Source organism: Parafrankia soli (assembly GCF_001854695.1).
GTDB lineage: Bacteria > Actinomycetota > Actinomycetes > Frankiales > Frankiaceae > Parafrankia > Parafrankia soli.
The window spans coordinates 57,672-114,644 of the sequence record NZ_MAXA01000091.1; the positions used below are offsets into that span (position 1 = coordinate 57,672).

Below are 56,973 nucleotides of genomic sequence, written 5' to 3' on the forward strand. Positions count from 1 at the left end.
CGCGGACGTGCAGTCGCTGTCGTGCAGCAGCACCGTCGCGCCGCCGCGCAGATCGGGGGCGAGTGTCGCCAGCACGTTGGCCGGGGTCGCCGTCGCCGTCCAGTCGCGGCCCCACGCCGTCCACAGGACGGGGGTGAGGTCGAGGCGGCGCGCGGCGGCGAGCACCCCGGCCGAGAGCACCCCGTGCGGCGGGCGAACGTAGGCCGGCGCCCGGCCGGTGGTCTCGGCGATCAGGTCACGGGTGCGCGCGAGCTGGTCGTAGGTGGACGCCGGCCCGCGCAGCAGCATGGGCCGGTGATCCCACCCGTGGACGGCCAGCTCGTGCCCGGCCTCGGTCATCTCCCGGGCGAGGCCGGGGGCGCGCTCGAGCATCCCGCCGAGCACGAAGAACGTCGAACGGATCTCGAGCGCGTCGAGCACCTCGAGGAAGCGCGGCGTCGAGGCCGGGTCGGGACCGTCGTCGAACGTGAGCGCGACGTGGTCGGGCCGGCCCACCCCGGCGAGCCCTGGGGTCACCCGGGTGCGCAGCCGACGGAACGTGGCCAGTGACGGCAGGCCGTAGGCCAGTGCGCCGAGTGCCATGACCGCGCCACCCGCGGCCCACCGCCCCGTCTCCCACCGCCCCGTGCCGGACCGCACCATGACGGACACTGTGCCACACCCCGCGCCGCCCCCCGGTGGCACGCGCACCGCCCGTCGCCGTGGTCCGGCCGTCACCGTGTCCCGGCCGGTTGGTTCGGACGTTCCGTGGAGGGAAGGGAGCCACCGGGACGATCCATGACCTTCTGGCGGGCTTCCGGCGCTTCACGATTCGTCGTGCAAACGCCGGCCGGCTCGCGGGCCGCGGGCTCGTCCCGTCCGCAGCAGGGCCCCGGCACGCGTCGCGCCGGCGCGGTCCCTTGATCCCCCGCTCCCGGAAGTGGCATGCGGGCGCGCCGCGCGGGAGGAAGGGCCGCGCGGCCCGGCGGGCGTAACACCAGCAAGCCCGCGCGGGCGCCGACTCCGGCAACGGCCGCTCATGACCCCGCGGGTGCCGGTGGGACATCCGGCGCGGGCCGCACCCGGTGCCCAGCCGTCCCGCGACGGTGCAGCACGATGTCCCCGGGGCACATCCGGAACCGTGAGAACGAGGCCACAGCCGGATCGGACGGCTCCCGGGCCCTCGGCGCCCGTGCCGTCCCATGCCCGCACCCGTCGGGAGGAGCTGCGCTGACCACGCCACGTCTGGGCGTCATCGGCTGGATGTTCGCGGGCGCCGTCGTCCTGGCCACGATCGCGCTGACAGCCGGGCGGCACGAACGGCACGATCCAAGGATCGTGCTCTGGGGTGACTCGCTCGCCTGGGAGGCGCGCGACTCCTTCACCGCGGCCGCCGGGAAGGACGGGGTCACCAGGACGACCACGCGGACCTGGGGCGGCACGGCGCTGTGCGACTGGTTCACCGACATGCGCAACCAGGCCCGGCGCTGGGATCCCACGGTGGCGGTCCTGTCCTTCTCCGGCAACACCGCCTCGGAGTGCATGCACGGCCGGGATCTGATCACCGCCTACCGGGAGGACGCCACCAAGGCCGTCGACATCCTGACCCGCCGGGGCATCGACGTCGTCCTCGTGGACGCCCCGCCGCGCAACGACCAGCCCGTCGGGCCGGACGGCCTCACCGAGCTCGACCGGGTCTGGCGCGAGGTCGCCGCCGGGAACTCCCACGTCCGGGTGGTGCCGGCCGGGGAGGTCCTCACCGACCAGGGACGGTTCGTCCCGAGGCTCCCGTGCCTGCCCGGCGAGCCCTGCGACCCTGATGGCAAGGTGGCCGTCCGCAGCCCGGACGGCGTCCACTTCTGCCCGGTCATCCAACCCGCGATGACGGCGTGCCCGGTCCGGTCCCCCGGCGCGGAACGCTACGGGCGCGCCCTGGCCGAGGCCGCCCGCCCCTGACCTGTGTGAGGAAGCCCCACACCTGTTCGGGATTGTCCGGGGCTGTCCGGGGCGCGGCCTACGGTGCGGCGGACGGCGCTGGCGGCGGTATGACCGGCGTCCGGTCCGAGGAGGATCGGGCCGGTCGGAGCAGGCCGCTCTGGTAGGCGATGACCACCAGTTGGGCGCGGTCGCGGGCACCGAGCTTGGCCATGGCGTGATGGACGTGGGTCCGGACCGTCAACGGGCGGATGGCGAGGATCTGAGCGATCTCCTCGTTGCTCCGCCCCTCGGCAGCGAGCGTCATGATCTCCCGTTCGCGGGGGGTGAGGCGGGCCAGGCGCCCGGGCGGCACCAGGTGGGCAGCCGGCTCGGCGGTGGCCAGGAAGCGGGTGATGAGTGCCCGCGCGGCACCGGCGGACAGCAGGGCGTCTCCGCGGGCGAGCACGACCGCCGGCGCAGGCGTCGCCGACCCCGGCAGCTCGGATCCCGGACGACGATGGACGTCACGGGCATCTCGGATGCCCTGCCCGCCCCAGGTCCTGCCAGTGTCCCTGGCCTCCGACGACCTGAGCCAGGCAGCACCGGACAGATCGACATGAACCGGACCGCGACCCCCCGCGTCAGTACCTCCGTGGAGCTGGTAAGGTTATCCACGTCGCCGCGGGAACGCGGAGGCACGCGCCGCTAGCTCAATTGGCAGAGCAGCGGACTCTTAATCCGCGGGTTCGGGGTTCAAGTCCCTGGCGGCGCACCCGTATTAGCAGGGGTTTCTCATGATTCAGAGAGCCCTGCGGACTCCTCATTCGCCGGTTGTGGGCACGATGTGGGCACACGACTAGCACGGGGAATCGCAGACGCCACCGCTTCGGCCGCGCGTTGTCCGGCCGAGCGCAGCAGGTGCACGTACAAATCGCTCGTGATCGCTGTGGAACTGTGCCCATGCCGCTTGCTGATCAGCGCGAGGTCCACTCCCGCGTCCAGTTGAATCGACGCGCTGGAATGCCGGAGGTCGTGAAGCCGGCGGCGGGAGAGCACCCGCTCCCCCAGCTCGTCCTTGGGTCGCAGGTCGAACGGCAACGGCTCGGCCAGGGTCAGCGTCGCGCCTGATCCTCGACGCCGGACGCACCTGGTGACGGTCACCGTCCCGATGGGCTCGCGATCCCGGTACACCGTCCACGTGCGCTCGGGGGCGACGTGGCGTCGTCCGACTGTGACCACCGCCGTGCCGGCCGACGCCGCGGACACCACCGCGGTGCACAGCCCGACGCGGCGCGCGATGACCTGCATGTGCCGGGAGACGTAGGCCGGATCCAGGTGCCGGCCGTCAGGTCGGGTGAACATCAGACCGGACAGCACGACCGGACGGCCGTGTTGGTCGGGCAGGGTGCCGTTCTGCCAGGCCGCGCCCATCGCCTCCCGTTCGGCGTCCTGGCGCAGCCCATGCGCGAGCAGGGAACCAAGGGTGCCGGCGTCCAGGTCGACCTTCCGCTTGCCGCTCCTGGTCTTCGGAGGCCACACACCCAGCCGGCCGCCGTTGTCCGTGATCTGCAAGCTGATCGTGAGCACGGACGCGGTGGCGTCGAGACCGGGCCACTGACACCCGCATGCCTCGCCGCGCCGCAGACCGTGCAACGCGATCAGCTCGTACATCACGGAGAGACGGTCCGAGGCCGCCTCGTCGAGGAACCGGCCGACCTCTTCGGCCTCCCAGGGCTCGACGTCTCGCTCGCTGTGTTCCGGTAGTTCCACCGACAGCGCCGGGTTGTACTGCAGCAGGCGCTGCTTCACCGCCCCGTTCAGCGCGGTCCGAAGGGTCGCGTGTATCCGACCGATCGTGGCCGGTCCGGTCGGCTGTCGCTTGTCGACGTTGGCCCTTTCGATCCGGCGATATGCCTGGTCGATGTGGTTCGGGTGCAGGCCGGTGAGAGCCAGCTGGCCCAGATACGGCTTCAGGTGAAGGCGAATGTGGCTCTCATAGGACCGCAGGGTGGTGGGCCGGAGCTTGCGCTTTCCGTCCAGCCACTGATCTAGGTACGTGCCGACCGTGAGCGCCCCGGCGGACCGCTGGCCGGCACGTACGGCGGCGATGCGCTCGTTGCCCGCGTCCTCGGCCGCCTTGGCGGTCGGGAAGCCGGAGTCCCGGATGAATGCCTGGCCGACGAGTGGCACAAGCTCCTTGGGGACACGCAGCCGGTAGCTCCACTTGCCGTGGTTCTTCCGCGCCAGCTTGGGGCACCGTGCACCGAGCTGCTTGCCGTCGTCACCGCGGCATCCGCAGCGCTTCTCGGTCTTGATTTTCACGCGACCCTCCCTGGGCCGATGGTCGTCACGCCGCCTCCCGTGGCCCCTGATGTCGTGTCCTCGGGGCGGATGTCCTCATAGCCGAGCCAACGCGCGAGCGGGAGAACGGGGACCAGGTACCTATTGCCGATCTTGAATACGGGGAAGGGCAGCTCCCCCCGTGTCGCGAGGTCGAAGATCTTGCTTCGGCCGCACTGCATGATCTGCGCGACGTCCGGATACAGGGGGCGTGTCGGGGGGCCGTCCAGCAGTTCCCGCAACGTGGGGGTCTTGGGCTTGCTCGAACCTCGACGGTCACGAGGTGGGGCCATTGCCGATCATCCTTCCAGGGGCAGGGACAGGTTGGTGCGGAATCTGGACCCGCGGGCTGTGACTGTCAGGGGGTCGGCGGGGAGGCCAACCACCCCCACACGGACCACCACTGGTCACTTTCCGTGACTGGGAGCCGGCGGGTTTTCTTCTTTTTCTTGGCGTGCGTTTCGCGGGGAGGGGGTTCAACCCTCCGCACCCTCCGCAAACCTCCGCTGCTGGGTCTGTGAGCTGGGTAGATACCTGCTGAGGGTGGGTGCTGGGAACCCTCAGCAGACCCTCGGCAACCCTCAGCACCCTCAGCAGCCGGGTGGCCGTGCTGAGGGTGCACCCTCGGCATTGCGGAGGGTCGTACGGCCAACCCTCAGCAGCGAAAACCCCTGCAGCACAGGATGTTTCGACGGTTTGCGGAGGGTGCTGAGGGTTGTAGGGCTCCGTGGTGCATGCGGGGGTGAGGAAGAAGAGAAACCGGCCGGTCATGGGGTGTCGTCCCGGGTCTCGACGCTCCACAGCCGGGCACCGCTGTGACTGTCCGTGCCTGCGCGCAGGGTGTGGGTGCGGTACCAGCGGCCGACGTGGCCCCCGAGTCGTTTCCCGAGCTGGGTGGCGGTCGGCAGGTACCGGCCGTTGAGCAGGGCGTCGGGGATCGTGCCGTCCCAGGGGTCGGTGCCGTCGGGGTTGTACTCGAAGCTGGCCCGGACCGTGGCTGAGGTGACGGTCTGGGTGCCGAACCTGCGTTCCCAGCGTGCGAGGAAGACCTGCCACATGGCGGCCTGGTCGTCCATCTCGCGCACATCGGCGGCGTTGTCGAGGAAGCCTGGTAGACCGTGGTGGGTGACAAACCCGCCGGCGGCCTGAGCCCAGGGGCTGAACTGGCGCATGAGATGTGCGGTGCGGGGTGCGCCGGCGGCGACCCAGTCCGCGACGAGCACGAGGAGGTTCCACTGCAGTTCCTGGCGGTTGTCGGCCACGGTGAGCCAGCTCTGCAGGTTCGGGATCTGAAACGAGCTGTCGGGGCGGGCTTCGGGGTTGGGCATGTTCGGGTCGAGGCGGACGACGACGGTGCGGGTGGCCATGTCTCCGCCGAGGCGGAGGTTGTTGCCGGTGACGGCCCAGAGTCGGTCGTTGGCGTGCTTCTCCGACTTCGACGAGCCGAGGACCCGGTCGGACCATTCGCCGCTGGTGATGAGGCCGGCGAGGGTGGCGGAGGTGATCTGGGTGCCTTCGGCGATGTTGTCCCAGCAGATCAGCGGTTCGGGGCGGCGCAGGGCGGCGAGGATGGCCTTGCGGAGTTCTTCCTCGCCGCCGGGCCAGGGGTTTTGCTGCTTGCCGTAGATCGACCCGACCATGTCGACGAGCAGGGATTTGCCGGAGCTGGCGGTGGTGGCGGTGGCGACCCAGAACGGGGTGAGCGCGCGCAGGTAGGGCCGCAGGATCGGGGAGACGAGGATGCCCAGGTAGTTGGCCTTGTCCGCCGGTGCCACCCACGGGAAGTCGTGCAGCACCGTCTCCAGGAACCGCTTCGCGGCCACCACCTGCTCGGCGGACGGCCGGTCAGGCACTGGCGGTAGGGCGACCTTGGGTGCGAAGTAGAGGCCGGTGTCCCGGTCGTAGCCGGGGGTCTGCAGCAGGGAGCCGTCGGGGCGCAGGACGGGTGAGCCGACGATGCCGCGCAACGCGCGGATGCCTGGCSAGTGCCGGCGGGACAGGACGGCGGTGAGGATGCGGTCGGCGGGCACGTGTTCCTCCTCGATGATGTCGCCGTCCGGGTCGGCGACGAGCCGGTAGGCGTAGGCCTCGTGCGCGAGGAGCTGCGCGAACGCGGGAGCGGTGAGCGGTGCGGAAATCAGCGGGAGTGGGTCGTCCGTGGTGGTGCTGATGTCGCCGGAGATCGCGGCAATGTGGACGATCTGTCCGCCGGTGACGTACAGGTCGGTGAACGCTCCGGCGTCGAGGGTGGTGGTGAGGTTGCGGATGGCGGTCGGGGCGCCGGTGACGTCGATGTCGGGCCGGTCGCGCACGAGGCGGGGCCGGCGTGCGGCGGCGTCCTTGGCGGCCTGGCGGGCGGCGGTGAGACCGGCTTTGTGGGCGGTGTCGAACGCGCCTTTGGTCAGGAGCTTGGGTTTGGTCGCGGCCAGGGCGTCGCGATGCTCGGCGACCACCATCGGGTCCGCGCCGTGCCGGCCTAGGGCGTAGGCGTGCTCGCGGACGGCTTTGGCGCGGGCGAGGTCGTCGGTCTCGGCGGTGGCGGCGGCCAGGACGACGGTGATGTTGAGCTCGACGACGGGCCTGTCGGGCAGGGGTTCGGCTGTGGTCATGAGGCTGCTCCTTGCATGCGGCCCCAGCGGGTCGGGGGGTGATCCGTCGTGCGCGCCGGCGGAGGCGACGTGTCGTGGGCGGCCGCGTGCGACGGGTCGGGGGTGGTGTAGGCGTGCCAGGCACGGGTGATGGCGCCGGAGCCGGGGAACAGGTCGTCGAGGCTGTCGCCGGGGGCGGCGCCGAGAAGTTGGAAGATCCATCGGGCGAACGCGGCGGGCTTGGTGCCGATGACCCGTCCGGGCAGGGTGGTCATCGGGGCGATGCCGTGCACGAGGGAGTCGACCCGTCGCGTCTGGATCCGGGTGTTCGGGTGCGACGGATCGTCGGGACGTCCGCCGCGGTAGAGGACCGGTTCCCAGGCGGAGAGGGGCCAGCGGCTGGCGGTGGGGCGTTCCCCGCGGTGCCAGGCCGCGACCCGCACCCCCGGCGGGCACAGCGCGAGCACGGCGGGCAGGGCGGCGGCGGAGGTCGACAGCGCCCAGCCGTCATAACCGGCCAGGCGGGCGATCAGCGCGGCGTGGTCGACCTCACCGGCGTAGTCGGGGTGGTCCCGGTAAAGCCAGGCTTTGCCCGGGTAGGGCGGGTCGGCGTAGGCCAGCCGTATCCCGCGGCCGCAGCCGACGGCTCCCCCTGGGGCGGCGTGGCCGACGGTGCGCCCGAAGCGGTGCCGGGCTTGGCGGCAGCGGGTGGAGCAGCACACCGCGTCCCGGCGTGCCCGGGGCGGGATCGGCCCCTGACACCAGGCGCACACCCGCCCGGATACCGCAGATCCGTCGAGGGTGGCCACAGGCGACGTGTCGTGTAGCGCCGTGGTGGGACGCGACGTGTCGTGGGCGGCCGGCGGAACGCCACTGATGCCCGTGGTCATGGCGCACCGCCCCAGGTGCGGGGCTGGCGCATCCCCGCGTCCAGGCCGGAGGTGATGGTGCGCTCGGCTGCACGGGAGCGCATGCCGCAGCCGGCGGCGGCGTCGGTGAGGGCCTGGCGGACGTCGTCCTCGTCGAGCAGGCCACCGGCGACCAGGCGGCCGAGCTTGTAGGCGGCGCCGTTGAGGGCCTTGTTCCGGCCGGTCTCCGGCGCCATGGCGGCGATATCGGCGGCCTCCCCGGCCAGGACGGCGGCGGCCCACCGTGCGGTCCGGATCTGGGTGAGGTCGGGCTGGGCCTGGTAGGTGGCCAGCCGCCGGCGGGCGGCCTCTACGTCGGCGGAGGAGGACACGGGGGTGGTTGGCTTTGCCGTGGCGAGACGGTGCAGCCAGCCGGGCAGCTCTGCCAGGGGAAGCCGCTCAGCCCACCCGTAGCGCCGGCCGGAGGAGTGCAGCGACGGCGGGGCGACCGCCATGCCGCCGGCGCCGTTCCCGGCACCGCGGATGTCGATACCCGCACCGACCCCCTCGGTCTCGGTGCCCTTACTGTTCGCGGGCGGATCCACCGCCGGAGCCCGGTACCAGTAGTGCACCCCGCCGTCGGTCCGCCCGGTGCTCACCGACGCAGTCGGGATGTGCCCGTGCTCGCCGGTCAGCGCCGCCCACGACGCCCGTCCGACCGGCCCGTCGACATCGACGACGGTCAGGCCGGAGGGCTTGCAAGCCACGCCGATCGACGCCCAGGGCCAGCGGGTCCACCAGCCCGTGATGACGTCCTGGTCGGTGGTGGCTTCGCTGCCCCACCGGACCATGGGCATCTTGCTTCCCGCGCGGATGGGGAAGACGACCATTCCGCGGGCGGCCAGAGCCAACACCGCCGGCAGGAGGCTCCCCGGCGGCTGATCGGACAGTGTGCGCATCGGACTCCTTTCACCCTCAACGGCGCGGTGCACGCCCACACCCGACCGGGCCAGAGCGGCCCCCGCCGGGGCCACCCGGTGCCTCCCACAAAGGGAAGGCACACTCGACAGCCCGAAAGCGACACACATCGCAGCGGAAATCCCAGCCGACGCCGCCCGGATCCCGGGGCCCCGACAGCCGTGCCGCGCACCCGACGAACGCGGTGGGATCCCGGTGGTAGCGGCGGGAGGGCGATACAGAAGACATGTCGAGTGGGCCGGGGCTGGTTGCTCGCATGGGCTGACCTGCAACGACGTCCGCCGTGCCGCCGGGGACGCGGGAAGCACGGCGGGAAGGACGGTGGGAACCACGGCAGGAAGCGCTGTGGGAAGGACGGCGGGTAGTGCGGTGGGAAGTGTCGTGCTCGCGCTGCCCGAGCCCGGCCGGGCCACCCTGCCCACTGGCGTGGGCGGGAAGTACCGCGGTGGGATCCCGGTGGTGGTGGCGGGTGTCGACGGTGCGCCCTGGACGGGTGAGAGAAGACATGTCGGATGGGCGAAGGCTGGTTGCCTGTGCGGGCTGACCTGCACCAACGCCCACCAGGCCGCTCATGTCGGTGGAACGGTCGCTGCAACCGTGGCTGCAACCATCGCTGGAAGTTGCCCGGGGCTGATCGCCGGCCGGGTGGTGTGCGGGTCGTGGCTGTCTCGGCCTGGTTGCCCGCGTGCTGGTGGCTGGTTGCCTGATCTCGGCCCGGCTGGTTGCCCGGCTGGCGGTCGGGTTGCCCGGGGTGTCGGGGGTGGTCGTCACGGCGGGGCTCCCTTCGGCGGGGTGGGCGGGGGCTGGTGACCGCGTGGGGCGCCACCGGTCCCGCCCGGTGGCGCCCGGATGGCGGGTCAGACGGGTGGGGTGAAGACGGTGACGGGCAGGTCGTGGCCGTCGGGGGTGTCGGTGAGCAGCCAGTTCTGTTCGCCGAGGAAGGTGAAGACACGCAGGTGGGTGTGGTGCAGGCGGGAGGCGTCCTGGAACACCTCGCGCCGGCTGGTCTCGCCGAGGAGGTCATCGAAGATGTCGTCGAGGTAGTCCTCGGCGTAGGCACGCACGGCGGCCAGGGCGGTGGCGGTGTCGTGGTGGCCGGACAGGACGATCCCGGTCAGGCTCTCGCCGGCGTCGTAGACCTCGAACAGGTCGATGGTGGTGCCGTCGACGGTGACGGTGTCCATGGCGAGGAAGGTCTGCTCGGGGTCGGCGCAGGCGGCGGCGAGGCGGGCGTAGTGGGCGCTGGCCGCGGCGCGGTCGTGGCGGTCCAGGTCGTTGAGGATGGCGAACACGACCTCGGCCGTGGTCGGGAGGCCGTCGACCACGACCTCGGTCGTGGTCGGGAGGCTGCTGGTGGTGGTCATGGTGGTGGCCTTCCTGGTGGGGTGTTGGGACCTCAGTGCGTGGCGTTCGGGTGCCGGGCTACTTCCAGCGGCCGACCTCGATCGGGACGGCGTGTGGGTGCTTTCCGCGACGGTCGATCCAGATCTCGCCGTTCGCCTTGACGACCACCTCGTGGGGTCGCACGTTGTCGCTGGCGAACTGGGGGCAGATCTGGGCGGCGACGTGGCGGTGCAGCTCGGCCGGCACCTCCAGGGCCGGCGTGTGCTCGACCGGCTTCGGGGGCAGCGTGGCCCGCTGCTTCACAGCCGGCGCCGAAGCGGCCCTGCGGGTCCGCGTCACCGGGGCCGGCGGGGTCGCCTTCCTGCCTCTCCCCGCGGTCGAGGCCGGCGTGACGGCGGTGGCCTTCCTGCCCTTTCCTGCGGTCGAGGCTGGCGTGGTCGCCTTCTTGCCCTTCTTCGGGGTCGGCGTCGGGGTGACGGTGGCCTTCTTGCCCTTCTTCGGGGTCGGGGTGGCGGCGGTGGGCTTCTTCGAGCTGCTGAACAGGCCCATGTCAGTTCTCCTTGGTGGTGAGAGCGGCGGTGATGATCTGTGCGTGGTCGAACGCGAGCCCGGCAGTGAGGGCGGCGGGCATCAGATCCGGCCGGTGTCGTAGAGCTGGCGGGCGGCGCGTTCGATGTGGCGGCGGTGGGTGCGGACGAGGGTGGCGGCGAGGTGTTCGGCGTCGCTGATGTCGGCGTGGATGTTGCGGCAGACCGTGCGGGCGACCTGGAGGTCATCGGAGCCGTGCAGRCCCGCATCGCCGGTGATCAGCCTGGCGGCGGTGGCTCCGGCGAGGGTGTAGGCGACGAACTGCAGGTCGCTGCCACGCCACCGACGCAGGGTGGTGATCCCTCGGGCGCCACCGCGGGGGGTGGTGGTCAGGGTGGCCTGCACCCCGCGCGCTGCGTACTCGCGGGCGGCGAGCCAGTGGCCGGCTTCGTGGACCGCCACGATCCGCCGGTGGTCCTTCGACATGGGGATACCTCCTCTCGAGTACCTGGGGGCGATCGGGCCGCCGGTCCGACCGTGCGGGCCGGACCGGCGGGGTTGGTCAGTGCGGGTGGAGGCCGGCGGGGCGGCGCAGGGCGACCTGCTCGCCGTCGTCGAGAGGGATCTCGATGGCTGCGCCGGTGCCGATGTGGCTGCCGTGGATGACCCACCGCGGCGGGGAGCCCGCCTCGGTGTCGCCGAACCCGGACCCGGCGGCGGTGGCGTCGGGGCTGGTGGGGGGTTCGACGCGGCTGACGATGATCAGGGTTCGGCGGGTGTTCGGGGCGGTGATGATGTCGCCGGGGCGCAGGATGGCCGGGTCGACCAGGGGCGGGGTGCGGGTAAGAGCCAAGGGGTTCTCCTTCGGCAGGGGTGCGGTTGTCACGTGACGACCGGCGGGGGTTAGCGGCGGGGGTTGCAGCCGTGGCCGGGCAGGCAGGTCATGGCGCCGCGGGGGCTGATGTGCAGCCAGGTGGTGGCACCGCAGGAGCAGCGGGTGGCCCCGGAGCTGCCGCCGGGGACGCCGTCGCTGGCCCGGGTGGATTGCCGGCCGCGGTTGGTCTGGGTGAGCCCGACGCCGGTGACCTTGATCGCGCGGCCGTTGAGCCGGTTCGCGGCGCGGCGGGCGACACCGGCGGCGATGTCCCCGATCGCGCCCGAGGGGTTGCAGGCCCGGCAGAGCTGGGCGCCTTTCTTGCCTTTGCCTTTGCAGTCGGGGCAGATCTTGGGCTTACGAGCCATGGCAGGGGCTCCCTTCCGGAGCTGGAGCAGGGGTGGGGTGGTGGGTGGTCAGCGCTTGGTGGGCTGGGCGGGCTGGTAGCCGCGCGGGCCGATGACCGGGCAGAGCGGGGTGCCGTCGCCGTGCGCCCACTGCGGGGTCTTCAGCCCGTGGGCCGGGTAGTTGGTCCGGTCCTTCCAGGGCCGGCGGTGGACCACGGGCTCGTGGCACTCGGGGCAGATGTGGGGGCGGGGCATGGGGGTCCTCCCGAAGATCGGTCACGCTGAGTAGTCGGTTTTGGGTGTGCGGAACGGCGCTCACGGCCAGTGAGATCACCGGAAGCGAGTTAGATCTCTAACCCGGTGGTGCCTGGGAGACTGCGGGCCGGCTGAGCTGGGGGAAGTGAGCCGAGTGAGCCCAGGTGGGGCAGTGAGATTCGCCCTGCCAGGGGGCCTGTGGGGTGTGGTTTCGGGGGTGGCGGGTGGTCTACCTACTCGTCGAGGTCGGCGGTGGCCCGCCGGCCGATCTCCTCACGGACAGTGACCGGATCGAGAGGGAAGCGGTTCCCTGTGGACGGCACCTTGATCCCCTCGGCGGCCAGCAGCTTGACCAGCCCGGCGCCGGTAAGGCCCTTGTAGGGCGCCCAGGTGGGGGCGAGGTTGAGCAGCAGCGGCGGGACCTTCGCGATCGAGATGACCTCGGTGCCCAGGACGGTGTCGAGGTCGTCGAGCAGGTCCCGGGCCTCCAGCTCCTGCCCGCTACCGCGGGGGGTGTCGGTGCCGGGGACGGGCAGGCCCTTGCGGTCGAGGGCGTCGAGGGCGCGTTGGATGAGGGCGGGGACGTGGTCGACGTGGATGAAGTAGGTCTGGGCCATGACGGAGCGCTCCCCGGTGAAGCCCTTGACCAGGGCGGTGCCCTTGTCGACACCGGCGATCAGCTCGGTGGCCCGGTGACCGGCCCGGTAGGCGCCTTGTCCGAGCAGGGCGTCGTTGGCGACGTGGTCCCCGACGGCGTAGGCGATCCCGTTGGAGCAGTTACGGGTCACGTCGCGGGGCATCGAGTCCTTCGTCGGCGCCTGCGTGCTCACGATCATGTGGATGCCGCGCTTACGACCCAGCTTCACGATGTCGATCAGAAGCTGGGCGATCTCCTTGCCGTACGTCTCGTGCTGGATCGCCAGGTGGGCTTCTTCGAGCAGGCAGAACAGGGGGTGCAGGCCGATGCCTTCGCTGGCCTTCTTCCGGGTGACCGCGGGGATCTTGTGGTCGACCAGGAGCTGGCCGCGGGCCTGGACCTCGGCGTAGAGCTCGCGCAGGTCCTCGAGGATCTGGCGGATCTTGTCGTCGTCGGCGCCCATGACGTAGCGGGAGCAGCGGGGCTTGAAGTACTCGAAGTCGAAGTTCGTGTCCGGCACCCAGATCCGGATCTCCGCGGTGATGTCCAGGGCCGCTCCGGCGAGCATGGTCCGGGCCGAGGAGCTCTTGCCCTGCCCCGGCTGGCCGCCGGTGATGGTGTTGCGTTCCATCAGCGGCGCGACCAGCGGGTCCCCGCGCAGGCTGCGACCGAACGGCACCCCGCGGAACACATCGACGAACCCGTCGGTCAGCAGCGGGTACGGGCCGGCGCCTTCCTTGAGCGCACCGGGGTCGGCGATCCACACATCGAGCAGGCCGGCGTCCTCACCGGTGCGTAGCCAGACCTCGTTGGTGCGCCGGTGCAGGCTGGCCGCGATCGATTCCCGCTTGGTCTGCACGGTCACATAGCTGGCGGGCAGGCCGCCGGGCAGGCGGATCAGGGCGTAGGTGCCCCGGCCGTCCTTGCGGGCCGGGACCACGTACTGCAGCGGGGCCTTCTTGAGGTAGTCGGTGATCTGCTTGATCCGCAGCGCGGCCAACGCCTGGGTGAGGGTCCGCTCGTCCACGACGATGTCGACGTCCACCTCGGTCGAGGTCGCGACCCAGCTCGGGGCGTCCGCCGCCTGCCCGGCCCGGTGGGTGAGGACCAGCCACGCCGGCACAACCCCTGCGGCGGCAAGCGGAACCAGCACCGTGGCGACGGTGACGAGCAGGCGCAGCAACCAGCCGATGAACCCCCAGTAGTCGCCCCAGCCCACCCCGACCGGGTGCACCACCCCGACCAGGATCCCGGCGGTCAGCAACACCCCGGTGACGACCAGCACCGCGGCCAGCGAGGAAACCCCAGCGGCCTTGAGGACGGCGGGCAGGTTCGCCACCCGCTGGCGGCGGGCGTCCTTCGCCGCGTGCAGCCGGTCCAGCCACGCCGCCAGCTCGGCGGCGTCCCCACGGGCGCGGGCGGCGCGGATCTGCTCCCGGATCGCCGCATGCGTCGCCGCCTCCGCCGCCCGCCGGGCCAGCACCGCATGGCCTTGCGCGGACTGCACCGCCGCCCGCCCGGCGGTGCGGGCGATCTCCTTCCCACTCACCGGCAGCGCGGGCAGCGGCACAGCACGCCGCGCGGGCGGCCCGGCTGGCTCGGGGACGACCAGGTTGCCCTGCTGGTCGATCACCTCCCCGTGCAGAGCCTCGCCCGCTTCCCCGGGAGCGTCGACGGTCGGGGTCCACGGGCCAGGCAGCACAACCCCACCAGGCTGGGAGTCGTTCGGGGTGTTCGGCTGTTCGGTCATCACTCACCTCCCGGGAAACGGGACCAGTCGGACGTAGACGCGGCAGCGGCGTCCAGCAGCCAGGACGACGCCCCCAACGGGCTGATCCCGGCACGGACCGCGGCCGCCACGTCGAGACGCTCAGCCGTGGTCACCACGACCGCGACGACCAGGCCGACCGAGCGCAGCGCCAGCACGACCAGCGCGAGCACCGTCAGGGCGAGCGCGACCCACCAGGGCAACCGGCGCAGATCCTCATGCACACCGCCGGTCATGACGCGGTCTCCGTCTTCACCAGCGACAGCGACGCCTGACCGCGCGCCGCGTGCTCGGTCAGGAGCCGCTTCGCACGGGTCTCCCCGATCTCCAGGTGCCCCGCCGCACCCCGCACCGACAGGCCCGCCGCCGCGTCCCCGAGCGCGTCGAGCACGGCGAGCAGCTCGGCGTCCGTGCGCGGCGCGGGCCGCGTCGCACGTGCGACGCGGGGCACCGCCACGCCCCGGTTCGACCGCGTCGCGGGCTGCTTCGTGGGCCGCTTCGGCGGGTGCGGCGCGGTGGCCTGTTCAGCCAGGTCAGCACCTGTTCGTGCGGGTGCTTCATCCGTACTGCCCACCACGGCCCGCGTCGCGTCCTGAGCCGCGCTGTGAGCCGGGTCCGCCGGTGCGGTGCCGGCGCCGCGCGGTGCGGCGTCGAGGGCGGCCTGCGGCGCCTCGCGCGGCACCACGTCGGGCGCCGCGTGCACGGGCAGCAGTGCCTCGCCCGGGTTGCCGGGCAACGCGGTGGGTGCGACGTCGTTGGCCGCGACAGTGCCGACCGGCGGGCGGCGCGACGCCTCGATCGCGAGCAACTCCGCGGTGACCCGATCCTGCGCGCGGGCAACCTGCCGGCGCACCGAGGCAACAGCGAGTTGCGCGCTGGCGGTGGAGATCTGCGCGTCGACCCACTGCTTGTCGTCCGCGGTCAGTTCGGGGCGGGTGGCGTGCCCGAAGGTCCACCACAGCGTCTTCGCGGCGATGCTCACCGACGCGCCGATGCACGCCACCGCGATGCCGCCGGTCTGGTAGCCGTGCAGGCCGATCGCGGTCACCGTGACCGCGAGCAGCCCCCAGCCGACTCGGTCGACGACCTTCCGCCGGTCGGGGCGGAACCGGACGATGTAGGCCATGCCCAGGGTCGCGCACCAGGCCAGGTCGAACACCCCACCGGCCAGATAAGCCGTCCAGGTCCCGTCGAGCAGGTGCGCGATCGACACGGTCGACCACGTGATTGACACGAGCGTGAGCGCCAGCACCAGGCCCACCACCGCACGCACGGCGAGGGCGTCCCAGTCCCGGGGCAGCACCGGCACCGCGACCCGGCGGGTGCGGGCGACCGGGGCGGTCACCCCGTCGACGGTGTGGGTGTCGGCGTACTCCTCGGTTTCGATCCGGTACTTCACCGCGCACCCCCCGTCTGGCTGTCGGTCGGGTGCTGGTCGTGCGGGTAGGGGGCGCGCAGCAGCTCATAGCGCGGGGAGGGCTGACGGCCCCGTGTCGTCAGGGGAGCGGGCAGGGTGCGCAGGTAACCGGCATCGACCAAGGCGGACACGACGTCCTGAACGTCGGTGACCCGACGGCACCAGCGCCGCCCGTCGTCGTTGCGGTGCAGCGGGTACACGCCGCGGTGAATCTCGCTGACGGACACGGTGTCGCCGCCGGTTAGCTGCTGGCGGTGCAACCAGCCCAGCACCACGTCCACGCGCTCCTGCTCGGGTGGCGGCGCGGGGACGTAGCCGGCTTCGGCGGCCAGTTCCTGGGTGCGACGGCGGACCTGGACGTGTGAGAGGCCCCCGGTGGCGGCCAGGCCTTGCAGGACGCGCAGCTCCAGGTCGATACGGGCGAAGTCCCGGGCGGCGTCGTCATCCCCGCTCATCGGCGGCCACCTCCCGCGCGGGGGTGTCGGGGGTGAGCAGGGCACGTAGCCCGGCGGTGAGGATGAACACCCGCCCACCGAGCTTCTTCGACGGCAACTCACCGGTCTTGACGTAGCGGTAGGCCGATGCCCGGGAGAACCCGAGCGTCTCCGCCGCACGCTCCACCGAGATCAGCGGCGGCAACCCCGCCAGCGGATCGGCGGCGGCGTCGGGGGTGGTGGTCAGGGTGGTCATCGGCCCGCACCACCCTCGGTGCCCTCGACCGCGTCACGGACGGCGCCGGCGCGCAGGGCGGCGGACTTGCCCTGACCGGGCATGCCACCGACCAGCAGCCCGGCCTCCTCGACGAGGTAGATCCAGGGGGCGACGCTCTTGCCCTGCCCGGTCCCGCCGATCAGCGCGTCGCGGAAGGCGGGCATGTCGGCGAACAGGGCGCCCATGTCGTCGTAGACGGTCAGCCCACTGGCGGCGATCTCGGCGGACGCTTCGGCCTCACCGGCCTGCCACTGCGGGGTCCAGAACCAGGCCTGATCGGGGTCGTTGTGGGTCATCGGGTGCTCCAGGGGAAGGCGAAGAGAGCCGGCCGGCAGAGACGGGACCTGCCGGCCGGCAGGCAACAAGGGAAGGGGGTGGGGTTAGCGGCGGCGCAGTGTCGTGAGGTCGTGCGCGCGGGCGATCACGGCCGGGTCGGTGAACGCGGCCCACAGGCGGACCGGCACGCCGTCGATGACCAGGTCGTCGAGGGCGAATGCCTGCTGGCCCTTGGYGGTCCAGGTGTGCACGATCGAGGCGTCGAGCGCGACGGAAGCGGCGTTGAGCCGGTCCAGGCGGGCGATCTCGGCGGGGCCGGGGTCGGCGTCCTGGGTGCTGATCTGGGCGTCGAGGTGGACGGGAAGGTTCGGGGAGAAGTCGGTGCCGATCGTCAGGACCAGCACGGCGATGCTGCGCAGCCGCTCCAGCAGGCTCACCGCGGCGTGCAGGGCGGTGATCTGCCGGCCGGTGCGGGCTGGGGCGGTGGTCAGCAGAACAGTCGGGGCACTCACAGGACGCCGCCGGTCCGGGAGCAGAGCTGGTCGTGCCCGACACCGTCGAACAGCAMGGACAGGCACTCCGAGCAGACGGTGACCTTCGTCGCGGGTGCGGCCGGCGGGGCGGTGGTGGTCATCAGTCGGTGTCGAGGGTGTCGGTCGGGACGCTGTCCTTGGTGCCGTCGTCCCAGGTGACCGTGGTGAGCTGGCGGCCGATCGGCCGGCCGTCGCGGTCGCAGGGGCCGTGCTCGGCGCCGATCGAGATCCCGCCGCCGATGTTCTGGCTACGAGCGCGACCGGTGCGGCCGGTGCCGGTGTCGCGGACCCGGCGGTCAGTGCTGGTCTTGGAGCGGGTGCGGGCCACCGTGCTCACCGCCGGCCCGTGGTCGCGGGGGCGGGGAGCAGGGCGGTGAACAGGTCCAGGACGCAGGCCTGGGCGAACGCGACCTGCCCGGCGTCGAACCGCTGCCCCTCGGGCAGGCCCGACTGGTGGGCGTCGTCCTGGTGCGGGGTGATCAGGCCCTGGGCGACGTGCACCGCGTTGGCCAGCGCCAGGGTGGTGATCGGGTCGGGGTCGGCGAGCAGGTCGGCGAAGACCTCGACCACGTGCGCCTGGGCGGTGGCGGCCGTCGCGCACGCGGCCCGCTCGTCCTCGGTCAGGTCGGGGTCGGCGGCGTCGGCCAGGCTCTGGGCGACCATGCGCCGGGCCGTGGCCAGCGCGGTGGTGAGACGGGCACGCTGGTCCGCGCCGGGCAGGGTGTCCTCGGCGGCGTAGAGCGCGTCGAGGTCGGTGCGGTCGTCGATGAGGGCGGCGAACAGCTGGATCGTGGCCAGCACGTCCGTGGCGACGGCGGCGGCCTGCGCGCGGGTGACGGCGGGCAGCGCCGGGTTGGCGGCGTCCCGACGGTGCATCGTCACCAGGTGCCGGGCCTGGTCGAGCGCTCCCTGGAAGGCCAGGTAGCCGTCCAGGGACAGGTCCGCCAGGACGGRCAGGTAGGGGTCAGGGCCGTCATCCGGGCTCGGAGCGGCGGTCAGTACAGGAAGCGTCACTAGCGCTGTCCTCCCGATCGGCCTCCCCACCGGGGTGGGGAGACGCACCAACAGACAGGTGCGGAAGGCGCCACGACGTGCACAGACGCTGTACGCTCGAAGAGCGATCACAGTCGCGTCCGGCCCGGTGTGGGTTGCCTCCCACCCGGGCCTTCTTCATGTCCAGAAGCCCCGGGGGTGCCTCGACGGGTTGCCTCCCGTCTCAGCCGTATCTCTAGTCTGCATGTCTGCATGCAGACCTGTCAAGCATAGAAACAGGTCAACCGGCAGACCTGCGTACCGCTCGATACCGTGGGCCTATGAGCAGGGCAAACGAGCCGACCGATGCGCGTCCCCTTGCGGTCCGCATCTCCGACGACATCCGGGCACGCATCGAGACCGGGGAGTATCCGGCTGGGATGCAGCTCCCCACCCTCGATGACCTGGCCACCGAGTACGGGTGCAGCCTCGCCGCGGTCCGGCCTGCCCTCGATCTGCTGCGCCAGCAAGGTCTTGTGGTGACCCGCCAAGGGCGCGGGTCATTCGTTCGGGATGTCACCCAAGGCCGCCGCCGGATCACCCGCGGACGGGCCGTGACGAGAGACCCCAGTAGGGGCTACGTCTTCCCCGCCGCTGCCCGCCCGGACGAACCATGGACAGTGCATGGACAGCCGCGGGCCGCTGTCGTTCCCATCCCCGCGGCCGTGGCTGAGATCCTAGCCGTGCCTTCTGGCGCCAATGTTCTTCGTCGCCGACGTGTGACGTCACCCGCCGGGGAGCCTCCGTTCCAGCTCGTCGACACCTGGGTACATCCCGATGCTGTCGCCGACGCCCCACAAGTCGCCGAGCCACACACCGGACCCGGTGGCTACCTGGACCGACTGGAAGAGGCTGGCCACGGTCCCCTGAGCTGGACCGAAACGATCCGCATACGAATGCCCTCCCGAGAAGAGGCGCGGCTCCTGGAAATCCCACCGACCCTGCCCGTGCTGGACCTCACGCGAGTCGGCGCATCGGCACAAACCACCCAGCCCGTCGAAGCGACCGTGTGCGTGATCCCGTCCGATCGCGTCGAGCTCGTTTCGGAGCTCGAGCGAGACTCTTCCGCGCAGTGGCCAACGGATCCTGTCGTACAGGAGTAGATGAAGGACCGTAGTGGGGCGAGCCCGTACCCGCTGGCGCAGTGTGGATGATTGCTCGCTATGCGCGACAACGGGGGACGTAGGAGGAGACCACGCCCGATCTGGCTGATAGCCGGGGGGTGACCGTGGTCGCAGGTGCGGTGGTGCGRCCCGCTGGACCCCGCACCGCGTGCGGGGAGACATGCGGGGCGGGGTCCCGCGGCTGTGGCGGGTGGCGCTGGATAAGACATGTCGGGTGGCCTGACCGTGGTTGCCTGACCGGGCTGACCTGCGACGACGGCCACCAGGCGCCCGGTCGCGCGGACACCCCGGCAGACACGACGGCAGACACCACCGTGGACACCACGGCGGACACGACGGCAGACACTGCGGTGGACACCGGCCGAACGGACCACCGCTCGTCGTCTGTCACGTGACGCTCGACGAGCGCGTCCACGACGTGTCCGACATACGGGGTCAGCCGCACGCCTCGCGCTGGGCGCGCCGCTCGACCCCGCGCCGCGCGGGGAGACAGCAGGGTGGGATCCGGCGGTTGTGGCGGGGCGACGGTGAGAAGACATGTCGGATCCGCCGGGGCAGGTTGCCCACCCGGGCTGACCTGCGACAACGGGCGCCAGGACCTCGGCGACGCGCCAAGCACGGCACCAAGCCCCGCACCAAGCACGGCCTCAAGAACGGGACCAAGCACGGCGCCAAGTGCGCTGGACACGGGTCCGGCTAGTTGTTGACGACCTGCATCTCCTGCACCGGCACGACAGCCGTGGCGGTCGCGGTCACATCCGGCAGCACCCCGCCGGTACCGCCCGACCCAGCCCAGGTCGCCGACCACGTCACCGTCGCGGTCGCGGTGAACCCCGGCGCTGGTGAGGCACGGTCGTAGCGGTGCGCGCAGCTCGTCACCTGCCGCTCGTAGGTCAGGTCCGGGTTGTACGGGGTACCGCCACCGGGGCAGGACAGTGGCGCCGAGCCGTCACCGGGATCGAAGGCGACCTGGCGGATCGTGGCGGTGACCTCCGCCCAGTTCCCGCCGGCCGCCACCCGCCTGCTCAGCGGCACCAGGCCGCCCTGGTCAGCCCAGAAGAACGTCCACAGCCCCACCAGCGTCGCGTCCGGCCCRCCGGGATGCTGCCGAGGCCGAAAGTCGAACTGCGGCACGGGAGGGGCAAGCTCGTCGAACGCCTGCTGCGCCAACTCCGCCGGGGCGGGCACGGCAGGCGCACCGCCGGCGGGATCGCCGGGGTTGGCCACCCAGACCCACCCCGGGCCGCCCTGTGGGTTCTGGGCGTCGCCGTCGCAGGTCTGGTACACGTAGCCGCCGCCCTGCCCGGTGCCGGCCCAGCCGCGGGGCGGGACGGTGCCGGAGACGGGATCGAAAGACCAGGTCTGCCGGTTCGGGCAAGGATCGACCGCCGCACGGCCGCCAGTACGAGGCTCGGTGGCCACGTCGGCGGCGGGTTTGGGCTGCGGAGCTGGAGAGGGCAGGGAACCCGGGCTACGGGTGCACACCGCCCACCCGTTGGGAGCGCGGTACGCGGTCTGCCCTTCCGGGCACAGTGTCCCCGCGGCCGCCGTTGCGGCTACGGGAAGGGCCAGGATGCCGGCGGACAAGGCCATCACGAGGACGCAAGAAAGACCGACGATCCGCGCGGCGGGACGGGTCAGCATGCGTTCTGCACGAAGACCAGCCTGCTCACAGCCCAGACCTCGCCCTTACGGACCATGTCCGCGGTGATGCACTGGCGCGGTGTCGAGCCGTCAATGACCTGCCCGGTGGCGCGGTCGGTCAGYGGCCACTTGCTCCAGTCCTGGGTATCGGTGACGCGGGCGGTGGCCTCGCCACGGTCGACCACCACCGAGTTGACGCTGAACCCCTCTTTGATCACCCGGACCCAGCCGTTGGTCCGATACGCCCTGACTGACTCCTGCGCGAAGGCGAGCGCCTGGCCTTCCGCGCGCTGGACAAGCTCGGGTAGGTCAGGGTTGCCATCGACCTGGGCGTTGATGAACGCCTGCCAGAACAGCACGTAGCCGTCGTTGACCTCGTCACCGGTCCCCGTCCTGGTGGGATCTGGCGTCGCAGTGGTCGAGGGGGCGGAGAAGCTCTGCGACGGCGCCGGTGGCAGCGGCGACGGGTCGTCCCCGTCCGACGTACAGCCRCCCACGCCGGCGCCCAGGAGCAGCGCGCACAGCAGCAGTCCCACGTGCCGTCGGCCCGCGCTCACACAGCCCCCTCGCCCATCGCCAGACGTCACCGGACGGTGACGCCCCTGTCGGTGACGCAAACGCTAGGGCTAGCCGCGTTCCGTGACAAGYGGAACAGCTCACCGCAAAGCGTGACTCGTGCATCTCGGCAGGCTGACCAGCAGCGGGTGCGGACGATGGGCGGCGGCCACAAGAGGCTAACCACCCCCGTCCCCCGAGCCCTGGCAGCCAACCGCGCCGGCACCCGTCGTGGCCCAGACCCCCCACGCTGACCTGCAGGTCCCCGACGCTGCGGGGCGACACGGGGGTGGTTAGCCCTCATGACCACCAGCGGCCCGGACACGCTGACGTCCCGGACCCCAGCGTCCCCGCGTCCCGATCTTGCTGAGGGTGCACCCTCAGCATTGCTGAGGGTTGTAAGACCAACCCTCAGCAACCAAAAACCCGTGCTGACCTGCAGGTTTAGGTGTTCTGCTGAGGGTGCTGAGGGTTGTAGGGCTCCGTGGTCTGTGCGGGAGAAGAAAAAAGATAGAAACCCCAGGGACGATCATGGTTGTAGGTCGGTAGTGGCAGGCAACGGAACCGTGAGCGTGGCCCGGCGCGGCGCGGGCGGCCGGGTCCCGAGTAGGCGAGGTTCGAGCCMGCCGTCGATCCAGGCACCCTCAGCCAGCAGCCGGACAGGCCGACTGAGGCCCCGGTCGGAGCTGACGGTGGGCACGTTGTGGGCACGGACGCTCCACACACCCCAACCGAGGACCACTGCGAGCCAACACGGAACCGGCCCCCCTGAGCTGGGAGAACGGACTGGCCGATACCGGACCGCAACCACTTACTACGTACAGTAGTTTTCTCTTAATCCGCGGGTTCGGGGTTCAAGTCCCTGGCGGCGCACCCGTAAGCCCTGGTCAGGGCGCCTTTCACAAGATCAATTATCTCGATTCTTTCGAGATCATCCCGCACTTTACGAACAGCCGTGAGCGTATTTTTCGTACCCCATCACGGTTGTCCCTTACGCGGGGTCAGTGCTGGGCCGGCGGGCCAGATCCGAGGAAGGCGGCGAGGGAAGCGCCGCCGGAAGAGCTGCTCGAGTCAGTCGCCCAGCCAGGATTCTACGGTGACAGCAAGCCCGGGGATCTCGACGGTGACCGCGGTCCACAACAGGTCCGTATCCACCGAGAAGTAGCCGTGTACGAGGTGGTTGCGCATGCCGGCGATCGCAGCCCAGGGCACCTCGGGGTGGTGTGTGCGGAAGGAGTCCGACAGCCGCGCTGCGGCTTCCCCGATTATTCCTACCCATCTGATCAGAGCAGCGGACAGAACAACGTCCTTGTCGAGTTCCTCGCGTGAGGCGGGGAGGTGCGTGCTGATCAGTTCCGCATGTTCGACGATATCGCGGAGGCGCTCATCGTCGGACCTCACAGTGCGACGGCCTCGGCCAGGACCCGCGGACGGAGCCGGGGTCGTAGCCCAGCGACTGTCGTGACGTCGACGTGGACATTGAGCGTCGCCTCGGTGTCGCTGATGAAGCCACCCAGATCGAACAGACCTCGTCCTGGAGCGAGATCGACAAGGAGGTCGACGTCGCTCGCGTCGTCTGCTTCGGCGCGGGCGACGGAGCCGAAGACACGGATGTTACTCACACCGTAGCGTCGCGCGATCGCGTAGACGTCCGCGCGACGACGACGCAGTTCGCTCATCGTCACCCTCCGGTGACGATCTACGTCTGGCGTCACGGCAACCTCCTCGAGGCGGACGACAGCTGACTGGAACGGGCTGCGAGGTCGCCTTTGCCGCTGGACAGGGTGCCGACGAACTCCGGCAACGGCCACTCGTCGCTTCCGTCCACGGTTGGGGTGCGCTCTCGGAGGAGAGCCAGGACCGGTGCCACCTGGGACTCGGGCAGCCGGTCGATCAGCCGGTGCAACTCGTCTCGCAAGGCGCCCACAGAGCACAGGATACGGCCGTGGGCGGCAGTCGACCTACTAGATCCACTGGTGGAACTCTTTGTGGACTTGGCGGATGGACGCGGGCGCCGCAGGAGATCGCGAACGACCCCGCAGCCAAGCAGCCTGGCATCAGGTCTCGACTCACGTCGGCCGGGCACCGGTGTACCCACCGCTGTACCCGAGCCGGCAGACGTCAGTGGACACCGGCGGGCACGGACCGGCGCTGAAGCCCAGGTCGCGCCGACCCGGTGCACATCGGGGACGTCCGTAGACGTCCGTGGACGGAGCTCCTGCTTCTCTTAATCCGCGGGTTCGGGGTTCAAGTCGCCGGGTAGCCCGGGGGAATCTCACCCCGGGCTACCCGGCGGTTCAAGTCCCTGGCGGCGCACCCGTAGCTACCAGCGGTTTCATCCATTTGGATGGCGCCGCTGTTTTCATTGTGGCAGCCATGCTGGCAGCCACGGGCGCGCAACGCATCAATCCCCTTCTACTTCCTTCTTCCGGTCATCGTCGCTGTCGGTAGCCGGCGCCCCGGTGCCCCACAGGGCCGCGCCCATCCGGTCGGCCGCGTCGGCCGACAGCTCCGGCGCCACATGGCTGTAGGTGCCCAGGGTCAGGCTGATCCGCGAGTGCCCCACGATCTCCATGACCACCCGCGGATGAACCCCTGCGCCAGGAGCGGGCTCGCCATCGCGTGCCGCGCGTCGTGCAGCCGAGCCGCACGCACACCGGCCTGTGACAGCAGGTCCTGCCAGGCCCAGTGGTCCGCACGGGGATCGAGCGGACGCCCGTTCGGCTGGACGAACACCAGGTCGTGTCCGTTGGCCCACTCGCCCTCAGCAGCACGACACTCGGCGCGCTGCGCGGCACGGTGAGCCCGCAGGCTCGATGGAAGCGCGACCAGCGTCATCATCTGGGGCCTCGACTTCCTCCTGACCGCGATCCGGGACGGCCACCGCCTCGCCCGCGGACCAGACTGACGTCCCTGCCCCTCCCGCGAGCTCCGCCGCGTGTCGTCGCACCGGGCGCTGCCGCTCATTGTCGCCGTCTCGGCGGCGAAGCTCAGCCCTCGGCCGGCATCCAGCGGTGCCGCCCATTGATCAACGGAAGAAGCGGTGAACCGTCCGCCCCTCCGCTCGCTACCTACCTTGTCAGACGGAGGAGGTGCGAGGAGGTGAGTGGATGGCGCGGCCCGAGCCGGGCAGTGACGAGGCCCTGTTGGGCGCGGTCGCCGCCGGCGACGCGGGCGCGCTGACCCGGCTCTACGAGCGGCATGCTGGCGCGTTGTTCGGCTACCTGTACCGGCTGGCCGGCGACCGGATGACCGCGGAGGAGATCCTCCAGGACACGATGCTGGCGGTCTGGCGGTCGGCCGCCGCCTTCGAGGGCCGCTCGAAGGCGACCACATGGCTGTTCGGGGTCGCCCGCCGCCAGGCGCACAACCGGTTACGCGGCCGGTTCGGCCCGCAGACCAGCGACGTCCCCCTGCCCGATCGGCCCGACCGGGGCCCCGGCCCCGACGAGTTGGCGATCGCGGCGGCGGGCGGCACACCAGTGGCCGCGGCCATCGACCGGTTGCCCGACCACCACCGCGATGTGATCGCCCTGGTGTTCGTGGCCGGCCTGCCGCTCGCCGACGTCGCCGAGGTGCTCGCGATCCCCGTCGGCACGGTGAAGAGCCGGCTGCATCACGCCCGGGCCGCCGTCGCCGCCGCGCTCACCGTCCAGGAGGTGTCCGAATGAACGAGATGCTCCCCGCGTACGCCGCCGGCTCGCTGCGTGGCGCGGAACGTGACCGGGTCCGCGCACACCTGGCGGGCTGCGCGCGCTGCCGCGCGGACCTCGCCGCCTGGCAGGCGATCGCGGATGCGGCGGCCCCAGGCGGTGCGGCGATTCCCGGCCGTGCGGCGATGCCGGGCGGTGCGGCTGTGCCCGGCGGTGCGGCCGTGCCGGGTGACACGCCGCCGGACGCCGCGCGGATGGTGCGGGCCGTGCTGACCCGGAGCGCGATCGAGGGAGCCGTCGACCCGCCGGGCGACGCCGTCTGGACGAGACGACTGCGGTACGCCGCCGCGCTGGTCGTGGCCGAGGCCCGGCTGATCCGGCTGGCTGTGCCCGTCGCCTCGGTGCTGGTGCTGGCGCTCGGCGTGGCCATGGTCCTTGTTCAGGCGGCGGCCGTCGCGCGGCCCGCGACCGACGCCGACGTGGTGCTCGCGCTGGTCACCCCGATCGTGGCCGCGGCCGGTGTCGCCGGCACGTACCGGTCACGGCGCGACCCGGTCGCCGAACTGGTCGCCGCCACCCCGACGGCCGGCCCGCTGTTGCTGCTGGTACGTCTCGCGCTGGTGTTCGGGTACGACCTGGTGCTCGCGGTGGCGGCCTCCGTGGTGACCGCTGCCGCGGCGGGCGGGGCGGCGAGCCTGCAGACGCTGATCGCGGCCTGGCTCGGGCCGATGGCACTGCTGTCTTCGGTCAGCCTGCTGGTCGCGGTCTGGTTCGGCCCGGACGTCGCGCTCGGCGCGGCCATCGGGCTGTGGGCGATGCGGGTGCTGGCGGGCGGCGTGTTCGCCCGCGACGACTGGCCGGCGAGGCTCATCGTGGACGTCTGGTCCACGAACTGCGCCGTCCTCACCGTGAGCGCCGTGTTCGGGATCGCCGCGGTGGTGCTGGCCGGGCGTCTCGCTCCCTGCGGCGGTGAACCGCACGGCGAGTGGCGCGCTACCCATCCGACATGAGACCACTGACGCTCTGGCGGTACGAGGCGCGCCGGGCGGGATGGGCGGCCCTGCTCGGTCCGCCGGTCGCCGTGGCGCTGGGCGTGTCGGCCGCGCTCGTCAACACGATGCCCGGCGACGCGACGAAGGCCCGCATCCTGCTCGGTGCTCTGGAGATGGCGGTGCCGCTCGCCGCCGGTGTCGGCTGCGCCTCGCTGGTCGGGCGGGATCCGGCCGTGGAGCTGCAGCTCGCCGCGCCCACGCCGTACCGCGTCACGCTGCTGCGGCGCTTGGCGGTGACGCTGGTCTGGGCCGCGATGGTCGCCGGGCTGACGGCGGCCGTGCTGATCGCGACCGGCTGGTGGGCGCGCTGGCCGGCCAACCACGGGCCGTTCGCCGGGCAGCTGACCTGGGCGGCGCCGACGGTCGGACTGGGGGCTGTGGGCTTCGTGGCGGGCGCCGTGTTCCGCAGCCCGGCGGCGGCCGGCGCGCTGGTCAGCACGGTCTGGACGTTCCAGCAGCTCTTCGCCGACCTGGCGCAGGAGCATCTGCCGGGGCGGCTGCTCTACCTGTTCGCCACGACCCGCGGCCCGGTGCCCGGCGACTGGACCGGGAACCGGCTGGCTCTGCTCGGCGCGGCGGCCACGCTCGTCGCGCTGGCCCTGGTCGTGCTGGCCCGCTCGGAACGCCTCATCGGCGAGGAGGACGAATGACCAGCCAGACCGCGCGCGCACTCGGCGCGAGCCTGAGGTACGAGTTCCGTATGCAGGTCCGCAAACCGTCGGTATGGATCGTGCCCGCGCTGACCGTCGTGCTGTTCCTGCTGATCGGCGGCAGCCTGCTGCGTGACCTGTTCGACCCCGACGAGTCATCGGACGATGCCAGGACCACTGTCGTCGGCCTGGCCGTCCAGGTGCACACGCTGCTGTCGATCGGGTATGGCTGCCTGCTCGCCGATCGGCTCGTCCGCGACGATCGGCTGCGCGTGGCGCCGATCCTGGACGCCACGCCCGCCCGGCCGAGTGCCCGGCTCGTCGGCAAGTACCTCGGTGCGGGCGCCGCGACGGCCGTACCGATCCTGGCGGTGTACTTCGGCTTCGCCGCGGCGTACGCGGTGCACACCGGCGCCCCGGACGCGCTCGGCTGGGCACTGGCCACCTGCGCCGTGGTGATCGTGCCGGGCCTGCTGTTCGTGGCCGCCTTCGCACTGGCGGTACCCCTGATCATGCCAGCGCCGCTGTTCCGCGTGTTCTTCGTCGGCTACTGGCTCTGGGGCAACGTGGTCGCGCCGGACATGATGCCGACGCTCGCGCGGACTCTCATCCACCCGCTCGGCGGCTACCCGCTCGACGCGCTGCTCGACTTCCACGGCATCGACGGCGGCGACACCTGGGCCGGCCCGGTGCCCGGCGCGACGCTGAACTTCCTGCGGCCGGACCCGACGCCGACGACCGCCTGGCTGTCCATCGCGGTGCTGCTGGCGCTCGCGGCCGTCGCGCTCGCCGGGGGCCACGCGGTGCGCGCCCGCCGAGCCTGACGCCATCCGGACGACGACGAACGGCAACGAACGATTCAGACGAATAGAGGAAACCCGATGCGGATCGAGATCTCCGGCCTGACGAAGACGTACCGGGGCGGGGTGGCCGCCCTCGACGGCCTCGACCTGGTCGTGCCCACCGGCATGTTCGGGCTGCTCGGCGCGAACGGCGCCGGCAAGACCACGCTGATGCGCATCCTCGCCGGCCTGGTGCGGCCGACGTCCGGCCGGGTCACCGTGAGCGGGCACGACATGGGCACGGGCGCGGGGCGCACCGCCGTGCAGCACGCCCTCGGATACCTGCCGCAGGACCTCGGCGTCTATCCCGATCTGACGGCACGCCAGTTCCTGGACTACGTCGCGCTGCTCAAGGGCATGGACGACCGCGCGGCACGCCGCCGGCGCGTCGGGGAGCTGCTCGAGGTGGTCGCCCTGACCGGGGACGCCGACCGCCGGCTGCGCGGCTTCTCCGGCGGGATGCGGCAACGGGTCGGCATCGCCCAGGCACTGCTCGCCGACCCGCGGCTGCTGATCGTGGACGAGCCGACCGCGGGACTCGACCCGGAGGAGCGGATCCGCTTCCGCACTCTGCTGTCCCAGTTCGCCGGCCGGCGCACCGTGCTGCTGAGCACGCACATCGTCGACGACATCGCGCAGACCTGTCGCGAGGTGGCGGTGCTCGCCAGGGGCCGGCTCATCTTCCGCGGCACGGTTGACGAGCTGACCCACCGCGCGCGGGGCCGGGTGTGGTCGATCGTCACCGACGGGCCGCCGCCGGCCGAAGGCACGGTCGTGTCCGCGCTGCCGCATGACGGCGGCATGCGGTACCGGGTCGTGGCACCCGCGGCACCGGGCCCGCAGGCGCGGCCGGTGGACCCCGCCCTCGAGGACGGGTACCTCGCGCTGACCGCACGGTGAACCGCGCCCGGCCATCGCGTGCCGCGCGGACTCGAACCCGTCGGATGTCGCCCGGCGATCGGGCAGACTTGAGAAGTGACCGACGATGATCCGTACCGCTGGCTCGAGGACGTCGCCGGGGAAGGCGCCCTCGCCTGGGTGCGGAAGCGCAACGCTGAGACGTCCGCCGAGCTCACCCAGTCCGCCGGGTTCGCCGCGCTGCGCGCGGAGATCCGCGAGGTGCTCGACTCGGATGACCAGATTCCCTACCCGGTCACGAGGGGCGGGTACCTCTACAACTTCTGGCGCGACGCGGCTCATCCGCGTGGCCTGTGGCGGCGCACCTCGCTGGCGTCGTATCGCGAGCCCGCCCCGGGCTGGGAGGTCGTGCTCGACGTCGACGCGCTCGCCGCCCGCGAGGGCGAGAACTGGGTGTGGCACGGCTCGCGGGTGCTGCGACCCGAATACCGGCTGGCTCTGGTCGAGCTGTCCCGTGGCGGCGCGGACGCCTCCGTCATCCGTGAGTTCGACCTGGTCGCCAGGTCCTTCGTGGAGGATGGCTTCTTCCTGCCCGAAGCCAAAAGCTCGGTCGGTTGGATCGATGAGGACCGGATCTATGTCGGTACCGATTTCGACGAAGGATCGTTGACCACTTCCGGCTACCCCCGCGTGATCCGGGAATGGCGGCGCGGCACTCYGCTCGACGATGCCGTCACAGTCTTCGAGGGCGAGGTGGATGACGTCTCGGTCGACGCCTACCACGACCCGACCGAGGGTTTCGTGCGCGACTTCGTCGACCGAAGCATCGACTTCTACCACACCGAGATGTTCCTGCGTATCCCGACGGGGCTGGTCCGCATCGACGTCCCGGACGACGCGCACACCTCGGTTCACCGGGAGTGGCTGCTCATCACCACCCGGTCGGAGTGGGTTGTCGACGAGAAGGTCTATCCGGCGGGCGCCCTGCTCGCCGCCGACTTCGAAGCATTTCTCGCCGGACGACGAGAGCTCGAGCTCCTCTTCGAGCCGGACAAGAACACCTCGCTCGCGTACCACGCGTGGACTCGCAATCATCTCATCGTCGCCACTTTGCGGGACGTGAAAAGCCAGTTCACCGTGCTCACGCCGACGGCCTCGGGCTGGACGAGGGCGCCGCTGGCCGACCTCCCGGACACCGGCTCCGCCTACATCAGCGACACCAACCCCGACGTCGATGACGAGTACTACCTCGGTGCCAGCGGCTACACCCAGCCAGCGACCTTGTACCGCGGCGAGATCGGCGTGGAACCCGAGATCCTCAAGCAGGCCCCGGCGTTCTTCCCGACCGATGGTCGCACCGTCAGCCAGTATTTCGCCGTGTCCGACGACGGTACCCGCGTCCCCTATTTCGTCGTCGGTACCGGAGAACCCGGGCCGACGCTGCTCTACGGGTACGGCGGTTTCGAGGTCTCGCTCACCCCCAGCTACAGCGGTACTGTCGGCCGGGCCTGGCTGGCGCGCGGCGGCACCTATGTCGTCGCCAACATCCGCGGTGGCGGCGAATACGGCCCGGACTGGCATCAGTCAGCCATCCGCGAGAACCGGCTGCGTGCCTACGAGGATTTCGCCGCCGTGGCCGGCGACCTCGTCGGCCGGGGGATCACGACGCCGGCCCAGCTCGGCATCGAGGGCGGTTCCAACGGCGGGCTGCTCATGGGCGTCATGCTCACCCGCTACCCGGAGCTGTTCGGAGCCGTCGTCTGCTCGGTGCCGCTGCTTGACATGCGCCGCTACCACCAGCTGCTGGCCGGAGCCTCGTGGATGGCCGAGTACGGCGACCCCGACGATCCGGCCGACTGGGCGTTCATCAAGGAATACTCGCCGTACCAAAATGTCCGGCCCGGCCGTCGCTACCCGCCGACGTTCATCACCACGTCAACCCGCGACGACCGCGTCCACCCCGGGCACGCCCGCAAGATGGTCGCGCGGCTGCGCGAACTCGGCTACGACGTCCGCTACTACGAGAACATCGAAGGCGGTCACAGCGGCGCCGCCGACAACGAGCAGCTTGCCCACAAATCAGCCCTGATCTACGAGTTCCTCTGGCGTACCCTCGGCACCGGCCCCGCGGCCGGCGAATAGCGCCGGCGGCCCTGCGGAGAGGGGCGCCGGCGCTCACCCACGGACCGGTGTCGACGGGGGCCTTCCGCCGCTTCTCCGCACCCGGCAAGATCCTCACGGTGCTCGGGGACAGCGGTTGGTCGGCCTCGGGCCTGTTCAGCGGCGAGGTCGATGCCGTCCTCGCCGACCCGACCGGATGGGTCGAGCACAGCGGCGTCACCTGGACGTCCGTGGGGTCAAGGACCTGACAGCCAGCGCCAGACCCGAGTATCTGTTTGCCAAATCAGCAAACAAATTTGGTGGCTGGGCACGTCCTGGGCAAGAGTGGCCCAATGATCGACGACCTCGCGACAGGCTCACCCGCGTCCGACACCCGCTCTGCTCTCGACGGATACGTCGGAGACCCGGCAGTGCAGGCGGAGTGGGACAAGCGGTACTCCGAACGAGAGCAGCTGTGGAGCGGCCAGCCCAATGGCGCGCTCGTGGCCGAGGTCGCCGCGCTCACGCCCGGGCGGGTGCTCGACGTCGGCTGCGGCGAGGGCGCGGACGCAGTCTGGCTCGCGCGCGGCGGCTGGGACGTGACCGCGCTCGAGGTCTCCGGCCTGGCACTGGAGCGGGCGGCCGGGCACGCGCGGGACGCCGGCGTCGCCGTCCGATGGGTCCACGCCGAACTGACCGAGGCCGCTCTCCCGCCGGCGTCCTTCGACCTGGTCTCCGCGCAGTACCCGGCCCTGCTACGCACCCCTGACGCCGCGGCCGAACGAGCACTGCTCGCCGCCGTCGCCCCCGGCGGCCTGCTCCTGCTCGTGCACCACGCGGGAATGGACACCCATCCGGTGCACGACAGCGGATTCGACCCGGCCGACTACGTCTGGCCCGCGATGGTCGCCGCACTGCTCGACGACGACTGGGAGGTGGAGCTCAACGAGCAGCGGCCACGCGTCGCACCCGACAGCGGAGCCGGCGCACACCACGTCGACGACCTGGTACTACGCGCACGCCGGCTACGCTGAGCCCCCACGTTCATCGGCCGTTCCCGTTTATCAGCCGCGAGCTCCAGCACTATCTCCCCGTCTCCGGAAGCGATCAAATCCACCGGGAGAAATTCGACCGAACGTTTCAAATATTCAGCCGGAAACGCCCAGAGTTAATTTTTATGCCGTTGGTACCGCAGCGAAAGTGATCTTTGTGCGGCTACTGCCACTCTGGCCGCTGCTTGGGCGGGTGCTGGACCCAGCAGGAACGACCGGACGAGGCCAATTCCGCTCTGATCGGTTTTCTCCGCGACCTACGGCGATCCGGACCCTTTTCGTGTCTTCGCCGTGAGGCGTATGTTCCGCCGTTTCGGACCCCGGAGATGCGAGGACACTCGCGCGCCGCGATGCTGTGGTGCACGGCCCGGTCGGCGGCCAGCCGGACGGGCGGGAATACCGCGGTCGGAGGGGAGTTATGCCCGGGAGCCCACGCGCGCCCGGTGACCGGCGCACATCTTGACCATCCGGCGGATCCATCGGATCCGTCGCGGACCGGCTGCGGCGACGGTTCGGGCATCTGGCGGAAAAGGCCCGGCCGATCCGGGCACGGCTCCGGAACGCCGCGGTGGAGGATCTGACATCCAGATTGCGGCAGGGCGATCTGATCAACAGTTCGATGAGTCTCGCCGCGCTCATTCTGATGATGTTCTTCCCCTTTATTATCGCGTTGGCGGCGTTGTCGCCGCTGCGCCCCGGAGGCGCGGCAGAAATAATCATCAGGCGGATGGGCCTGAACCAGGATGCCGCGGAGGCCGTCGAACGGCTGTTCACGCCGCAGGACGGAACGGTCCACAGCGGCTGGACGGTGGTGGGCGCGCTCTGGCTGATTCTCGGCGGCCTCACCCTGGCCGCGACCGTGCAGTCCGTGTATGTCCAGGTTTTCAGGGTCCAGCCGCTCGGGCTTCGGGGCATCCCGGCCCAGGTCGTCTGGCTCTGCGAGCTCATCGTCTTTCTCGCCGGCGCCACCGGTGCCGGGGCACTGCTCACCAGCACCACTACCGGCCAGATCTGCTACGGCCTGCTCAGTACCACGGGTATGTTGTTCCTTCTCTGGATCGGCATCAGGGTCCTCACCCTCGGACGGCTCGGGTGGCGCGAGGCCTGGCCGGCCGCCGCGTTCACGACGGTCGGGCTGACCGGCCTTGGCGTGGTGAGCAGGTTTACTTTCTCCGCGTCCATCGTCACGAACGAGCGGAGCTACGGGAGCATCGGCGTCGTTTTCGCGATCCTTTCCTGGCTGATCGGTTTTGGCGTTGTTCTCACCGGAGGGGCGATCGTCGGAATGTGGTACAACGAGACGCGCAAAGCAGCCGCTCGTGCCAAGGTGGAAATGCGGGCCAAAAAGGGAACCGGCGATGCGGCCGGATGCGGAGATCCCGATGCCACCAGGCGTCGGCCCGGGCGCGAACGGCGCGGCACGACTCCCAGCGGCCCGGCGCAATGATTGGATGCGCGGCATGGTGGCGGCCCACCCGCGACGAGGCGGACGTAGGTGAGGATTGCCGGTAAATCCCACGAACACCCGGCCCCGTTCCCGGCACACGGGATTCTCGTCAAGGAGAGCGATGAGCCRCAGCGACAACCAGCTCAATGTCGACCATGACGACCTGGAGGACATTCGAATCGCGGTCGTTCTCAATGGCGGGATAAGCCTCGCGGTGTGGATGAGCGGGGTGGTCAACGAGATCAACAGCCTTACCCAGCGCCGTCCGAGTGATCCGGCCCCGGGTAAGGCGGATCTGCGCTTTTCGGAAGCGGCGACGGTCTACGGCGGACTTCTTGATCTCGTCCACGGGAGGGCGCGGGCAGATGTGATCGCGGGGACGTCGGCCGGTGGCATCAACGGGGCGTTGCTGGCGTATGCCCAGGCCTACGGGGCCGATCTGCGCCCGCTCGGCGAGTTGTGGGCCGAGCTGGGCTCGTTCGACGCGCTGCTGCGCGACCCGCGTGAGCCGCACCCGGCGTCCCTGCTGCGCGGCGATGACTGTTTCCTGCCCGAGCTGGTCAGTGCCTTCGAACGCATCGTGCCCGCGGGCGAACGATCCCAGCGGTACGTGCCGGCGAGCGAGCGGCCGATCGACCTGATCATCAACACAACGCTGATGCGCGGCCAGCCGAAACAGCGCGTCGACGACTTCGGGACGGAGATCATCGAATCGGCCCATACCGGAGCGCTGCGATTCACCCGCGCCGCGGACGCGTCACCCGTACTTGACCCTTTCTGGGACGCGAGGATTACCCACCGGCTGGCGCTGGCGAGCCGGAGCACCGCGTCGTTTCCGGTCGCCTTCGAACCGAGTTTCATCCCGGTGGGGGAAGCGGGGAGGGATTCCTACCATCCGGACATGGGCGCCGGCGCGGGCCTGCCGGCGGTGGCGCAGTTCGACCGGAGCCGGTACGTCATGGACGGCGGAGTGCTGCTGAACCAGCCGGTGAAACCGGCGCTCGCCGCGATCTACGCCCAGCCGGCGGAGCAACAGGTACGGCGGCTCCTGGTGCATGTGAACCCCGACCCGAGCAGTCCCGCCCCGGCCGAGGTCGCCGGTCTCGGCGACGTCCACAGCCTCGGCAGCGATACCGACGACCGGCCGCCGACGCCGGCCGCGGTGCTGCGGACGCTGGCCACGTTGCCCTACGCGCAGTCGGTCGACGCCGAGCTCACCGAGATCCAGGCGACGAACGACCGGGTCCGCCGCTACCGCCCTGACCGCGCGAGGATCGTCCACCACCTCAACGAGAAGCTCGCCGAGAAGCTGATGGACGGCTACCGGAGCACGCGCTCGTACCAGGAGGCCGATCGCATCGGTGCGCTGCTGGCGGCGGCCGCCCCGCGGCCCCGGATCTGGTGGAGCCGTCCCGAGCTCGCAGCGGTGCTACGGGACGTCGGCACGCGCGCCGGCGGCGTCTCCTACATACCGCCGGACGACCATCTGCCAGCCGCTGACGCCGACCCCGCGCGCTGGGCCTGGGGGGTCGAGCCGGTTGAGCGCATCGGCGCCCTCGCGGTCGACGTCTTCAAGCGCGCCATGTGGCTCGCCGATCCGACCGACCCCGCCGAGGTGACTACCCGCCGGCGGCTGCGCGGGCACCGCCGGCGCCTCCACGAAGCGCTGGCCGAGCTTCGTGAATGCCGCCGCGACGACAAGGTGTTCTGGCGGAGCTGGGCCACCCGGCCGCCGGCTCCCCCGGCGCGGGGCTCGGACGCGACGGAGCGTCAGGAGTGCCTTCGCTCCTGGGTTCAGGCCGCGCTGTCACGCTGGCCGCTGCCGCCGGGGGCCAAGGAGGCCCCGGCCGCCTCCCTGCCTGACCGGCTGGGCGCCGTCGCGGAGCGGATCGCGCGCGTCCTGGCCGAGGCGGGCGGCGACCTGCGGCATGTCGCCGCGCGCGCCCGGCCAGGCGGTCCGCCGGCCGGCCCGCCCGGCGTTCGGCACGCGGCCGGTCCTCCCGACGCGGCTGGCGACTCCGATGCGGCGGACGAGGCCGAGTTGCTGCACAACCTGGTCGAGGCGTTGTTTCCCGACGGCGCGCAGCCGTCCCCGGCGTCGTTGCTGCGCAGGCTGCTGGCGGTAGAGGTGTGCCAGATCGCGATCTCCGGCGCGCCGCCCGAGGTGGAGCAGGAGGTGCTGCTCCAGCAGATCAGCGGCTTCACCCCCAACTCGTTCGGCGGGCCCACCACCCCGGCCAAGATCGCCGGAACGGAACTGTTCTGGTTCGGCGGGTTCGCCAGCAGATCCTGGCGGGTCAACGACTGGATCTGGGGCCGGCTGGACGGCGCCACGCGCATGGTCCAGGCCGTCCTCGACCCGGGCCGGCTGCGCCAGCTCGGCCTGTCGGCCAAGGACACTCACGACCAGCTGCGCCGGCTCGCCGTCGGGGGCAGCTATCAGACCCGGTTGGGCGAGCACTTCGACACGCAGAGCGAGGCGATCCTCGCGGAGCTGTCCTTCCTCGACGATCCGGAGGCAGGAGCAGAGCCCCTCGTGGCCACTGCGCTCGCGGTCGCCCGGCGGCTGCACGCCGACATCCTCACCGAGGAGCTGCCCCGCCTCGCCGTCGCGATCGAGGAGGATCGGAAAGAAGGCGGCCTTCCCACCGCGGGGGCACGTTTCCTGCGGCTGTGGACGGCCACGCCCGACCCCGGTCTGGACGAGCTCTTCGCCATGTTCGCCGATGCCGAGATCGCCACGGAGTCCTTCGCCGAGGCGGTCTCGGCGGGGCTCCTCTGGAGATCGGCTGCCGTCGCCACACGGTTTGCCGCGGGCCTGTTCGCCCCGGTCCCGCCGGCCTACACCCCGATGCTGCGGACACTGGAACTGGCCTTCGATGTCGTCCGGAAGGAGGCCGGTAGCGTGCTGATGCTGCCCGCCGCGGTGCTGAGATGGGCCGGCCGGCAGACCACCGCGAGGATCCGGGAAAGTATCGGCGGATGACCCGGGAATGAGGGGACCGCCCATGTGGGCGTACCCGACATGGCCAGCGCATCAGGGACGAGACGGCGACGGGACGCCGCCGCCACCGCCAGCCGCGTTCGTGGCACGCTGAACCGGTGGGATCTCCGCTTCGCCAATGGGTGCGGCGTCCGCGGACACGCTGACGCCCCGGGGCCGTGAGATGCACGGCGTTCCCGGGGCGCCACCGGCGGGGGCTACTTCTCGATCCACAGCTCCTCGGGCAGCAGGGAGCCGGCGCCGTACTGCCTGAGGCCGTTGACGTTCTTGGCCGCGATCGCGCCGGGGGCCGATCGCATGAGGAAGATGACCGGCGTCATCGCTGTCAGTCGCGCCTGTACCTTGTCGTAGGCCGCCTTACGATCGGCCACCGAGTTCGCGGTCCGGCCGGCCAGCAGGGCCGCATCCAGTTCCGGGTCCGCGAGACCGGACATGTTGGCCGGTGAGTTCCCGGTGAAGTTCGCCAGTAGCCGCGGCTCGGGGTCCTGGAAGGCCGCCGACGAGATGACCATGTCGAAGTCGTGGGTCGAGCGCAGCGCGGTGCCCTTCGCGAAATCGATGATCGCGACCTCGGCCTTGACGTTCTTGAAGCTGCTGAGCTGGGCCTGGACGTTCTCCGCGATCGCCTTGTTCTCACTGGTCGGATAGCTGGAGAAGGTGAACGACACCGGCTTTCCCTCGGCCGCCAGCTCGTCGAAGAGCTGCTGTGCCTTCGCCCGGTCGGTGGACCTCAGCTGCGTCTTCGAGTAGAAGGGTGAGGCATCGGTGAACAGCGTTTCCGCGACACTGCCCTTCCCGTTGTAGGCGGCCAGGTTCAGCGCGTCGATGTCCAGCGCCGCGGAAACGGCCTGCCGCGCCCGAATGTCGTCGAACGGGGCTCGGCGCGTGTTGAGCGCCAGGAAGTTTCCACCACTGAGCGGCAGCAGGTCGGACGGGAGGCCAGCGGCCTCGGCTTTCCCGAGGTTGATCCAGTTTGTTTCGATGGAAACATCAGCGCCGCCGCTGGTCAGAGTGTTGTAACGCTGGTTGGAGTCGAGCACCGTGCGCAGCGTGATCCCGTCGAGATAGGGCTTGGGCGCGTCCCAGTAGCGTGGGTTCTTCGTGAGCTTGATCTCGGCCTGACGGGTCCAGCTCTGCAGGGTGAAGGGTCCCGCGCCGATCGGCTTCTCGTCGAAGGACTGCTTGCCCTTCTGCAGGGCTGCCGGCGAGGCCACCCAGTTCAGAACCGTGCCGACGACCGCCTGCGCGAACGCCGCGATGGGCGTGGTCATCGTGACCTTCATCGTGCGGTCGTCGATCACTTCGGTCGAGGCGACCATTGCCGCTTCCGGCAGGCTCGACGACGCGGTGGCCGGGTCCTTGATGCGGTCCCAGTTGAACTTCACAGCCGCGGCGTTGAGGGGCGTACCGTCGGAGAAGACCAGGTCAGGGCGCAGCTTCAGCTCGAAGGTGGCGCCGCCGTCGGTCGTGGTGAAGGACTCGGCCATCGAGTAGCCGACCTTGCTGGTCTCGTCCGTGGTCAGCAACGTGCCGTACAGGGCGTTGCCCAGCACCGCCGTGATCGCCGCCTGGTTGGCCAGCGACGCCGGGTCCAGGCTGGTCGGGTCACTCGTCATGATGATTCGCGCGATGCCACCCGAAACGGGTTTGCTGGAGGCATCGCTGGCCGGGCTGGCCATGTCGGAATCACCGCCCCCGCAGGCTCCCAGGACAAGGGTAGCGACGCAGACCACGGCCGCGCCGAGTAATCGCTTCTTACGCGCCATCAGTGACCTCTCGTTATGTACGTGGCGGAATCGGGGAATCGATCGGTCAACGCCCTTCAGGGCGCGCCGGGACGACGGATCAGCCGACCGGAGAGGATCCGGGCGGCCACGGAGAAGGCAGTGCTTCGCAGGCGGACGACCCGCCATCGCGACGCATTCCGTCAAGTTCCGTCGAGCCGGAAAGTCAGACTCTCCGTGCGCACGGAGAGCCATCGGCCGGTCTGTACGAGTTATTTAGCGGGGCTTACTTCCGCGAACCGGGTGGGCCGTGGCTCATGCCGGGCCTCGGCCATGGTGACTTTGGAACACCGCCGAGGGTGAGGTACTCGCCGGTAACCGCACCCGCATATCGGGAACCAACTCGCCCCGTCGCGGCGCCCCCGGCTATACCAGAATCCACCTCGTCCTCCCCAGGGCGCCGGCTAAGTGTCGGTAGGATGCCACCAATATCTGTGTTTCAGCAATACCCGGCGACGATAGAAACGGGCCGGCCTGACCACGGCGCCCTCCGGGCCACCTGGGCCGGAGCCCCTGCGGCGCCAGGCGGCAGGGGGCGCGAGTCGATCCTGTGCGGCCGACCCGGACACCGCCCGACGGCGGTTGCACAGTACACGGACCTCCGAACAATTGGACATACCAGAACCAACGTGACACAACATGCGACCTCGAGATCGCCACAGTGTTCTCGTAGCTACCCTGGGCGCTCGACGGCTGATCGCGACACCCGCTAGCGTGCGAGGTCCGGGGAGGGGTAGAGCGGCGCCGGCTGTCGTCGGCGCTCCGGCCACGGAGGTAGTTCCGATGTCCCCCGCCCCAGGTTTCGTCTCGCCGGTTCGGCGTGCCCTGCTCGGCATGGCGGCGGCGGCCGCCGTCGTCCTCGCCACCGGCTGCCAACCGGCGGTCGGCGGTGGTCCGCCGGAGCCCGACCCGGTCAGCACCGCGACCGCGGCGTCTACGCCCGGTCCGTCGTCCACGCCCACCTCGGTGCCCACGGCCAGCTCAGCGCCCTCGGTCACCCCAGCGCCCTCGGTCGGCCCCGCTCCTTCTGCCGGGCCGACGATCGGCGGCACCGCGGGGCCGGGTACCGGTGCCTCGACCGCGCCCACCGGTCCGTCGGCGCCGCCCGGCCGGCCTTCGGTGACAGGCGCGCCAGCGCCGGGCGCACCGGCAGGGCCGACAAGCGTGCCGGTCACACCCGGCCGGATCCAGCCGGGTGTGGTCCGCACCGGTCCGGCGACGCACTACGGCGCGGACGGCGGCGGCAACTGCATGTTCGACCGCCTGACCGACCCGGCCATGCCGGTAGTGGCGATGAACGAGCTCGACTACGAGACGGCCCGCGCCTGCGGCGCGTACATCGAGGTCACCGGACCCGGTGGCACCACGGTCGTGAAGGTCACCGACCGGTGCCCGGAGTGCGGTCCTGGTCATCTCGACCTGAGCCAGCAGGCCTTCGCCCGGATCGCCGGCGGCGTGCCCGGGCTGGTCGACGTCACCTGGCGGCTGGTGAGCCCGGCCGACATCGGATCCGTCCAGTTCCGGGTCAAGGAGGGGTCGTCGGCCTACTGGCTGGCAATTCAGGTCCGTAACCATCGCAATCCGGTCGTCTCACTCGAGGTTCGGGTGAACGGGGCCTGGACGGCGCTGCCGCGGGAGATGTGGAACTACTTCGTGGCACCGCAGGGTCTCGGTCCGGGGCCGTTCACCGTGCGGATCACCGACGTTTACGGCGAGCAGCTTGTCGAGACCGTGAACCTTGCACCCGCCTCAGTGCAGACGACGGGCAGCCAGTTCGCCCGGCACTGACCAACCGCCGACGGAACCGTGGCTCGGCGGACGGGGGGCCGCCGCGCCACGGCAGGCCGGCGGGCGGACAGGCGAACAGCTCGGCGGGGCAGGCGGGCGTCGGTCGGCTGGTGGCCGGCACATGGTCCGCCGCTGGCTCGCGGGGGCCGGAAGCGCCGGATGCGGCCCGCCGTTGTGACCATCTGTCAGCGCGATTGCTAGTGATTACAGCTCACCATCGTCCGGCATCAATAAGCAGATACGGCTAGTACACCGCCGGGGCCATTACCCGGCGTGCACCGAAAACTGCACTGAGGATTTGACGGGTACGAATCGTCGACACCTGGAAATTTCTGGATATATAGCGACAGTTACCGGCAGAAACGGGCCGGACAGGGGACGTCCACCGAATCACCTCCGTGACACCGCGTGATCGGTAGGACAATTTCGAAGGACCAGGGCGGACAATCACCAGGGACCAGATTCGATTGGTTCCGTGGAGTGCTTGCCATCGGGACGATCGATACGAAAGGCTTCCACTGCGCGCCGCACCGCGACGGAAACTGCATCGCGGGCTGACAACGGTCCCGGGCGCGCCGGGTTTCACACCTGGGGATGATCACCGAAGTATTCATCGTACGCGCAGCTTCACAACAAAGACCGATCGCGCCTCCGGGCGCGCCGCCACAGTCCTTCGCGTTCTTTCGATGTTCCGCCTGCACTTCGTTATGCAGTTCTGCCTGCAATTCTGTCCGTGGCGCCGGTCCGCGCCGGGATCCGGCCTCGACCGAGCGCCGGGATCTCAGTAAAGGACGCCGACCGCGCACGTCGCGGTTCCCGGGGGGTTCACCGTGCTGAGGAGCTCCCCCGCGCGCGCCGGTGCCGGAGTCCCGCCCTCGTCCCTGAATGACCAGAGATAGGTGGCTAGTATGACCACGCCCGCGCAGGCCAGCTCCGACGTCCAGGACGGTGCCGCCGGCCAGCCGCTGTCGAGCCTTGGTACGGCCGCGGCGCGCAACCTCGCGACGACGACGAAGTCCGTCCCCCAGATGCAGGGGATCTCGTCCCGTTGGCTGCTGCGTGTCCTCCCCTGGGTGCAGGCCGCCGGCGGCGTGTACCGGGTCAACCGGCGGCTGAGCTACGTCGTCGGGGACGGCCTCATCACCGTCGTCAACACCGGTTCGGACGTGCGGGTCGTCCCTGCGGAGCTCCGTGAGCTGCCGGTGCTGCGCGGCTTCGAGGGTGACGTGCTCGACGCGCTCGCCGAGCGGTTCACCCAGCGCGAGTTCGCCGCCGGCGACACGCTGGTGACCGCCGGTGATGCCGCGGACGAGCTGTTCGTCATCGCCCACGGCAAGGTGGACAAGGTCGCGCCGGGGCACTACGACGACCCGCGATCGCTCGGGATTCTCGCCGACGGCGCGTACTTCGGCGACGACGTGCTCGTCGAGGACTCCGTCACCTGGGAGTTCTCGGTGCGCGCAGTGACCAGCACGACGGCCCTGGTGCTGCCGCGCCAGCGGTTCGCCGAGATCCTCGACCGGTCGCCGGAGCTGCGCCAGCACGTGGACGACTACCTCGCCCGCCCGCGCCCGCCGCGCAACCGGGCCGGTGAGGCGGAGGTCGCGATCTCCTCGGGACACTCCGGCGAGCCGACCCTGCCCGGGACGTTCGTCGACTACGAGCTGGCGCCGCGGGAGTACGAGCTCAGCGTCGCCCAGACGGTGCTGCGGGTCCACACCCGGGTCGCCGACCTCTACAACGAGCCGATGAACCAGGTCGAGCAGCAGTTGCGGCTCACCGTCGAGGCGCTGCGCGAGCGGCAGGAGGACGAGCTGGTCAACAACCGCGACTTCGGCCTGCTGAACAACGCCGACTTCCGCCAGCGCATCCACACCCGTGACGGGGCCCCCACCCCGGACGACCTGGACGAGCTGCTGAGCCGCCGGCGCAGCACGCACGTCCTGCTCGCCCACCCGCGGGCGATCGCCGCGTTCGGGCGGGAGTGCACCCGCCGCGGGATCTACCCGGCCACCGCGCTGTTCCACGACCAGCACGTGCCGGCCTGGCGCGGGGTTCCGCTGCTGCCCGTGAACAAGATCCCGGTCAGTGCCGCCGGGACGACGTCGATCATCGCCATGCGGACCGGCGAGGAGAACCAGGGCGTGATCGGCCTGCACCACGTCGGGCTGCCCGACGAGCTGGAGCCCGGCCTGTCCGTGCGGTTCATGGGCATCAGCGAGCAGGCCATCATCTCCTACCTGGTGACCACCTACTTCTCCGCGGCCGTCCTCGTGCCGGATGCGCTCGGTGTTCTCGAGAACGTCGAGATCGGGCATTAGGAAGCGGCGTCATTCCCTCGGGACACCGGAAATCTCTGGCAGAGGAAGGTTCTGACCGGCGCATGCAGCCTTTCACGCTCCCGGAGTTCTACCTGCCCTATCCACCCCGGCTGAATCCGAACCTGGAGCACGCCCGCGTGCACAGCCGGGCGTGGGCCGGGGAGATGGAGATGATCGACGTACCGCAGGACGGTGTGGCGATCTGGAGCGGGCAGGACTTCGACTCCCACGACTACGCGCTGCTGTGCGCGTACACCCATCCGGACGCGGACGAGGCGCGGCTGGATCTCATCACGGACTGGTACGTCTGGGTTTTCTACTTCGACGACCACTTCCTCGAGGTCTACAAGCGCGGCCGGGATGTCGCCGGAGCCCGCCGGTATCTCGACCGGCTGCGCCTGTTCATGCCGGTCGAGGGCGCCGTCACCGCGGAGCCGGCCAACCCGGTCGAGCGTGGCCTCGCCGACCTGTGGTCCCGCACCGTCCCGGACCGCACGCCGGCCTGGCGGCGGCGGTTCGCGACGAGCACCCGTCATCTGTTGGACGAGTCCCTGTGGGAGCTGGCCAACATCGACGAGAACCGGCTCGCCAACCCGGTCGAGTACATCGAGATGCGGYGCAAGGTCGGCGGCGCGCCCTGGTCGGCGAACCTGGTCGAGCACGCGGCGGACGCCGAGGTGCCCGACGCGATCGCCGCGACCCGGCCGGCGCAGGTGCTGCGGGACACCTTCTCCGACGCCATCCACCTGCGTAACGACCTGTTCTCCTACCAGCGGGAGGTGCAGGAGGAGGGCGAGCTCAGCAACGGCGTCCTGGTGCTGGAGCGGTTCCTGGACTGCCCGACCCAGCAGGCGGCCGACGCCGTGAACGACCTGCTGACCTCGCGGCTGCACCAGTTCGAGCACACCGCGCTCACCGAGCTGCCGCCGGTGCTCGACGAGCACGGCGTCACCCCGACCGCCCGCCGGGACGTCCTGGCGTACGTCAAGGGGCTGCAGGACTGGCAGGCCGGCGGCCATGAGTGGCACATGCGGTCCAGCCGCTACATGAACGCGGAGTCCGGGGCGACCGGGCCCGTTCCCGGCAACCTTCCCGGGGATGCCACCGGGCTCGGCACGTCGGCGGTGCGTATCGCGGCGTCGCTGCTGGCCACCGCGCCTGCCCGGATGCGCGCTTTCACCCACGTCCCGCACCAGGTCGTGGGGCCGGTGAAGCTCCCTGCCTTCTACATGCCGTTCACGACCGGTGAGAGCCGGCATCTGGCGGCAGCCCGTCACAACATCGTCGAATGGTCGGCGGCGGTCGGGTTTCTCGACCCGGTACCCGGCATCTGGGACGAGCACAAGCTCCGGGCGGCCGACTTCGCGCTGTGCTCCGCGGCCATCCATCCGGACGCGACAGCCGCGGAGCTGGACCTGACGACGGGATGGCTCACCTGGGGGACCTACGCCGACGACCTCTACCCGGTCCTGTACGGACGGACCCGCGACCTGGCCGGCGCGCGGGCCTGCACCGAGCGGCTGAAGGAGCTCATGCCGGTGGAGCCCGGCCCGCTGCCCGTCCCGGTCGGCGGGCTGGAGCGCGGCCTCGCCGACCTGTGGCCGCGCACCACCCGGGACATGACGCCCGACTCCCGGCGCACGTTCCGCCGGACGGTCTGCATCATGCTCGACAGCTGGCAGTGGGAGCTGGCGAACCAGGCGCAGAACCGGATCCCCGACCCGGTCGACTACATCGAGATGCGGCGCCGGACCTTCGGTTCCGAACTGACGATGAGCCTCTCCCGGCTCGGGCACGGGCGGGTCGTCCCGGCCGAGGTCTACCGCGCACGGCCGGTCAGGGCGCTCGAGAACTCGGCCGCCGACTACTCCTGTCTGCTCAACGACATCTTCTCGTACCAGAAGGAGATCCAGTTCGAGGGCGAGATCCACAACGGTGTCCTCGTGGTCCAGAACTTCCTCGGCTGCGGCGCCGAACGCGCGATCGGCGTGGTCAACGATCTGATGACCGCGCGGCTGCGCGAGTTCGAGCACATCGTCGACGTCGAGCTGCCCGCCCTCTTCGACACCTACGAGCTGACGGAGGAGGCACGGGACGTCCTGCGGGGGTACGTGGGCGAGCTGAAGAACTGGCTGGCCGGGGTGCTCCGCTGGCACCAGGGGACGCGGCGTTACGACGAGGCGGAGCTGCGCCACCACCCGGCGGCCGGGGTGCGGCCCTTCGGGGGGCCGGTCGGTCTCGGCACGTCGGCGGCCGACATCCGACGGATGATATCGGGAAAATCGGGGCAACCGACCGCCTTGACCGGCTCCTGAAGGCGGACGTCACACCGCCGGCGGCGTGGGTCAGGCCGACGGGGCCGGGACGGCCCGCAGGCGGTCGGCCATGATCAGCGGGGTGACGCCCGGGACGCCGCCGTCGACGGGGAGGACCACCCCGGTGATCCAGCGGAAGGCCGTGCGGAGGCTGAGGGCCAGCGACCTGTCCCAGTCCGCCTCGGACGTGTCGGCGACCGTCCCGGCGATCGCCACACCGATGTTGTTGACGAGGATGTCCACCGAGCCGAAGCGGTCGGCCGCCGCGCGCACCGCCCCTTCGGCGTCGGTGGAGCTGGTCATGTCACCGGCGAAGACAGCCGCGGTGCCGCCGTCCTTCTCGATGACCTCGAGGGTCTCGGCGGCCCGCTCGGGGTGGATGTCGACAAGCAGGACGCTCGCGCCGGCCTGGGCCAGGACGATCGCCGTCGCCTTCCCGGTCCCGACACCGGGCCCGGGAGTGGACCCGGCGCCCGTGACGATCGCGGCCTTGCCGTCGAGGCGGCCCGGGAATGTCATGGCGCGTTTCTCCTATGTCCACGACGGGTGTGACGCCGTCGATCGTCCTGGCTGGTCGGACTACGAGGCGGTGGTGAGCTCCTTGCCCGTCCCGAACTCGTAGAACTTGCCCGTCCAGTCCACCTTGCCGTCCTTCACGTGCACCGTGGTGTACGCCGGGTTGTAGATGGCGGCGTAGGGCAGCGAGCTGGGCTTCGAGAAATCGATGGCCGGGGTCAGGCCGCCGGTTTCCACATCGGACATCTTCTGGATCCCGGCGAGGACCGACGCTCTGTCCACCGTCGGCAGCGTAGCCGCCAACTGAGCGAAGATCTTGATGCCGAGCCAGCTGTTCATGCTCAGCTCGTCGATCTTGCCATCGGGCTCGTACGCCTTCATGTCCTCGTTGAACTGCTTCCCATACGGAGTGGAAGTGTCCCAGGCCGGCGGGAGAACGAGACCGACCGTGAGCGGGCCACCGGCGCCCATCTCCTCGATCTGGCTCTTCTCGAACGCGCTGCCGGCGAAGGCGACCGTCCCCTCATAGCCCGTCGACCGCAGTGCCTTGACAGCAACGCTGGTCTGCGCCGCGAAGGTCAACCACACTACCGCGTCGGGGTCGCCCTGCGTGACCTGCTGGGCCGGCGCGCTGAGGTCAGCCGTGGAGGGCGCGAGCTGGACATTGTTCACGACCTCGATACCGGCCTCGGTGAAGACGTCACCGACGGTCTTGCGGATGACGTCCGCGGTCGGGATGTCGAGGGTGACGAGCCCGATACGCTTGGCACCGCTGGAGACCACATCCCGCGCCAAGCCGTGGAACCCGACGACGACAGCGCCGTTGACATTGAACGCGAGCGGGTTGGTGAGGTCGAATTTCGACACCGGGTACTGGCCGATGAGCGGCATCTTGGCCGCCTCGATCTGCGCCTTCGATGCGTCGTGGTAGTTGTCCGACGCGCCCGCGATCGCGACGATGCTGTCATCGCCGAGAATCTCACGGAAGCAGTTGGCCGAGTCGGTCCCGTTCTGGTGGTTGTCACAGAGCTTCAATTCAAGCGGCCGACCGTCGATCCCACCGGCCTCGTTGACTCCCCGTACCGCAGCCCTGGCCCCCGCCGCGTACTCGGGGTTACTGCTCACCCCACCGCTCATACCCGCGATCGAGGCGATTCTGATCGGCTCACCGGTCAGTCCACTCGCTAAATCAGCGGACCCGCCGTCATCACTACCCCCACTGCCGCACGCGGCAAGTGCCATCGCGAGCGACAGCATCACCGCTAGCATTCTTGCAATTTTTTTCAGCATTACCAGCCCCCAGCTTTAAATTGATAAACCAGAACGACAGCAGGACGGGATGAACAGTCCGACGATCAGCGATCAGCTATTAGCGCGTGATCGGGCCACCTCACGGGCCGGGCGTTCCCAGGAGCCCTGACGCCGGACGCGCAGCGCTGTTTTCAGGAGAGGTCGCCGCTGTCAGGAGAGGTAGAGTGCCGCGAGGCCGTCGAGATCGTCAAGCCACCTCTGCGCTGGACCCTCGTCCACGATTTCGCCGCGCCGCATGACGTAGGCCCGGTCGGCGCGGCTCAGCACCGATCTCGCGTTCTGTTCCACGACGAGCACGCCGACGCCGCGGTCGGCGGTCGCCCGCACGGTGTCGAGCAGGCGTTCACGTACCAGCGGGGCGAGGCCGAGCGACAGCTCGTCGATGAGCAGCAGTCGCGGGTCCCGGGCGAGCGCGAGGGTCAGGGCCAGCATCTGCTGCTCACCGCCCGACAGCAGGGCCGCGCGGTGACCGATGCGCCGGTCGAGGGACGGGAACAGCTCCTGGTGGCCGCTTTTGCTGCGGACGAGACGAAGCGACTGCCGAACGGTCAAACCGGGGAAGATATGCCGCTCTTCGCCCATAAAGGACACGCCCTGGCGACAGCGCTTGTACACCGGAACCCGGTTACAGGGAGCGCCGAACAGGAAAACGTCGCCGCCCGTAGGGCGCCGGTACCCGGCGAGCGTCCGCAGCAGCGTGGTTTTCCCGGCACCGTTCGGCCCGAGCAGGGCGACGACCTCACCCGGCCGCACCTTGATGTCGATGTCCCGCAACACCGGAACCCGCCCATAGCCGGCAGCCAGCCCGCGCGCCTCGATCGCGGCCGGCGGGCCGGCACCCGTCGAGGCGGCGGCCGTCGACTTCACCGGGCCGCCGTCCGGGATCGCCGACGAGGCAATCTGATCCGCTTCGGCCATCCGTGATCCTCCGTACCCTGAGGGTGAGCGTCGCCTGCCGCTACCGAAAGACTGCGGCACGCAACTTCACCATCAGACGATTCCGCCGCACACCCTTGCGAGTGAGCGCTCACGAGCTTACGCTCCTGCGCAAGGGTCCGCAATAGCCCTCGTCGGGACGGGCGGGGCGATTACGCGGCACGAATCGCGTCGCTACTCATTCAGGCATTAGCCAAGGGGGTTCCATGGATCTGCGGGCCGTCTTACAGTTCGCGTTGTTAGGGCTCGGTGTCGGCGGTGTCTACGCCGTAAGCGCGGTCGGCATCGTGGCGATCCACCGCGGGTCACGGACAATCAACTTCGCGCACGGGGGCATCGCGCTGTGGGGCGCGCTGGTGTTCTACTGGCTGCGCGACGACCAGGGGATGGCGGCCGGTCTGGCCGCGGTGCTGACGCTGCTGAGCGCCGCCGTCTTCGGTGCCGCCGTCTACCTGCTGGTCATCAGGATCATCCGGCACCGCACCCAGCTCTCGCGAATGGTGGCGACCCTGGGAATCCTTGGCACCCTGATCGGTCTGGCGCACTCGGTGTTCGGGAGCGCCCAGCGGGTGCCCGACACATCCTTCCCGTCCTCGGGCGTGGACGTGTTCGGCCAGACGATCCCCTCCGAGCGAATCATCATCTTCGCGCTCGCGGTCGTGGTCGTGGTGGCCCTGTCAGCCTGGTCGGCGTGGGCGCGGCTGCCGCTGATGACGAGGGCGATGGCGGAGCACGAGTCCGCCGCCCAGGCCCTCGGCGCCTCGCCGCACATGCTCGGAAGCCTGAACTGGGCTCTCGGATCCGTGCTGGCCGCCGCCTCCGGCATCCTCGTCGCCCCCATCGTGGGGCAGTTCGACACCGCGATGATGACGGTGATGGCCTTCGCGCTGGCCGCCGCCCTGCTCGGCCGGTTCGACAGCTACCTGCTCGCGCTGGCCGGCGGCATCGCCCTCGGTGTCGGCGAGAGCGTGGTCACCCACCTGGTGGCCGAGCACGTCCCGAGCCGCTTCCAGCTCGGCTGGCCGCAGACGGTTCCCTTCGTGGCCGTGATGGCCATCCTCACCCTGCGCCGGGACAGGGCGAGCAACCGGCTGCCGGCCGTCCCCGCCGCGCCCGTCGCCGCGGGACTGTTCCGGCCCATCCCGGTCGGCCTCGCGCTGGTCGGGATAGTCGTCGTCCTGCTCGTCGGTGACGCCCAGTGGCGCGACGCCGCGATCCTGTCGATCGTCTTCGGCATCCTGGTGCTGTCGCTGGTGGTCCTCATCGGGTACGCCAACCAGATCAGCCTGGCGCAGATGACCGTGGCCGGGCTCGGCGCCTACGCCGCCGTGCGGCTCGATCTCGACTACTCGCTGCCGTTCGTGCTGGCGCCGGTGGCCGGTGCGGCCGTCGGCGCGATCGCCGGGCTGCTCGTCGGCCTGCCCGCGCTACGGGTGCGGGGCATCAACCTCGGCATCCTCACCATGGGAATGGCCGTCGCCGTCTCCGGGGTCCTCTTCGAGAGCACCCACTACACCGGCGGCATCACCGGCTCCCAGCCGCATCTGCCGACGGTGTTCGGCCTGGACGTCGATGCCGCCCGGTATCCCGACAGGTACGGGTTCGTCGCCCTGTTCTGGCTGGTGGTCGCCGGTGTGGTGGTGGCCGTCGTGCGGCGGTCCAGGCTGGGGCGCCGGCTGCTCGTGGTGCGGACGAACGAGCGGGCCGCCGCGTCGGTCGGCATCAACATCGCGCGGGCGAAGCTGTCCGCGTTCGTGATCTCGTCGTCCCTKGCGGGCGCGGCGGGCGTGCTGCTGGGCTTCCGCAGCTCCTCGGTCACCTTCACCCAGTTCTCCTTCATGGAGTCGATCAACCTGGTCAGCCTCGCCGTGATCGCCGGGGTCACGTCGATCACAGGCGGTCTGCTCGGCGGGGTGTTGGCCTTCGGTGGCCTCGTCTACCTGCTGATCTCCCAGCTCCACATCGGCTTCGTCGCGGAGAACTACGCCACCATCTTCGGCGCCGCGCTGGTCCTGACCGTTCTCGTGCACGAGAACGGCGTCGCGTGGCACAAGCGGTTCCAGAACGACCCGGCCCCGCTCCCGCAGGGGACCCAGCCCGCGCGGGAGGGCGGCGCGCTGGTCGCGGACGACGTGACCGTGCGGTTCGGCGGGGTGACCGCGGTGTCCGCCGCCACGCTGCGCGCGCTGCCCGGGATCGTCACCGGGCTGGTCGGCCCCAACGGGGCAGGCAAGACCACCCTGCTCGACGCGATCGGCGGCTTCGCACCGACGACCAGCGGGAACGTGCACCTCGGCGAGAGATCACTCAACGGCGACGGGCCGGACGTCCGCGCCCGCTCCGGGCTGGGCCGGGTCTTCCAGGCGGGTGAGCTGTTCGAGGACCTGACGGTCGCGCAGAACCTGCGCGTCGCGGCGGAGAACGCCGGCCACACCGACGGACGGCTGCCCGCCCCGGCTCACACGGCGGTCGAGCGCTTCCGGCTGGCCGAGGACCTCCCCCGGCTGCCCACCGAGCTGCCGATGGCCAGGCGGCGGCTGGTGGGCATCGTCCGCGCGCTGGCCGCCAACCCCGCCGTCCTGCTGCTGGACGAGCCCGGCGCCGGCCTGTCGATGACGGAGATCGGCGAGCTCTCCGCGAACCTGCGCGATCTCGCGCACGAGGAGGGCCTCGCCGTCCTGGTGGTGGACCACGACATGGCGCTGGTGATGTCCGCCTGCGACCGCATCGTCGTCCTGCACCAGGGGCAGGTCCTCGCCGACGGGACGCCGGAGGAGGTCCGGGCCGATCCCGCTGTCCGGGAGGCCTACCTCGGCGAGGCCACGGAAGCCGTCGTGGCCGCGCCGGACGCTGTGCTGAGTGAGGCTGCGATGCCGGACTGAACTGATCCGACGCGGGTGACGCCGGCCGGCTGCCCGCGGTCGGCGTCACCCGGCGGCCAGTGTCGCCCGCGCGGCCGACGTCGCCCCGCGGCCTGCGTCACCCCGCGGCCTGCGTCACCCGGCGGGGAAGGCTCTCGGGGGCACGTCGGTGGTCGAGGCGGTGCCGCCGACGACGCCGTACAGCGTGAGCGTGTAGGTCGTGTACTCGATCGAGCCGGGCCGGTTCGTCGTGCTGAAGGTGACCGGCTGGTCGAACCGGCTGAAGGCGCAGTCGCGGGTGAAGCGGTGGTTGGCGTCGTCCCAGTCCGTGCCCTCGGTGTAGAACACGTCGAACGTGCCGTTGGGAATCCCGTCCACCTTCGCCGAGGCGCCCGCCTGGACGTACACGTTGCGGATGACGTCGGCGCCCTGGAGGACCTTGACGACCGCGTCCGTGCCGCCGGACGCGGTGACGGTCAGTTCGCCGTAGCCGCCGCGCCGCCCGCCGGGGAGACTGCCGTTGGCCGGGCGGCGGGTCTGGTCCGGCGCGCCCGGCGGCAGGAACGACCCGACCGTGTAGTGGTGCGCCGGATCCGCGGTGGCCAGCCCCAGCACGGCCAGCCGGAGCAGATGACCGCCGCTACCGCTGGCCGCCCGGGGCAGCCCGGAGCCACCGGTGCACAAATCCCGGTCGCGGGCGTCGCCCGCCAGGGAGGTGAGCTCGCTGGCCAGCGTGCCGAGCGCGTCCGACAGGCCGGTGTGCGCGGCCGCGACCGCCGCCGGGGGCCGGACGTCGTCGAGGCCGTCCGCCTGGATGGTCAGGTTCAGCGCGACGGCCGACAGCGCGGCCGCGAGATCCTCGGGGGTCTGGGCCGAACCGATGGCGCCGAACCCGGGGCCGAGCGCGGTGTCCAGATCCGTCAGAACCCGCTGGTAGGCCTCGGGCGTGGCCCTGGCCGGGGTCGGTGACGCGACCGGGGCGCGGGGCGGGGCGGCCGACCGCGTGACGAAGCTCCCCGTCTCGCTGCCGGCCGGGACCTGCGGGAAGAAATCTCCGCCACCGCCGCAGGCCGCAAGGCTGGTGACAAGGACGACGGGTACAGCCAGGGACAACATCAAGCGACGCTTCGGCGCCATGCCAGACCCCCGCGCCTCGGATGACCTTCGACACCGAAAGAATAAGATCTGTCGCATAGCGCATCATTTCCTGTCAGAAATGCGACATGTTCCTGCCACGCGCCATACCTGTCGATCTCACGCGACGGGGCTCCGCCGGTGCCGGGACGGGGAGCTGGACACGATGAACGACGCCTGGCCCCGTCGGTACGCGGACGAGGTTCTCGGCGGCGCGGCGGACGGCGAACGGCGCCGGCTCGCCGCCATGGCCGCGGTATGCGACCCGGTGACGACCCGTCTCCTCGACGAGCTCGGCGTCACCGCCGGGTGGCGATGCCTCGAGGTGGGCGCCGGCGCGGGGTCGGTGGCGGCCTGGCTGGCCGACCGCGTCACCGCCGCCGGCCAGGTCACCGCGACCGACATCGACCTCAGCCACCTGGCCGGCCTCAGTGCGCCCGGCCTGTCCGTCCTGCGCCACGACGTGACCCGCGACCCGGCGCCGCCCGGCGCGCCGTTCGACCTCGTGCACGCCCGCTTCGTGCTCGAACACCTTCCCGAGCGCGAACAGGTCCTCGACCGGCTGGTGTCCTGGCTGCGGCCGGGCGGCACGATCGTCGTCGAGTCGATCGCGAGCTTCCCGGTGGCCTCCTCCCCCAACCCGACGTTCCGCCAGGCGATGACCGCCATCGAACAGGTCCTCGCGCGGACGATCGGCACGGACTCGACGTGGGCGCGCGGGTTCCCCGGCCCGCTGCGCAGCCGGCACCTGGTCGACGTGGGCACCTCCAGCCACCTGCCGACCACCGGCGGGGCGAACGCGTCCGCGTACTGCTGGGCGCTCACCCTCAGCCGGCTCCGCCCGCACATCCTCAGCCTCGGGCTGGCCACCGCCGACACCGTGGACCGCGCCCTCGACCTGCTCACCGACCCGGCCTTCTTCGACCTCTCCTTCGCGACAGCCATCGCCTGGGGCCGCGCACCGGAATAGCCCCCTGCGCCGCCGGCCCGGCCCGGGAGCCCGGCGGCCCGGCGGCCTCGCGGCGCGGCGGCCGGTCAGTCCTCCGGTGCCGTCATCGCCGGGTTTTCGCGGCGGCCTCGGCGATCGCGGCGATTGCCGCCACGACGTCGGCGGGAGTCGGGCTCGCGGCGATCTGCGCGGCGAGCGTGGCGGTGGCACGGCGCTCGGGCGCGTCACCGAGCAGATCGCGGACGGCCGCGGCGACGTCACCCGGCCGCCGTGCCTCGTTGTGGAACACCCGGGCGGCGCCGCGCTCGGCGAGCAGCTGCGCGTTGTGGAAGTGGTCCGCACCCTGCGGCAGCAGCACCTGGGGGACGCCGTTCGCCAGCGCGCCGAGCACCGTGCCCGAGCCTCCGTGGTGGACGGCGACGTCCACCAGGCCGAGCACGCGGCTCTGGGCCACGAACCGCTCGACCCGCACCCGCTCGGGCAGCGCGCCCAGGGCCGCCGGGTCGCCCTCCGGGCCGGCCGCGACGAGCACGTCGACGTCCAGCGCGGCGAGGTCGTCGACGACCGCCCGGATCACCTCGACGGCGCCGAACGAGACGGTGCCGAGCGTGACGTACACCCGGGGCCGCTCGGCGGGAGCGGTCAGCCACCCGGGCAGCGGCGCCCGCTCGTCGGCCCAGGCCGTGCTGCGGATCGACAGCACCGGCACACCGTCGGGGCCGGGCCCCTGGCGCAGGCCCGGCGGGAACGGCTCGAGGTAGGCGGCGATCACCTCGCCCGGCCCGGCCGGAGCGGCGCGCCCCGCCGCGGTCCAGCGGGTGCGGTGCGCCTCCAGCGCCGCGGGGAAGGTCACCTCACCGAAGGGGCTCCACTGCCCGATACCGAAGGCCACGGCGGGGATACCGGCGAGGTGCGCGGCCAGCACGGCTCCGACGTTGGTGCTCTCGGTGACGACCACGTCCGGCGGGTCCGCGGTGAGCAGGGGGGTGAGCGCGTCCAGCACGCCCTGCGCCGTCACGTCGGCGAACATGGCGACGGGAAACTCGAACCCGGTCGCCTCCGGGTGCCGCCGGGCGGTCTCCCGCTCCACGTACTGCAACGTCCACCCGGCCGGGATGCCCTGGACGGTCGGCACGGGCAGCGCCCCGAGGAAGGGCTCGCCGGTGGCCAGGCGGACCCGGTGCCCCGCGTCCTGGCAGGCCACCACGAGGGGGATCAGCGGGTAGAGGTGCCCGTATGCCGGCAACGACGCGAAGAGGACGTCCACGCGGGTCAGTCTGGCACCGTAGGCGGCGTCATCCGGCCGCCGGAGACAACATCGTCCGGACGATCCCGTCCGCCGGGTCGACCCGGACGAGAGTCGAGCCGCGCAGAAGGACCACGTAGAGCGCGCCGGTGGGATCGGCGACCAGACCGGCGGGATCCTCCAGGTCGGCGCCGGTGGCCAGGGCGCCGTCCGGATCACCGTCCGTCCCGCCGGAACCGGCGACCGTCGTGATGATCCCGTCGGGGCCCACCCGGCGGACGTGGTTGGTGCCGTCGGAGATGTAGAGCGCCCCGTCCAGTGCCGCCGCGGCGGCGAGCGCGATGGCACAGGTCGCCCGCGGCGGGAGCCCGGCGGCGGCCCGGGCGCGCAGGGTGCCGCCGGTGAGCTGTTCCATCACCAGCAGGCACAGCCCGTCCCGCTCGACGTAGTCGAAGACGCGCACGATGTGCGGATGGTCCAGACCGGCCAGGACCCGCGCCTCCGCGAGGAAGCGGGAACGGAGGTTCTGGCTCTCCCCGGTGCCGGCCGAGGCCCCGGGACCGCCGGACGGGTCGGCCTCAGGCGACGGGTCCAGGAACACCTTCACCGCCACATGCCGGCCGATCAGGCGGTGCCGGGCGGCCAGGACCGTGCCGAAGCCGCCGCGGCCGAGCTCCGCGCCGATGTCGTACCCGGGAAGGACCGCCGCGACGTGATCAAGGTCAAGCGTCCACATTGCCCGGATAATAGGGGGATCGCGACGCAGCCGGGTCAGGTGCGGAAGGGGCCGCGGACCTCGAAGGTGATGCCGCCGGAGGACGATCCGGTGGTGCCCCGCTGGGAGGAGAAGTACAGCCGGGAGCCGTCCGGGGAGAACGCCGGCCCGGTGATCTCCGACGAGTTGTGCCCGGTCAGGCGCAGGATCGGCGCCACGACCGCGGCCGGCGTGATGACGCAGATCTCGAGGTTGCCGCCGTCCTCGGCGACGTAGAGGTCGCCGTAGCTGGAGCCGGTGATGTTGTCGACGCCGGTCAGCGGCGCGGTCCCGCTCACCAGGGAGTCGTCGTAGGCGAGCTCGAAGGCGTTGGTGGCGCAGTTCAGCTTCCAGACCCGGTTGTCGCCCTTGGTGGTCCACCAGACCGTGTCGTTCGCGTAGTAGACGCCCTCGCCGCCGTTGAAGTGCTTCGCCGCGGAGACCTGGGTGCGGGTCGAGGTCGGCGAGCCGTCCGGGTCGGGCACGGTCTGCCAGGTGGCGGTGCCCGAGGTGGCCGACGCCGACGCGCACAGGACCTCGAGGGTTCCCGTCGCCAGGTTGCCCCAGGTCGTTGGCCGGAAGCGGTAGAAGCAGCCGTCCGTCCGGTCCTCGGTCAGGTAGATCACCTGGCGGACCGGGTCACAGGCGGCGGCCTCGTGGGTGAACCGGCCCATCGCGGGCCGGGCGACGGCCGCGGCGCCGGTGGCCGGGTAGGTCTCCCAGACCCGGCCGGTGGACGTCTCCTCGCAGGACAGCCAGCTCCCCCACGGGGTGGCGCCGCCGGCGCAGTTGGAGCTCGTGCCGGAGAGCAGCCGCTGCGCGGAGGTGACGGTGCCCGCCGAGTCGAAGCGCAGCACGGACGCCCCGCCGCTGCCGCTCACCTCCGAGTTCGAGACGTACATCCAGCCCGAGCCGTTCGGGTAGCAGGCGCCGCCGTCCGGCGCGGCATGCCAGACATAGCTCGTTCCGGGCACTGTCTGCCCGGAACGGGCGACAATTCTGCTGGTGAATCCGGTCGGCAGCGCCACTCCGTTCGCATCGGCCGCCAGAAGGGATCCGTACGGGCTGGCCCCGGGCTGCGCCGGAACCGCCGAGGCGGCCTCCAGAACGACGCCGGAAAGAGTCGCGACACCCACGCCGACAAATGCGGACCGCAGAAACAGGCGCCTGTCCACCATTACTCCTCCAGAAGTTCGTGCTGCTTTCCCGACGCATCGCCGGGCGCACTGGCGAACGATAGCGAGCCGAATGCGACCGGACCACCCACAGATCGGTGAACGTTGGAGGACCGCCGACGACGGGAACCGGAACATCTCGCTAATTCGCCCCGCCTCCCGGACACGCGGGCACCGGCGGTGGAAAGCCGGTCGGGGCCGGGCCGCCGGCAGGTGCCAGGTCACCGGCAGGTGCCAGCGATCGGCTGGCGACCGGCTGGCCACGGGCCCGTGTCGGGAATCTGACGCTCACACGGCGCGCACCTCCCCCACCGAGCCCAGGCCACGCAGTGCCACCTTCCTGCACTCAGCGCGATACCTTCGCTGACTCTCCGCGCAGCACCTGCCACGGTCCGCCGCGTGACCGGACACATCGGGCACATCCGCGGTTCCCGGGGGTGGAAACATCGACCTTCGGCGTCCGAGGCGAAGGAGGAAGCCTATTTGCCGCCACCCCTCGGACGGCCTCGGTGCGGAATGTCACGCGGCTCCACAGCACGGCCTGGATAAAATGCGTGCATGGCTACCGCGAATCATCCTGGGCCCCAGGACATGATTTCTCGTCCACGTGATTCACACAGGTCGGGCGGGGCGGCAGTAAAGGCGCCGGAGCTCGTCATACTACTCAGCCCGTCCGGTGACATCACAGGCACCACCCCGAAGGCTACCGTCCACGGACCGCAAACCCCCCTGCACCTGGCATTCTCCTCGTACGTCTTCGATGACATGGACCGGATCCTCGTTACGCGCCGCGCGTTGGAGAAGCCGACCTGGCCCGGCGTGCTGACCAACACCTGCTGCGGCCACCCGGCCCCCGGGGAGGATTTTCGGGAAGCCATCTCGAGGCGGCTCCAGGAGGAGCTGGGTCTGCAGGTCCAGCGAATCGACCTGGCCCTGCCGGCGTTCCGCTACCGCTGCGTCATGGACGACGGAATGGTGGAGAACGAGATCTGCCCGGTCTTTTTCACCCGGGCGTCGGGGCCGTTCCGAATCAATCCGGACGAGGTGGCCGAGGCGTTCTGGCTCCCGTGGTCGAAGTTCGTCGACGACGTGATGAGCGGTGCCCTCGCGATCTCGCCCTGGTGYCGGCTCCAGGTGGAGCAGCTGCGCAAGCTCGGGCCGTCGCCCCGGCACTGGCCTTCGGCGCCGGATGACCAGCTTCCCCCGGCCGCCCGGCAGAACCGCGCAGACTACGCCGGCTGACCCGGCGCGGGCCGGCGCGCGATGAGGAAGGCCTGCGGCGTCCGTTCCGACCCGTCATCCACCGGCTCGCGCAGGAACCGCGCGGACCGGCAGATCCGCCACCGCCAGCAGGCCGGCGACCCGCTCGGGCCGCCGGCGGTGGAAGTCCAGCGAGATCGCCTGACCGAACGCCTCGGTCAGGCGCATGGGCTCGTCACCGACCTGGAAGGCCAGCAGCAGGTGGCCGCCCGGTGCGAGGACCCGCCGGAACTCCGCGAACACCCCGGGCAACTGGTCGTCGGGATGTGG

At 71.0% G+C, this 56,973-nt stretch carries 55 protein-coding genes and 1 tRNA gene (1 of these 56 cut by a window edge); 19 read left to right on the plus strand and 37 right to left on the minus strand.

What is annotated here, in order from left to right; all coding sequences use genetic code 11:
• Positions 1-642, minus strand: partial view of a polysaccharide deacetylase family protein gene (locus BBK14_RS09320; protein WP_071061178.1) — the 5' portion only. Its footprint begins 117 nt before the window's first position; only the first 642 of its 759 coding nucleotides appear in the window; it begins with the start codon at positions 640-642; the stop codon falls past the left edge of the window.
• Between the two features lie 453 nt (positions 643-1,095).
• Between BBK14_RS09320 and BBK14_RS09325 the strand changes: the two genes are divergently transcribed.
• Entirely contained in the window at positions 1,096-1,935 is an 840-nt protein-coding gene (locus BBK14_RS09325) for a DUF459 domain-containing protein (RefSeq protein ID WP_420849138.1), read from the plus strand.
• A gap of 58 nt (positions 1,936-1,993) precedes the next feature.
• Here the strand turns inward: BBK14_RS09325 and BBK14_RS09330 are convergent, their stop codons facing one another.
• The gene (locus tag BBK14_RS09330) at positions 1,994-2,362 is read right to left on the minus strand and encodes a LuxR C-terminal-related transcriptional regulator (protein ID WP_338045444.1); all 369 of its coding nucleotides are present in this window, start codon (positions 2,360-2,362) and stop codon (positions 1,994-1,996) included.
• A 233-nt stretch (positions 2,363-2,595) separates the two neighbouring features.
• On the opposite strand from BBK14_RS09330, the gene BBK14_RS09335 reads away from it, so the two are divergent.
• Positions 2,596-2,668: transfer RNA gene (locus BBK14_RS09335), tRNA-Lys, on the plus strand.
• 20 nt (positions 2,669-2,688) lie between these two features.
• Here BBK14_RS09335 and BBK14_RS09340 read toward each other — a convergent pair.
• From BBK14_RS09340 to BBK14_RS09440, 21 genes are all read right to left on the minus strand, one after another.
• On the minus strand, positions 2,689-4,218 hold the full coding sequence (locus BBK14_RS09340) for a site-specific integrase (protein WP_071061047.1): 1,530 nt from the start codon (positions 4,216-4,218) through the stop codon (positions 2,689-2,691).
• Positions 4,215-4,529 (minus strand): helix-turn-helix domain-containing protein, encoded by a 315-nt coding sequence (locus BBK14_RS09345; RefSeq protein WP_131802201.1) that lies wholly within the window; start codon positions 4,527-4,529, stop codon positions 4,215-4,217. Before BBK14_RS09345 ends, BBK14_RS09340 begins: the two co-directional genes overlap by 4 nt.
• Positions 4,530-5,003: 474 nt before the next feature.
• Positions 5,004-6,845 carry a hypothetical protein gene (locus BBK14_RS09350; protein ID WP_116430032.1) on the minus strand — a complete coding sequence of 614 codons (1,842 nt, stop codon included), beginning with the start codon at positions 6,843-6,845 and terminating at the stop codon, positions 5,004-5,006.
• Entirely contained in the window at positions 6,842-7,714 is an 873-nt protein-coding gene (locus BBK14_RS36815) for a hypothetical protein (protein WP_131802202.1), read from the minus strand. Before BBK14_RS36815 ends, BBK14_RS09350 begins: the two co-directional genes overlap by 4 nt.
• Entirely contained in the window at positions 7,711-8,631 is a 921-nt protein-coding gene (locus tag BBK14_RS09360) for a bifunctional DNA primase/polymerase (protein ID WP_071061053.1), read from the minus strand. Before BBK14_RS09360 ends, BBK14_RS36815 begins: the two co-directional genes overlap by 4 nt.
• 876 nt (positions 8,632-9,507) lie before the next feature.
• Positions 9,508-10,014: a hypothetical protein gene (locus BBK14_RS09365; RefSeq protein WP_071061055.1), complete on the minus strand. Its 507-nt coding sequence runs from the start codon at positions 10,012-10,014 to the stop codon at positions 9,508-9,510.
• A 58-nt stretch (positions 10,015-10,072) separates the two neighbouring features.
• Entirely contained in the window at positions 10,073-10,543 is a 471-nt protein-coding gene (locus BBK14_RS37745; protein ID WP_131802203.1) for a hypothetical protein, read from the minus strand.
• Positions 10,544-10,624: 81 nt separating this feature from the next.
• Positions 10,625-11,008: a hypothetical protein gene (locus BBK14_RS09380; protein WP_071061062.1), complete on the minus strand. Its 384-nt coding sequence runs from the start codon at positions 11,006-11,008 to the stop codon at positions 10,625-10,627.
• 76 nt (positions 11,009-11,084) lie between these two features.
• The gene (locus tag BBK14_RS09385; protein WP_131802204.1) at positions 11,085-11,408 is read right to left on the minus strand and encodes a hypothetical protein; all 324 of its coding nucleotides are present in this window, start codon (positions 11,406-11,408) and stop codon (positions 11,085-11,087) included.
• Positions 11,409-11,425: 17 nt separating this feature from the next.
• Entirely contained in the window at positions 11,426-11,764 is a 339-nt protein-coding gene (locus BBK14_RS09390; protein ID WP_071061066.1) for a hypothetical protein, read from the minus strand.
• 48 nt (positions 11,765-11,812) lie between these two features.
• The gene (locus BBK14_RS09395; RefSeq protein ID WP_071061068.1) at positions 11,813-11,998 is read right to left on the minus strand and encodes a hypothetical protein; all 186 of its coding nucleotides are present in this window, start codon (positions 11,996-11,998) and stop codon (positions 11,813-11,815) included.
• A 233-nt stretch (positions 11,999-12,231) separates the two neighbouring features.
• Complete coding sequence (locus BBK14_RS09400) at positions 12,232-14,385, minus strand: cell division protein FtsK (protein WP_071061070.1); 2,154 nt, start codon at positions 14,383-14,385, stop codon at positions 12,232-12,234.
• Positions 14,385-14,639 carry a hypothetical protein gene (locus BBK14_RS36820; RefSeq protein WP_071061072.1) on the minus strand — a complete coding sequence of 85 codons (255 nt, stop codon included), beginning with the start codon at positions 14,637-14,639 and terminating at the stop codon, positions 14,385-14,387. The genes BBK14_RS09400 and BBK14_RS36820 overlap by 1 nt, the downstream gene beginning before the upstream one ends.
• Positions 14,636-15,802 carry a hypothetical protein gene (locus tag BBK14_RS38790; RefSeq protein WP_071061074.1) on the minus strand — a complete coding sequence of 389 codons (1,167 nt, stop codon included), beginning with the start codon at positions 15,800-15,802 and terminating at the stop codon, positions 14,636-14,638. The genes BBK14_RS36820 and BBK14_RS38790 overlap by 4 nt, the downstream gene beginning before the upstream one ends.
• Entirely contained in the window at positions 15,799-16,275 is a 477-nt protein-coding gene (locus BBK14_RS09415) for a hypothetical protein (protein ID WP_071061076.1), read from the minus strand. The genes BBK14_RS38790 and BBK14_RS09415 overlap by 4 nt, the downstream gene beginning before the upstream one ends.
• Complete coding sequence (locus tag BBK14_RS09420; protein ID WP_071061078.1) at positions 16,262-16,510, minus strand: helix-turn-helix domain-containing protein; 249 nt, start codon at positions 16,508-16,510, stop codon at positions 16,262-16,264. Before BBK14_RS09420 ends, BBK14_RS09415 begins: the two co-directional genes overlap by 14 nt.
• Entirely contained in the window at positions 16,507-16,827 is a 321-nt protein-coding gene (locus BBK14_RS09425) for a hypothetical protein (RefSeq protein ID WP_071061080.1), read from the minus strand. Before BBK14_RS09425 ends, BBK14_RS09420 begins: the two co-directional genes overlap by 4 nt.
• 84 nt (positions 16,828-16,911) lie before the next feature.
• Positions 16,912-17,319 (minus strand): hypothetical protein, encoded by a 408-nt coding sequence (locus BBK14_RS09430; RefSeq protein ID WP_071061083.1) that lies wholly within the window; start codon positions 17,317-17,319, stop codon positions 16,912-16,914.
• Complete coding sequence (locus tag BBK14_RS41235) at positions 17,316-17,441, minus strand: hypothetical protein (RefSeq protein ID WP_275078466.1); 126 nt, start codon at positions 17,439-17,441, stop codon at positions 17,316-17,318. Before BBK14_RS41235 ends, BBK14_RS09430 begins: the two co-directional genes overlap by 4 nt.
• Positions 17,441-17,677, minus strand: a complete 237-nt coding sequence (locus BBK14_RS09435; protein WP_071061085.1) for a hypothetical protein — start codon at positions 17,675-17,677, stop codon at positions 17,441-17,443. The genes BBK14_RS41235 and BBK14_RS09435 overlap by 1 nt, the downstream gene beginning before the upstream one ends.
• Positions 17,674-18,354 (minus strand): hypothetical protein, encoded by a 681-nt coding sequence (locus BBK14_RS09440; protein ID WP_071061087.1) that lies wholly within the window; start codon positions 18,352-18,354, stop codon positions 17,674-17,676. Before BBK14_RS09440 ends, BBK14_RS09435 begins: the two co-directional genes overlap by 4 nt.
• Before the next feature lie 299 nt (positions 18,355-18,653).
• Here BBK14_RS09440 and BBK14_RS42085 point away from each other — a divergent pair, with 299 nt between their 5' ends.
• On the plus strand, positions 18,654-19,475 hold the full coding sequence (locus tag BBK14_RS42085; RefSeq protein ID WP_083390826.1) for a GntR family transcriptional regulator: 822 nt from the start codon (positions 18,654-18,656) through the stop codon (positions 19,473-19,475).
• 717 nt (positions 19,476-20,192) lie between these two features.
• Here BBK14_RS42085 and BBK14_RS09450 read toward each other — a convergent pair.
• From BBK14_RS09450 to BBK14_RS39850, 5 genes are all read right to left on the minus strand, one after another.
• Positions 20,193-21,140 carry a hypothetical protein gene (locus tag BBK14_RS09450; protein WP_131802205.1) on the minus strand — a complete coding sequence of 316 codons (948 nt, stop codon included), beginning with the start codon at positions 21,138-21,140 and terminating at the stop codon, positions 20,193-20,195.
• Entirely contained in the window at positions 21,134-21,697 is a 564-nt protein-coding gene (locus BBK14_RS09455) for a xylanase (RefSeq protein ID WP_131802206.1), read from the minus strand. Before BBK14_RS09455 ends, BBK14_RS09450 begins: the two co-directional genes overlap by 7 nt.
• 1,069 nt (positions 21,698-22,766) lie before the next feature.
• On the minus strand, positions 22,767-23,096 hold the full coding sequence (locus BBK14_RS09460; protein WP_071061093.1) for a HepT-like ribonuclease domain-containing protein: 330 nt from the start codon (positions 23,094-23,096) through the stop codon (positions 22,767-22,769).
• The gene (locus BBK14_RS09465) at positions 23,093-23,374 is read right to left on the minus strand and encodes a nucleotidyltransferase family protein (protein WP_112105947.1); all 282 of its coding nucleotides are present in this window, start codon (positions 23,372-23,374) and stop codon (positions 23,093-23,095) included. The genes BBK14_RS09460 and BBK14_RS09465 overlap by 4 nt, the downstream gene beginning before the upstream one ends.
• Before the next feature lie 725 nt (positions 23,375-24,099).
• Positions 24,100-24,270, minus strand: a complete 171-nt coding sequence (locus BBK14_RS39850; protein ID WP_241831337.1) for a hypothetical protein — start codon at positions 24,268-24,270, stop codon at positions 24,100-24,102.
• A gap of 535 nt (positions 24,271-24,805) precedes the next feature.
• On the opposite strand from BBK14_RS39850, the gene BBK14_RS09475 reads away from it, so the two are divergent.
• The 10 genes from BBK14_RS09475 to BBK14_RS09520 all read left to right on the plus strand — a co-directional run bounded on the left by BBK14_RS09475 (position 24,806) and on the right by BBK14_RS09520 (position 36,335).
• Positions 24,806-25,366, plus strand: coding sequence for an RNA polymerase sigma factor (locus BBK14_RS09475; RefSeq protein ID WP_071061099.1), 561 nt, complete (start codon positions 24,806-24,808; stop codon positions 25,364-25,366).
• A complete protein-coding gene (locus BBK14_RS09480; RefSeq protein WP_071061101.1) occupies positions 25,363-26,358 on the plus strand; it encodes a zf-HC2 domain-containing protein in 996 nt (331 codons plus the stop codon). Before BBK14_RS09475 ends, BBK14_RS09480 begins: the two co-directional genes overlap by 4 nt.
• On the plus strand, positions 26,355-27,050 hold the full coding sequence (locus tag BBK14_RS09485; RefSeq protein ID WP_131802207.1) for a hypothetical protein: 696 nt from the start codon (positions 26,355-26,357) through the stop codon (positions 27,048-27,050). Before BBK14_RS09480 ends, BBK14_RS09485 begins: the two co-directional genes overlap by 4 nt.
• Positions 27,047-27,874: a hypothetical protein gene (locus BBK14_RS09490; RefSeq protein ID WP_071061105.1), complete on the plus strand. Its 828-nt coding sequence runs from the start codon at positions 27,047-27,049 to the stop codon at positions 27,872-27,874. The genes BBK14_RS09485 and BBK14_RS09490 overlap by 4 nt, the downstream gene beginning before the upstream one ends.
• Positions 27,875-27,931: 57 nt before the next feature.
• Positions 27,932-28,792, plus strand: a complete 861-nt coding sequence (locus BBK14_RS09495) for an ABC transporter ATP-binding protein (protein WP_071061108.1) — start codon at positions 27,932-27,934, stop codon at positions 28,790-28,792.
• 75 nt (positions 28,793-28,867) lie between these two features.
• The gene (locus BBK14_RS09500) at positions 28,868-30,892 is read left to right on the plus strand and encodes a prolyl oligopeptidase family serine peptidase (RefSeq protein WP_071061110.1); all 2,025 of its coding nucleotides are present in this window, start codon (positions 28,868-28,870) and stop codon (positions 30,890-30,892) included.
• Between the two features lie 47 nt (positions 30,893-30,939).
• On the plus strand, positions 30,940-31,119 hold the full coding sequence (locus BBK14_RS09505; RefSeq protein ID WP_071061112.1) for a hypothetical protein: 180 nt from the start codon (positions 30,940-30,942) through the stop codon (positions 31,117-31,119).
• Between the two features lie 84 nt (positions 31,120-31,203).
• Positions 31,204-31,884, plus strand: a complete 681-nt coding sequence (locus tag BBK14_RS09510) for a class I SAM-dependent methyltransferase (RefSeq protein WP_071061114.1) — start codon at positions 31,204-31,206, stop codon at positions 31,882-31,884.
• Positions 31,885-32,470: 586 nt separating this feature from the next.
• Positions 32,471-33,349 carry a YhjD/YihY/BrkB family envelope integrity protein gene (locus tag BBK14_RS09515; protein ID WP_241831339.1) on the plus strand — a complete coding sequence of 293 codons (879 nt, stop codon included), beginning with the start codon at positions 32,471-32,473 and terminating at the stop codon, positions 33,347-33,349.
• A 121-nt stretch (positions 33,350-33,470) separates the two neighbouring features.
• Complete coding sequence (locus BBK14_RS09520) at positions 33,471-36,335, plus strand: patatin-like protein (protein ID WP_071061116.1); 2,865 nt, start codon at positions 33,471-33,473, stop codon at positions 36,333-36,335.
• 215 nt (positions 36,336-36,550) lie between these two features.
• On the opposite strand, the gene BBK14_RS09525 is transcribed toward BBK14_RS09520, so the two are convergent.
• Positions 36,551-38,119 (minus strand): ABC transporter substrate-binding protein, encoded by a 1,569-nt coding sequence (locus tag BBK14_RS09525; RefSeq protein ID WP_083390827.1) that lies wholly within the window; start codon positions 38,117-38,119, stop codon positions 36,551-36,553.
• 801 nt (positions 38,120-38,920) lie between these two features.
• Here BBK14_RS09525 and BBK14_RS09530 point away from each other — a divergent pair.
• The 3 genes from BBK14_RS09530 (at position 38,921) to BBK14_RS09540 (ending at position 44,561) form a co-directional block, all read left to right on the plus strand.
• On the plus strand, positions 38,921-39,925 hold the full coding sequence (locus BBK14_RS09530; RefSeq protein WP_071061120.1) for an expansin EXLX1 family cellulose-binding protein: 1,005 nt from the start codon (positions 38,921-38,923) through the stop codon (positions 39,923-39,925).
• Between the two features lie 908 nt (positions 39,926-40,833).
• The gene (locus BBK14_RS09535) at positions 40,834-42,246 is read left to right on the plus strand and encodes a family 2B encapsulin nanocompartment shell protein (RefSeq protein ID WP_071061122.1); all 1,413 of its coding nucleotides are present in this window, start codon (positions 40,834-40,836) and stop codon (positions 42,244-42,246) included.
• Between the two features lie 62 nt (positions 42,247-42,308).
• Positions 42,309-44,561, plus strand: a complete 2,253-nt coding sequence (locus BBK14_RS09540) for a family 2 encapsulin nanocompartment cargo protein terpene cyclase (RefSeq protein ID WP_071061124.1) — start codon at positions 42,309-42,311, stop codon at positions 44,559-44,561.
• A gap of 30 nt (positions 44,562-44,591) precedes the next feature.
• Here the strand turns inward: BBK14_RS09540 and BBK14_RS09545 are convergent, their stop codons facing one another.
• The 3 genes from BBK14_RS09545 to BBK14_RS09555 all read right to left on the minus strand — a co-directional run bounded on the left by BBK14_RS09545 (position 44,592) and on the right by BBK14_RS09555 (position 47,306).
• Complete coding sequence (locus BBK14_RS09545; RefSeq protein ID WP_116430033.1) at positions 44,592-45,080, minus strand: SDR family NAD(P)-dependent oxidoreductase; 489 nt, start codon at positions 45,078-45,080, stop codon at positions 44,592-44,594.
• Between the two features lie 60 nt (positions 45,081-45,140).
• Complete coding sequence (locus BBK14_RS09550; RefSeq protein WP_235013892.1) at positions 45,141-46,334, minus strand: ABC transporter substrate-binding protein; 1,194 nt, start codon at positions 46,332-46,334, stop codon at positions 45,141-45,143.
• A 204-nt stretch (positions 46,335-46,538) separates the two neighbouring features.
• Positions 46,539-47,306 carry an ABC transporter ATP-binding protein gene (locus tag BBK14_RS09555; RefSeq protein ID WP_083390828.1) on the minus strand — a complete coding sequence of 256 codons (768 nt, stop codon included), beginning with the start codon at positions 47,304-47,306 and terminating at the stop codon, positions 46,539-46,541.
• Positions 47,307-47,530: 224 nt separating this feature from the next.
• Between BBK14_RS09555 and BBK14_RS09560 the strand changes: the two genes are divergently transcribed.
• A complete protein-coding gene (locus BBK14_RS09560) occupies positions 47,531-50,206 on the plus strand; it encodes an ABC transporter permease subunit (RefSeq protein WP_071061128.1) in 2,676 nt (891 codons plus the stop codon).
• Between the two features lie 114 nt (positions 50,207-50,320).
• Here BBK14_RS09560 and BBK14_RS09565 read toward each other — a convergent pair whose 3' ends face one another.
• Complete coding sequence (locus BBK14_RS09565; RefSeq protein WP_241831341.1) at positions 50,321-51,301, minus strand: hypothetical protein; 981 nt, start codon at positions 51,299-51,301, stop codon at positions 50,321-50,323.
• Between the two features lie 184 nt (positions 51,302-51,485).
• Here BBK14_RS09565 and BBK14_RS09570 point away from each other — a divergent pair, with 184 nt between their 5' ends.
• Positions 51,486-52,289: a class I SAM-dependent methyltransferase gene (locus BBK14_RS09570; RefSeq protein ID WP_071061132.1), complete on the plus strand. Its 804-nt coding sequence runs from the start codon at positions 51,486-51,488 to the stop codon at positions 52,287-52,289.
• A gap of 82 nt (positions 52,290-52,371) precedes the next feature.
• On the opposite strand, the gene BBK14_RS09575 is transcribed toward BBK14_RS09570, so the two are convergent.
• From BBK14_RS09575 to BBK14_RS09585, 3 genes are read right to left on the minus strand one after another with little or no spacing between them, the layout of a single operon-like run.
• A complete protein-coding gene (locus BBK14_RS09575; RefSeq protein ID WP_071061134.1) occupies positions 52,372-53,535 on the minus strand; it encodes a glycosyltransferase in 1,164 nt (387 codons plus the stop codon).
• A gap of 28 nt (positions 53,536-53,563) precedes the next feature.
• On the minus strand, positions 53,564-54,250 hold the full coding sequence (locus tag BBK14_RS42090; protein WP_071061144.1) for a protein kinase domain-containing protein: 687 nt from the start codon (positions 54,248-54,250) through the stop codon (positions 53,564-53,566).
• Between the two features lie 35 nt (positions 54,251-54,285).
• Positions 54,286-55,446: an alkaline phosphatase PhoX gene (locus BBK14_RS09585; protein ID WP_198541218.1), complete on the minus strand. Its 1,161-nt coding sequence runs from the start codon at positions 55,444-55,446 to the stop codon at positions 54,286-54,288.
• A gap of 588 nt (positions 55,447-56,034) precedes the next feature.
• Between BBK14_RS09585 and idi the strand changes: the two genes are divergently transcribed.
• On the plus strand, positions 56,035-56,685 hold the full coding sequence (gene idi, locus BBK14_RS09590) for an isopentenyl-diphosphate Delta-isomerase (RefSeq protein WP_071061146.1): 651 nt from the start codon (positions 56,035-56,037) through the stop codon (positions 56,683-56,685).
• Between the two features lie 54 nt (positions 56,686-56,739).
• On the opposite strand, the gene BBK14_RS42750 is transcribed toward idi, so the two are convergent.
• Complete coding sequence (locus BBK14_RS42750; RefSeq protein ID WP_131802208.1) at positions 56,740-56,955, minus strand: hypothetical protein; 216 nt, start codon at positions 56,953-56,955, stop codon at positions 56,740-56,742.
• Between the last annotated feature and the right edge of the window lie 18 nt (positions 56,956-56,973).

Coding starts and splice junctions, on each gene's coding strand:
- BBK14_RS09490 (WP_071061105.1), top strand. CDS start 27,047: ATGACCAGCCAGACCGCGCGCGCACTCGGCGCGAGCCTGAGGTACGAG.
- BBK14_RS09425 (WP_071061080.1), bottom strand. CDS start 16,827: ATGACCCACAACGACCCCGATCAGGCCTGGTTCTGGACCCCGCAGTGG.
- BBK14_RS09365 (WP_071061055.1), bottom strand. CDS start 10,014: ATGACCACCACCAGCAGCCTCCCGACCACGACCGAGGTCGTGGTCGAC.
- BBK14_RS09325 (WP_420849138.1), top strand. CDS start 1,096: ATGTCCCCGGGGCACATCCGGAACCGTGAGAACGAGGCCACAGCCGGA.
- BBK14_RS09530 (WP_071061120.1), top strand. CDS start 38,921: ATGTCCCCCGCCCCAGGTTTCGTCTCGCCGGTTCGGCGTGCCCTGCTC.
- BBK14_RS09510 (WP_071061114.1), top strand. CDS start 31,204: ATGATCGACGACCTCGCGACAGGCTCACCCGCGTCCGACACCCGCTCT.
- BBK14_RS09400 (WP_071061070.1), bottom strand. CDS start 14,385: ATGACCGAACAGCCGAACACCCCGAACGACTCCCAGCCTGGTGGGGTT.
- BBK14_RS09585 (WP_198541218.1), bottom strand. CDS start 55,446: ATGGTGGACAGGCGCCTGTTTCTGCGGTCCGCATTTGTCGGCGTGGGT.
- BBK14_RS42090 (WP_071061144.1), bottom strand. CDS start 54,250: ATGTGGACGCTTGACCTTGATCACGTCGCGGCGGTCCTTCCCGGGTAC.
- BBK14_RS09465 (WP_112105947.1), bottom strand. CDS start 23,374: ATGAGCGAACTGCGTCGTCGTCGCGCGGACGTCTACGCGATCGCGCGA.
- BBK14_RS09495 (WP_071061108.1), top strand. CDS start 27,932: ATGCGGATCGAGATCTCCGGCCTGACGAAGACGTACCGGGGCGGGGTG.
- BBK14_RS09345 (WP_131802201.1), bottom strand. CDS start 4,529: ATGGCCCCACCTCGTGACCGTCGAGGTTCGAGCAAGCCCAAGACCCCC.
- BBK14_RS09360 (WP_071061053.1), bottom strand. CDS start 8,631: ATGCGCACACTGTCCGATCAGCCGCCGGGGAGCCTCCTGCCGGCGGTG.
- BBK14_RS09475 (WP_071061099.1), top strand. CDS start 24,806: ATGGCGCGGCCCGAGCCGGGCAGTGACGAGGCCCTGTTGGGCGCGGTC.
- BBK14_RS09525 (WP_083390827.1), bottom strand. CDS start 38,119: ATGGCGCGTAAGAAGCGATTACTCGGCGCGGCCGTGGTCTGCGTCGCT.
- BBK14_RS09545 (WP_116430033.1), bottom strand. CDS start 45,080: ATGACATTCCCGGGCCGCCTCGACGGCAAGGCCGCGATCGTCACGGGC.
- BBK14_RS36815 (WP_131802202.1), bottom strand. CDS start 7,714: ATGACCACGGGCATCAGTGGCGTTCCGCCGGCCGCCCACGACACGTCG.
- BBK14_RS09570 (WP_071061132.1), top strand. CDS start 51,486: ATGAACGACGCCTGGCCCCGTCGGTACGCGGACGAGGTTCTCGGCGGC.
- BBK14_RS09395 (WP_071061068.1), bottom strand. CDS start 11,998: ATGCCCCGCCCCCACATCTGCCCCGAGTGCCACGAGCCCGTGGTCCAC.
- BBK14_RS09565 (WP_241831341.1), bottom strand. CDS start 51,301: ATGTTGTCCCTGGCTGTACCCGTCGTCCTTGTCACCAGCCTTGCGGCC.
- BBK14_RS09535 (WP_071061122.1), top strand. CDS start 40,834: ATGACCACGCCCGCGCAGGCCAGCTCCGACGTCCAGGACGGTGCCGCC.
- BBK14_RS09555 (WP_083390828.1), bottom strand. CDS start 47,306: ATGGCCGAAGCGGATCAGATTGCCTCGTCGGCGATCCCGGACGGCGGC.
- BBK14_RS36820 (WP_071061072.1), bottom strand. CDS start 14,639: ATGACCGGCGGTGTGCATGAGGATCTGCGCCGGTTGCCCTGGTGGGTC.
- BBK14_RS09415 (WP_071061076.1), bottom strand. CDS start 16,275: ATGAGCGGGGATGACGACGCCGCCCGGGACTTCGCCCGTATCGACCTG.
- BBK14_RS42085 (WP_083390826.1), top strand. CDS start 18,654: ATGAGCAGGGCAAACGAGCCGACCGATGCGCGTCCCCTTGCGGTCCGC.
- BBK14_RS09485 (WP_131802207.1), top strand. CDS start 26,355: ATGAGACCACTGACGCTCTGGCGGTACGAGGCGCGCCGGGCGGGATGG.
- BBK14_RS39850 (WP_241831337.1), bottom strand. CDS start 24,270: ATGGAGATCGTGGGGCACTCGCGGATCAGCCTGACCCTGGGCACCTAC.
- BBK14_RS37745 (WP_131802203.1), bottom strand. CDS start 10,543: ATGGGCCTGTTCAGCAGCTCGAAGAAGCCCACCGCCGCCACCCCGACC.
- BBK14_RS09420 (WP_071061078.1), bottom strand. CDS start 16,510: ATGACCACCCTGACCACCACCCCCGACGCCGCCGCCGATCCGCTGGCG.
- BBK14_RS09390 (WP_071061066.1), bottom strand. CDS start 11,764: ATGGCTCGTAAGCCCAAGATCTGCCCCGACTGCAAAGGCAAAGGCAAG.
- BBK14_RS09550 (WP_235013892.1), bottom strand. CDS start 46,334: ATGCTGTCGCTCGCGATGGCACTTGCCGCGTGCGGCAGTGGGGGTAGT.
- BBK14_RS09480 (WP_071061101.1), top strand. CDS start 25,363: ATGAACGAGATGCTCCCCGCGTACGCCGCCGGCTCGCTGCGTGGCGCG.